Source organism: Cytophaga aurantiaca DSM 3654 (genome assembly GCF_000379725.1).
In the GTDB taxonomy this organism is placed as follows: domain Bacteria; phylum Bacteroidota; class Bacteroidia; order Cytophagales; family Cytophagaceae; genus Cytophaga; species Cytophaga aurantiaca.
The window spans coordinates 1-57,671 of sequence record NZ_KB903666.1; the positions used below are offsets into that span (position 1 = coordinate 1).

51 protein-coding genes (1 of these 51 running past the window's edge) are annotated in these 57,671 nt (G+C 37.6%); 39 read left to right on the forward strand and 12 right to left on the reverse strand.

Annotation, left to right across the window (positions count from 1 at the left end; all coding sequences use genetic code 11):
• Positions 1 to 959: SprB repeat-containing protein (locus A3EE_RS0118980; protein ID WP_018345029.1), on the reverse strand; the 959-nt coding region annotated here is incomplete at its 3' end.
• A 116-nt stretch (positions 960 to 1,075) separates the two neighbouring features.
• The gene (locus A3EE_RS0118985) at positions 1,076 to 1,468 is read right to left on the reverse strand and encodes a hypothetical protein (RefSeq protein WP_018345030.1); all 393 of its coding nucleotides are present in this window, start codon (positions 1,466 to 1,468) and stop codon (positions 1,076 to 1,078) included.
• 279 nt (positions 1,469 to 1,747) lie between these two features.
• On the opposite strand from A3EE_RS0118985, the gene A3EE_RS0118990 reads away from it, so the two are divergent.
• Positions 1,748 to 4,015, forward strand: a complete 2,268-nt coding sequence (locus tag A3EE_RS0118990) for an aconitate hydratase (RefSeq protein WP_018345031.1) — start codon at positions 1,748 to 1,750, stop codon at positions 4,013 to 4,015.
• Positions 4,016 to 4,150: 135 nt separating this feature from the next.
• Here A3EE_RS0118990 and A3EE_RS0118995 read toward each other — a convergent pair whose 3' ends face one another.
• Positions 4,151 to 5,047 carry a DUF58 domain-containing protein gene (locus A3EE_RS0118995; protein ID WP_018345032.1) on the reverse strand — a complete coding sequence of 299 codons (897 nt, stop codon included), beginning with the start codon at positions 5,045 to 5,047 and terminating at the stop codon, positions 4,151 to 4,153.
• Between the two features lies 1 nt (position 5,048).
• Positions 5,049 to 5,792 carry a septal ring lytic transglycosylase RlpA family protein gene (locus A3EE_RS21545; protein WP_018345033.1) on the reverse strand — a complete coding sequence of 248 codons (744 nt, stop codon included), beginning with the start codon at positions 5,790 to 5,792 and terminating at the stop codon, positions 5,049 to 5,051.
• 77 nt (positions 5,793 to 5,869) lie between these two features.
• On the opposite strand from A3EE_RS21545, the gene A3EE_RS0119005 reads away from it, so the two are divergent.
• From A3EE_RS0119005 to cas6, 3 genes are all read left to right on the forward strand, one after another.
• A complete protein-coding gene (locus A3EE_RS0119005; RefSeq protein WP_018345034.1) occupies positions 5,870 to 6,214 on the forward strand; it encodes a DUF3276 family protein in 345 nt (114 codons plus the stop codon).
• 116 nt (positions 6,215 to 6,330) lie between these two features.
• A complete protein-coding gene (ychF, locus tag A3EE_RS0119010; protein WP_018345035.1) occupies positions 6,331 to 7,428 on the forward strand; it encodes a redox-regulated ATPase YchF in 1,098 nt (365 codons plus the stop codon).
• A gap of 58 nt (positions 7,429 to 7,486) precedes the next feature.
• Positions 7,487 to 8,287, forward strand: coding sequence for a CRISPR-associated endoribonuclease Cas6 (gene cas6 / locus A3EE_RS0119015; RefSeq protein ID WP_018345036.1), 801 nt, complete (start codon positions 7,487 to 7,489; stop codon positions 8,285 to 8,287).
• Here cas6 and A3EE_RS0119020 read toward each other — a convergent pair whose 3' ends face one another.
• Both A3EE_RS0119020 and A3EE_RS0119025 read right to left on the reverse strand, forming a co-directional pair.
• On the reverse strand, positions 8,288 to 9,550 hold the full coding sequence (locus A3EE_RS0119020; RefSeq protein ID WP_018345037.1) for a type IX secretion system plug protein: 1,263 nt from the start codon (positions 9,548 to 9,550) through the stop codon (positions 8,288 to 8,290).
• A gap of 7 nt (positions 9,551 to 9,557) precedes the next feature.
• The gene (locus A3EE_RS0119025; protein WP_018345038.1) at positions 9,558 to 11,456 is read right to left on the reverse strand and encodes an ABC-F family ATP-binding cassette domain-containing protein; all 1,899 of its coding nucleotides are present in this window, start codon (positions 11,454 to 11,456) and stop codon (positions 9,558 to 9,560) included.
• Between the two features lie 412 nt (positions 11,457 to 11,868).
• On the opposite strand from A3EE_RS0119025, the gene A3EE_RS0119030 reads away from it, so the two are divergent.
• Positions 11,869 to 12,345 (forward strand): deoxycytidylate deaminase, encoded by a 477-nt coding sequence (locus A3EE_RS0119030; RefSeq protein WP_018345039.1) that lies wholly within the window; start codon positions 11,869 to 11,871, stop codon positions 12,343 to 12,345.
• A 521-nt stretch (positions 12,346 to 12,866) separates the two neighbouring features.
• Here A3EE_RS0119030 and murB read toward each other — a convergent pair.
• A complete protein-coding gene (gene murB / locus A3EE_RS0119035; RefSeq protein ID WP_018345040.1) occupies positions 12,867 to 13,892 on the reverse strand; it encodes a UDP-N-acetylmuramate dehydrogenase in 1,026 nt (341 codons plus the stop codon).
• 350 nt (positions 13,893 to 14,242) lie between these two features.
• Between murB and A3EE_RS0119040 the strand changes: the two genes are divergently transcribed.
• From A3EE_RS0119040 to A3EE_RS0119125, 18 genes are all read left to right on the forward strand, one after another.
• The gene (locus A3EE_RS0119040) at positions 14,243 to 15,490 is read left to right on the forward strand and encodes a c-type cytochrome (protein ID WP_245553869.1); all 1,248 of its coding nucleotides are present in this window, start codon (positions 14,243 to 14,245) and stop codon (positions 15,488 to 15,490) included.
• A gap of 34 nt (positions 15,491 to 15,524) precedes the next feature.
• Complete coding sequence (locus tag A3EE_RS0119045) at positions 15,525 to 18,593, forward strand: TAT-variant-translocated molybdopterin oxidoreductase (RefSeq protein WP_018345042.1); 3,069 nt, start codon at positions 15,525 to 15,527, stop codon at positions 18,591 to 18,593.
• Positions 18,594 to 18,613: 20 nt separating this feature from the next.
• Complete coding sequence (gene nrfD, locus A3EE_RS0119050; RefSeq protein ID WP_018345043.1) at positions 18,614 to 19,969, forward strand: NrfD/PsrC family molybdoenzyme membrane anchor subunit; 1,356 nt, start codon at positions 18,614 to 18,616, stop codon at positions 19,967 to 19,969.
• Between the two features lie 25 nt (positions 19,970 to 19,994).
• Entirely contained in the window at positions 19,995 to 20,525 is a 531-nt protein-coding gene (locus A3EE_RS0119055) for a DUF3341 domain-containing protein (RefSeq protein ID WP_018345044.1), read from the forward strand.
• A gap of 23 nt (positions 20,526 to 20,548) precedes the next feature.
• Positions 20,549 to 21,145, forward strand: coding sequence for a c-type cytochrome (locus A3EE_RS0119060; RefSeq protein ID WP_245553870.1), 597 nt, complete (start codon positions 20,549 to 20,551; stop codon positions 21,143 to 21,145).
• Positions 21,146 to 21,168: 23 nt separating this feature from the next.
• A complete protein-coding gene (locus A3EE_RS0119065; RefSeq protein WP_018345046.1) occupies positions 21,169 to 22,617 on the forward strand; it encodes a hypothetical protein in 1,449 nt (482 codons plus the stop codon).
• A gap of 29 nt (positions 22,618 to 22,646) precedes the next feature.
• Positions 22,647 to 23,765, forward strand: a complete 1,119-nt coding sequence (locus A3EE_RS0119070; protein WP_018345047.1) for a cytochrome c oxidase subunit II — start codon at positions 22,647 to 22,649, stop codon at positions 23,763 to 23,765.
• A 54-nt stretch (positions 23,766 to 23,819) separates the two neighbouring features.
• A complete protein-coding gene (locus tag A3EE_RS0119075; protein ID WP_018345048.1) occupies positions 23,820 to 25,643 on the forward strand; it encodes a cytochrome c oxidase subunit I in 1,824 nt (607 codons plus the stop codon).
• Positions 25,644 to 25,773: 130 nt separating this feature from the next.
• A complete protein-coding gene (locus tag A3EE_RS0119080) occupies positions 25,774 to 26,757 on the forward strand; it encodes a COX15/CtaA family protein (protein WP_018345049.1) in 984 nt (327 codons plus the stop codon).
• A complete protein-coding gene (cyoE, locus tag A3EE_RS0119085; RefSeq protein WP_018345050.1) occupies positions 26,750 to 27,652 on the forward strand; it encodes a heme o synthase in 903 nt (300 codons plus the stop codon). Before A3EE_RS0119080 ends, cyoE begins: the two co-directional genes overlap by 8 nt.
• 5 nt (positions 27,653 to 27,657) lie before the next feature.
• Positions 27,658 to 28,263 carry a cytochrome c oxidase subunit 3 gene (locus tag A3EE_RS0119090; RefSeq protein WP_018345051.1) on the forward strand — a complete coding sequence of 202 codons (606 nt, stop codon included), beginning with the start codon at positions 27,658 to 27,660 and terminating at the stop codon, positions 28,261 to 28,263.
• Positions 28,264 to 28,309: 46 nt separating this feature from the next.
• Positions 28,310 to 29,065 carry a cytochrome c oxidase subunit 3 gene (locus A3EE_RS0119095; protein WP_018345052.1) on the forward strand — a complete coding sequence of 252 codons (756 nt, stop codon included), beginning with the start codon at positions 28,310 to 28,312 and terminating at the stop codon, positions 29,063 to 29,065.
• Between the two features lie 28 nt (positions 29,066 to 29,093).
• A complete protein-coding gene (locus A3EE_RS0119100) occupies positions 29,094 to 29,441 on the forward strand; it encodes a cytochrome C oxidase subunit IV family protein (protein WP_018345053.1) in 348 nt (115 codons plus the stop codon).
• Positions 29,442 to 29,548: 107 nt separating this feature from the next.
• Positions 29,549 to 30,154 carry an SCO family protein gene (locus A3EE_RS0119105; protein WP_018345054.1) on the forward strand — a complete coding sequence of 202 codons (606 nt, stop codon included), beginning with the start codon at positions 29,549 to 29,551 and terminating at the stop codon, positions 30,152 to 30,154.
• Entirely contained in the window at positions 30,138 to 30,683 is a 546-nt protein-coding gene (locus A3EE_RS0119110; RefSeq protein WP_018345055.1) for a DUF420 domain-containing protein, read from the forward strand. The genes A3EE_RS0119105 and A3EE_RS0119110 overlap by 17 nt, the downstream gene beginning before the upstream one ends.
• A gap of 16 nt (positions 30,684 to 30,699) precedes the next feature.
• Positions 30,700 to 30,951, forward strand: a complete 252-nt coding sequence (locus A3EE_RS0119115) for a hypothetical protein (RefSeq protein ID WP_018345056.1) — start codon at positions 30,700 to 30,702, stop codon at positions 30,949 to 30,951.
• 41 nt (positions 30,952 to 30,992) lie between these two features.
• Positions 30,993 to 34,703, forward strand: a complete 3,711-nt coding sequence (locus A3EE_RS0119120; protein ID WP_018345057.1) for a sensor histidine kinase — start codon at positions 30,993 to 30,995, stop codon at positions 34,701 to 34,703.
• Positions 34,704 to 34,720: 17 nt separating this feature from the next.
• Positions 34,721 to 38,152 carry a hypothetical protein gene (locus A3EE_RS0119125; RefSeq protein WP_245553871.1) on the forward strand — a complete coding sequence of 1,144 codons (3,432 nt, stop codon included), beginning with the start codon at positions 34,721 to 34,723 and terminating at the stop codon, positions 38,150 to 38,152.
• Between the two features lie 104 nt (positions 38,153 to 38,256).
• On the opposite strand, the gene A3EE_RS0119130 is transcribed toward A3EE_RS0119125, so the two are convergent.
• Positions 38,257 to 39,003, reverse strand: coding sequence for an ABC transporter ATP-binding protein (locus A3EE_RS0119130; RefSeq protein ID WP_018345059.1), 747 nt, complete (start codon positions 39,001 to 39,003; stop codon positions 38,257 to 38,259).
• 26 nt (positions 39,004 to 39,029) lie between these two features.
• Positions 39,030 to 39,761 carry an MlaE family ABC transporter permease gene (locus A3EE_RS0119135; RefSeq protein ID WP_018345060.1) on the reverse strand — a complete coding sequence of 244 codons (732 nt, stop codon included), beginning with the start codon at positions 39,759 to 39,761 and terminating at the stop codon, positions 39,030 to 39,032.
• An 86-nt stretch (positions 39,762 to 39,847) separates the two neighbouring features.
• On the opposite strand from A3EE_RS0119135, the gene A3EE_RS0119140 reads away from it, so the two are divergent.
• The 8 genes from A3EE_RS0119140 to A3EE_RS0119170 all read left to right on the forward strand — a co-directional run bounded on the left by A3EE_RS0119140 (position 39,848) and on the right by A3EE_RS0119170 (position 46,791).
• Positions 39,848 to 40,555 carry an SDR family oxidoreductase gene (locus tag A3EE_RS0119140; RefSeq protein WP_018345061.1) on the forward strand — a complete coding sequence of 236 codons (708 nt, stop codon included), beginning with the start codon at positions 39,848 to 39,850 and terminating at the stop codon, positions 40,553 to 40,555.
• Positions 40,556 to 40,841: 286 nt separating this feature from the next.
• Complete coding sequence (gene ispG / locus A3EE_RS0119145) at positions 40,842 to 42,839, forward strand: (E)-4-hydroxy-3-methylbut-2-enyl-diphosphate synthase (protein ID WP_018345062.1); 1,998 nt, start codon at positions 40,842 to 40,844, stop codon at positions 42,837 to 42,839.
• Positions 42,840 to 42,845: 6 nt separating this feature from the next.
• The gene (locus A3EE_RS0119150) at positions 42,846 to 43,328 is read left to right on the forward strand and encodes a hypothetical protein (RefSeq protein ID WP_018345063.1); all 483 of its coding nucleotides are present in this window, start codon (positions 42,846 to 42,848) and stop codon (positions 43,326 to 43,328) included.
• Positions 43,329 to 43,351: 23 nt separating this feature from the next.
• Positions 43,352 to 43,516: a DUF6728 family protein gene (locus tag A3EE_RS22030; protein WP_169334038.1), complete on the forward strand. Its 165-nt coding sequence runs from the start codon at positions 43,352 to 43,354 to the stop codon at positions 43,514 to 43,516.
• A 17-nt stretch (positions 43,517 to 43,533) separates the two neighbouring features.
• Positions 43,534 to 43,806, forward strand: a complete 273-nt coding sequence (locus tag A3EE_RS0119155) for a hypothetical protein (RefSeq protein ID WP_018345064.1) — start codon at positions 43,534 to 43,536, stop codon at positions 43,804 to 43,806.
• 31 nt (positions 43,807 to 43,837) lie between these two features.
• Positions 43,838 to 45,010: a WG repeat-containing protein gene (locus tag A3EE_RS0119160; RefSeq protein ID WP_018345065.1), complete on the forward strand. Its 1,173-nt coding sequence runs from the start codon at positions 43,838 to 43,840 to the stop codon at positions 45,008 to 45,010.
• On the forward strand, positions 45,003 to 45,533 hold the full coding sequence (locus A3EE_RS0119165) for a hypothetical protein (RefSeq protein WP_245553872.1): 531 nt from the start codon (positions 45,003 to 45,005) through the stop codon (positions 45,531 to 45,533). Before A3EE_RS0119160 ends, A3EE_RS0119165 begins: the two co-directional genes overlap by 8 nt.
• A 166-nt stretch (positions 45,534 to 45,699) precedes the next feature.
• Positions 45,700 to 46,791 carry an acyltransferase family protein gene (locus tag A3EE_RS0119170; RefSeq protein WP_018345067.1) on the forward strand — a complete coding sequence of 364 codons (1,092 nt, stop codon included), beginning with the start codon at positions 45,700 to 45,702 and terminating at the stop codon, positions 46,789 to 46,791.
• Between the two features lie 14 nt (positions 46,792 to 46,805).
• Here the strand turns inward: A3EE_RS0119170 and ruvC are convergent, their stop codons facing one another.
• Entirely contained in the window at positions 46,806 to 47,420 is a 615-nt protein-coding gene (gene ruvC / locus A3EE_RS0119175) for a crossover junction endodeoxyribonuclease RuvC (RefSeq protein ID WP_026209873.1), read from the reverse strand.
• A gap of 127 nt (positions 47,421 to 47,547) precedes the next feature.
• Between ruvC and A3EE_RS0119180 the strand changes: the two genes are divergently transcribed.
• The 5 genes from A3EE_RS0119180 to A3EE_RS0119200 are packed head-to-tail and all read left to right on the forward strand — an operon-like array spanning position 47,548 to position 52,256.
• Positions 47,548 to 48,399 carry a lysylphosphatidylglycerol synthase transmembrane domain-containing protein gene (locus A3EE_RS0119180; RefSeq protein ID WP_245553878.1) on the forward strand — a complete coding sequence of 284 codons (852 nt, stop codon included), beginning with the start codon at positions 47,548 to 47,550 and terminating at the stop codon, positions 48,397 to 48,399.
• Between the two features lies 1 nt (position 48,400).
• Complete coding sequence (locus tag A3EE_RS0119185; RefSeq protein WP_018345070.1) at positions 48,401 to 49,540, forward strand: glycosyltransferase; 1,140 nt, start codon at positions 48,401 to 48,403, stop codon at positions 49,538 to 49,540.
• Positions 49,537 to 49,791 carry a hypothetical protein gene (locus A3EE_RS0119190; protein WP_018345071.1) on the forward strand — a complete coding sequence of 85 codons (255 nt, stop codon included), beginning with the start codon at positions 49,537 to 49,539 and terminating at the stop codon, positions 49,789 to 49,791. Before A3EE_RS0119185 ends, A3EE_RS0119190 begins: the two co-directional genes overlap by 4 nt.
• A gap of 18 nt (positions 49,792 to 49,809) precedes the next feature.
• Positions 49,810 to 51,048, forward strand: a complete 1,239-nt coding sequence (locus A3EE_RS0119195; protein ID WP_026209874.1) for an ABC transporter permease — start codon at positions 49,810 to 49,812, stop codon at positions 51,046 to 51,048.
• 5 nt (positions 51,049 to 51,053) lie between these two features.
• A complete protein-coding gene (locus A3EE_RS0119200) occupies positions 51,054 to 52,256 on the forward strand; it encodes a PP2C family protein-serine/threonine phosphatase (protein ID WP_245553873.1) in 1,203 nt (400 codons plus the stop codon).
• Between the two features lie 37 nt (positions 52,257 to 52,293).
• Here A3EE_RS0119200 and A3EE_RS0119205 read toward each other — a convergent pair whose 3' ends face one another.
• The gene (locus A3EE_RS0119205) at positions 52,294 to 53,148 is read right to left on the reverse strand and encodes a GumC domain-containing protein (RefSeq protein WP_018345074.1); all 855 of its coding nucleotides are present in this window, start codon (positions 53,146 to 53,148) and stop codon (positions 52,294 to 52,296) included.
• 8 nt (positions 53,149 to 53,156) lie between these two features.
• The gene (locus tag A3EE_RS0119210; RefSeq protein ID WP_018345075.1) at positions 53,157 to 54,482 is read right to left on the reverse strand and encodes an O-antigen ligase family protein; all 1,326 of its coding nucleotides are present in this window, start codon (positions 54,480 to 54,482) and stop codon (positions 53,157 to 53,159) included.
• Positions 54,483 to 54,730: 248 nt separating this feature from the next.
• Between A3EE_RS0119210 and A3EE_RS0119215 the strand changes: the two genes are divergently transcribed.
• From A3EE_RS0119215 to A3EE_RS0119225, 3 genes are all read left to right on the forward strand, one after another.
• Positions 54,731 to 56,119, forward strand: a complete 1,389-nt coding sequence (locus A3EE_RS0119215) for an oligosaccharide flippase family protein (RefSeq protein ID WP_083921297.1) — start codon at positions 54,731 to 54,733, stop codon at positions 56,117 to 56,119.
• A gap of 138 nt (positions 56,120 to 56,257) precedes the next feature.
• Entirely contained in the window at positions 56,258 to 56,920 is a 663-nt protein-coding gene (locus A3EE_RS0119220) for a polysaccharide deacetylase family protein (RefSeq protein WP_018345077.1), read from the forward strand.
• Positions 56,917 to 57,671 carry the 5' portion of a glycosyltransferase gene (locus A3EE_RS0119225; RefSeq protein ID WP_018345078.1) on the forward strand. The gene runs 367 nt beyond the window's last position, so 755 of the gene's 1,122 nt are visible here — the first part of the coding sequence; it begins with the start codon at positions 56,917 to 56,919; the stop codon falls past the right edge of the window. Before A3EE_RS0119220 ends, A3EE_RS0119225 begins: the two co-directional genes overlap by 4 nt.

Consider the following 57,671-nt stretch of genomic DNA (forward strand, 5'->3'; position numbering starts at 1 on the left):
GCAGAGTTTTGAGTTACAGAGAACGGACCGAATGGTTTCGCACATCCTTTGTTATCTGTAATTGTTACGGAATACGAACCAGCAGCAACACCTGAAAGATTTTGTGTGGTAGCACCATTGTTCCATAAATATGTATAAGGAGCAGTACCACCGGTAGGAGTAAGAGTAACAGCACCTGTAGAAGCTCCATTACAATCTATATTAGTAATAGAACTCGTTGTAGTAACTGTAGTTAATGGCTGAGTAATGGTAAAATTGGATGTTTTTTTACAGTTGTTCTGATCTGTAACTACTACCGAATATGCTCCCGCTGTTAATCCTGAAATATCTTCAGTTGTTGCACCATTGCTCCATACGGTTGATATATATGGAGTACTGCCGCCAGAGATTGTAATATCTATACTGCCATCCGACCCGCCTAGACAGGATACATTCGTAACAGTTGAAGTTGTAGTAATAGGGGTGGGTTCTGTAACTGTAAATGTTTTAGACAATGTACAGTTATTTCCATCGGTAATGCTAAGGGTATAATTACCTGCAGTTAATCCTGAAATATCTTCAGTTGTAGCACCATTGCTCCATGAATATGTATAGGGCATTGTAGGTCCTCCAGTAACTACTGCATCAATAGCACCATTATTACCGCCATTACAGCTTACATTTGTAATAGAGCCCATTGAAATAGACAGAGGAGGTGGTTGTGTAAGAGCAATAGACTGACTGCAAAATGCAAATGCACCACCACCTATTGGTACTTGAATTACTAAAAAATAATTATTGTCAGCTGGAAGATTACTAAAGGTATAATTATCAATTGGATGATTGTTTACAATAATAGGAAGAAGAACTACACTATATAATGAATAGGTATAACTTGGAGTAGAACCTCCGGTAATTGAAACACTGATGCTACCTGAATTGTCACCATTACAACGTAAATTTTGAGTAGTTACACTCATGGACACTAAAGCGGGGGAACTACACATTTGTGCCTGAGTATTATTCGCTAATAATACAAGGAGAAATACTAAAAGTGTTAAGCTTTTATAGGATATGTATTTAATGGGATTCAAAGTTATTCTTGTCTTAATGTGATTGTTTTACTTCTGTATTGATTATTACCTCCACTCACAACAATCATATACTCGCCGGCTGCTAAATTATTTATCGTTAATTCTTCTTTTACCTGATATTCTTTAACGGCTGTCGTTGTTGAATAAATTAAAATCTTAAATGGCGCAACTCCTTCAGAAATTTTTAATTGAATGGATCCATTATTCAAATTTGATATTGGATTTTGACCTTTAATTGTAAAGTCCAGCTCATTATAAGCTCTTTTTATGCTGTTGCTCTTAAAAAACTCTGTACGTGCATTTATAGGTACACTTAAAAAGCCACAAAGAGTAAAAAATGAAAATATTCCCAAAGCTATATAAAGTCGCTTTTTGATTGAGTACATATTCATCATAGTCGTATTGGTTTAATGTTGTTCGTGTAGTTTTTAAATTTTTACGGAATTGAATTATTTATGTTCCTCTTTTCATGGTTTTTATCATTAATATTATCATATGTTAACACCTGATACATAATTTGGTAAGTTCATTCTACAAAAAACTTGGATTAATACAATTTTTTGAATGTATGGCGGGGCAATTATAATATAAAAGTTTGAATTTTTATTATTGTTTCTTTTCGTATTTTTGTCTAATTACAAGTGAAAAGTATTAATTAAAACGAAAGAAGGATTATGGCATTTGATTTGGAGATGATAAAAAAGGTCTATTCTCTTATGCCTCAAAGAATTGAGGCAGCAAAAAAGTTGATAGGTAAACCTTTAACACTTACTGAAAAGATTCTTTATTCTCATTTGGATGAAGGAACAGCGACGAAAGTGTATGAAAGAGGTGTGTCTTATGTTGATTTTAATCCTGATCGTGTTGCAATGCAGGATGCAACTGCTCAAATGGCATTGTTGCAATTTATGCAGGCTGGTAGACCTAAAGTAGCTGTACCATCTACAGTACACTGCGATCACTTGATCACAGCGAAAGAGGGTGCAACAAAGGATTTGCCTTTTGCAAACAAAGAAAGTAAAGAAGTATTTGATTTCTTAGGTTCTGTATCGAACAAATACGGTATTGGTTTCTGGAAACCAGGTGCAGGGATTATTCACCAGGTAGTTTTAGAAAACTATGCATTTCCAGGTGGTATGATGATCGGTACCGATTCGCATACAGTAAATGCTGGTGGTTTAGGAATGTTGGCTATTGGTGTTGGTGGTGCAGATGCATGCGACGTTATGGCTGGCCTTCCTTGGGAACTTAAATTCCCTAAATTGATTGGTGTTAAGTTGACTGGTAAGTTAAATGGATGGACTGCCCCTAAAGATGTTATTTTAAAAGTAGCTGGTATCTTAACTGTAAAAGGTGGTACAGGTGCTATTGTTGAATATTTTGGTGAAGGTGCTACATCTATGTCTTGCACAGGTAAAGGAACTATCTGTAACATGGGTGCTGAAATAGGTGCTACAACTTCAACATTCGGTTATGACGAATCTATGGAGCGTTACTTACGTTCTACAGGCCGTGCGGATGTTGCTGATTTAGCGAATGGCATCAAACAACATTTAAATGCAGATCCGGAAGTTTACGCTTCTCCTGAAAAATATTTTGATGAAGTAATTGAAATAAATTTAACAACGTTAGAACCACACTTAAACGGTCCATTTACTCCTGATTTGGCAACTCCTGTTTCTAAAATGAAAGAAGAAGCTGCTAAAAATGGCTGGCCGTTGAAAGTTGAGTGGGGCTTGATCGGTTCATGTACAAACTCTTCTTATGAAGATTTATCAAGAGCTGCTTCTATCGCAAAACAAGCAATTGCAAAAGGCTTAGTAACAAAAGCTGAATTTGGTATCAACCCGGGTTCAGAGCAAGTTCGTTACACTGCAGATAGAGATGGTTTGTTAGGTACATTCACCGACTTAAATGCAAAAATCTTTACGAATGCATGTGGTCCATGTATCGGAATGTGGGATCGTGTAGGTGCGGAGAAAAAAGAGAAAAATACAATCGTTCACTCTTTCAACCGTAACTTTGCGAAACGTGCAGACGGTAATCCAAATACATTTGCCTTTGTAGCATCTCCTGAAATGGTTGCTGCTATTGCAATTGCAGGTGATTTATCATTCAATCCAATTACGGATACATTGATCAATAATAAAGGAGAGAAAGTAAAATTAGATCCTCCATTCGGTGACGAACTTCCTATAAAAGGTTTTGCTGTTGAAGATGCAGGTTATCAGGCTCCGGCTGCTGATGGCTCTGGCGTACAGGTTGCTGTTGCTCCAACTTCAGATCGTTTGCAATTATTAGATCCATTTAGTGCTTGGGAAGGTACAGATCTTAAAGGTCTTAAATTATTGATCAAGGCAAAAGGTAAATGTACGACAGATCATATTTCTATGGCTGGTCCTTGGTTGAAATACAGAGGTCACTTAGATAATATCTCGAACAACATGTTGATCGGTGCTGTTAACTACTTCAATGAAAAAACAGACGATGTTAAAAATCAATTGACAGGTGCATACGGTCCGGTACCGGCTACACAACGTGCATACAAAGCAGCTGGTATTGGTTCTATTGTTGTAGGTGATGAAAACTATGGTGAAGGTTCTTCAAGAGAACACGCAGCTATGGAGCCTCGTCACTTAGGTGTACGTGCAGTATTGGTTAAATCATTCGCTCGTATCCACGAAACAAACTTGAAAAAACAGGGTATGCTTGGTTTGACGTTTGCAAACAAAGATGATTACAACAAGATATTGGAAGATGATTCTATCGATATCCTTGGCTTGACTTCTTTTGCACCAAACGTTCCATTGACTCTTGTATTGAATCATAAAGACGGAAACAAAGAAGAGATTAAAGTAAACCATAGCTACAACGAACAACAGATTGAGTGGTTCAAAGCAGGTGGGGCTTTAAACATCATCAGAGCAAACGTTGGAGCGTAATGAGCTTCCAGTAACTAGGTACTAGTTACTAGACAATAGAATAAAAGAGAGAGGGCTTGGTTCATATGAACCAAGCCCTCTCTCTTTTATTTTCAAACTACTTTTGTCTGGAAGCTAGCAACCAGTACCTAGCAACTAGATCGCGTTTCGCTTCAGCAAGAACGGAACAAACACCTGATCAAAACTTTTCCGGATATCTGCTTCTATAAATTCAATTCCATAATCACCGCACTTAAGTTTTAGATCATAAAAATAGGCTTGAACTTTTTTAGCATATTCATTCTTAATTTCCTGAGGATATATTTTTATCTGATCTCCACTCTCTGCATCTGTTAAGAGATACGGACGATCTTCCAATTCAAATAACTCTTCCTGCTCTGAATCCCATACATGAAACAGAATAATATCATGCTTCATGTGTTTTAAATGTTGAAGCGATGTAAATAATTCTTCCAAACGTTTGTCTTCACCTAAGAAGTCTGTGAATAGAACAACCATTGATCTACGGTGGATCTGGTCTGCTAAGCTGTGAATGACCTTTGGAAGATCTGTTGTTTTTTGAGTAGGAGTTTTATCTAAGGCTTGTTGGAGCTGTATGAGCGTGTTGTGCAAATGAATGGATGTAGATTTTGTCTGACTGATGTATTCAATTGTATCGCTAAACAAACTTAGCCCGAAAGCATCACGTTGGCGTTGCAGCAAGTTCGCAAGTGCGCCGCATGCAATTGTACAGAAACGTAATTTATCATTTGTAGCAGTAGGGAAGTACATGCTTGAACTGACATCTACTGCTAGCATACAGCGTAAATTTGTTTCTTCATCAAACTGCTTGGTATACAAACGATCTGTTTTTGCAAATACTTTCCAATCAATAAAACGGGTATTATCTCCGGGATTATAATTTCTATGTTCAGCAAACTCTACTGAAAATCCATGATACGGAGATTTATGTTTTCCCGTAATAAAACCGTCTACTAACTTTTTAGTCAGCAGCTCCAGATTTCCATATTCACGAACATCTTCTAATTTCATTTTATTCGTTGTCTATAATAATGCTATCGATACCTTTTTTCTTTAATTCAGCCTTTTTCTGAGTAATGGCTTCTTTTGAATGAAACCCTGAATATAACACACGGAATACTTTTTTTCTTCGTACTGTGACAACTTGAATGCAAGCCTGACCAATATTCATAGACTTTAGTTCTTCAATTCTTTTGAGTGCATTCTCCTGCAACGAAAAAGAGCCAACTTGTAATAAGTGCCCTTTGGGTGGATCGATTGGAATCAAAGACTTCGAATAGTATCCTTCAGCCAGGCCGGAGTTGTGTTGTTTTTTAGTTGGACTTGAAGGGATCTCGTAGTTATTCGAAACAACTTCAATGTGTACTTCTGCAACACCTTGCTTGATCATATCAATATGTTTGGCTGCTGCATAGGAAAGATCAATAAGGCGTTGTTTTGCATATGGCCCGCGGTCATTTACAGTTACAACGACACTTTTGCCATTTGCAATATTCGTTACTTTCAATTTTGTGCCAAATGCATAGGTGCGGTGAGCAGCAGTTAACTTGTTTTTATCATATTTTTCTCCGGATGCAGTTTTTCGCCCCTGGAATTTATTGGCATAATAACTGGCACTCCCGGATGCAGCTTCAGTTTGTGCTAAACCCTCAAAATGCAGACTGAAAATAAGAAGGATCGTAAAAAGTAGAATGAAGGGTATGTTTTTGATAATTAGAATGTTTGTTTTAAATCTGAAGTTTCTCAATACCTTCATTGTTAATGCTTTATTTTATTTGTAATTTAAAGAAAATAAATTAGTTTTACTTACATAGTAAATTTAACTTTTGAGTTGTGGAAGAGAAAAAAGACAATGATAATGTTGAGATTTATTCTCAACGTATTAAGGCAGGGAAAAGGACATATTTTTTTGATGTGAAGTCAACCCGTTCAAATGATTACTATTTGACCATCACAGAAAGCAAGAAACGTTTTAAGGATGAGGGCTTTTATTACGAAAAGCATAAAATTTTTCTGTATAAAGAAGATTTTAATAAATTTTTAGAAGCATTAACTCAATCGGTTGATTACATAAAGACTGAATTGATGCCCGAAGTAGATTTTGATCAATTCGATAAAAATGAGGATGAGGATGGAGAAGCCTCAAACTCGTTGGATACAGATTTGAAATGGGATTGATTTCTTACATTTCATGTGTTGTTTAAACACGCAATTATTCTATTTTTTGTACATGCAAAATTTTTTTTAGTGAATATTGATTACTTTTGTATTCATTAAATTAAATTTTTTATAAAATGAGTTTACAATGTGGTATCGTTGGTCTTCCTAATGTTGGTAAATCAACTCTTTTCAATGCTCTTTCTAATGCGAAAGCAGAAGCAGCAAACTATCCTTTCTGTACAATCGAGCCAAATGTTGGAGTAGTTACCGTTCCAGATCACCGTTTAGGGATTTTAGAGGCTATTGTTAAGCCAGAAAAAGTACTTCCTGCAATTATTGAATTTGTTGACATCGCTGGTTTAGTAAAAGGAGCGAGTAAGGGTGAAGGCTTGGGAAACCAGTTCTTAGCTAACATTCGTGAAGTTGATGCCATTGTGCATGTTGTTCGTTGTTTTCAGGATGATAATATAATCCACGTAAATGGAAAAGTAGATCCTATTTCTGATAAGGAAATTATTGAAACAGAATTACAGTTAAAGGATTTAGATTCAGTAGAGAAAAAGCTTTCTAAAGTTGAACGTGCTGCAAAAGCAGGGGATGCTAAAGCTAAAAAAGATGTAATTACACTAAGTCTGTATAGAGCGCATTTGCTGGAAGGTAAAAATGCCCGTTCTTTAGATTTGCCACAGGAAGATAAATTAGTTTTAGAAGATTTGCACTTATTGACAATAAAACCTGTTATATACGCAGCGAATGTTGATGAGAAATCTCTTCCGGACGGGAATGAGTATGTAGAACTTCTGAAAAAAGAAGCTATAAAGGAAGGTGCTCAGATCGTTATTGTATGTGCAGCTATTGAAGCGCAAATACAGGAGTTGACAGATCCAGAGGAGAAGGCAATGTTCTTGCAGGAATATGGTTTAACAGATTCAGGTTTGAATCGTTTGATCCGTGCTTCGTATGCATTGCTGGATTTGATAACCTATTTCACAGCGGGTGTAAAAGAAGTTAGAGCCTGGACAATTACAAAAGGTTGGAAAGCTCCAAAATCAGCAAGTGTAATCCACAATGACTTTGAAAAAGGATTCATTAAAGCTGAAGTAATCAAATTAAAAGATTACGAAACATATAAATCAGAAGCAGGCTGTAAAGAAGCAGGCAAGATTGCTATAGAAGGAAAAGAATACGTTGTTCAAGATGGAGATATTATGCATTTCCGCTTCAACGTTTAAAGATAATTATTTAGAAGTAATTAGTAAATTGATGTTAAACCATTTTTAATTTAATTGTATGAGAGTCCGTTTGATATTTGGTCTAGTGAATAAAGGCTCCTATGTGCCTTTTCATCACCAGTATTTAATTACAGAGTTTTTGACACCGTATGTCGAAAAATATTTGAAGTCTATTAATGAACCTTCCAGAGTGTTCTATAACTTCTCTGCCCTTAAAGGACAGACTCGTGTAGGCAAAGAAGGACTCCATTTCTATTCGAGCAAGGTTACGTTGATCTTTTCTTCGAATGATCCGGGTTTGGTTGAATCATTGGTAAATCAATTATTTAATGAAACAGAAGTTCATCTTGGAAAATTGATCCTGAACCCGATTAATGTAGATCAGGAGAAGTTAGCGGATTTTACAAACGAAATGAAATACATTTGTTTGTCTCCGTTAGCGATCATCACACCTCAGGATAATCCTGTGGATGCGAAACGTTTCATCAATCCTTCGTTTGATGTATTCTCTGATGCTTTGTATGAAAATACATTGAATCGTATGGAGCGTGCAGGAGCGACACCTGATGAGATTGCTCAGTACTTCCAGTTCCAATTGGTTCCGGATAAAGACTATCTAACGAAGATTAAAGGTGAAGAAAAGAAGTTCGCCCGTATTTTCCCTGTCTTTATTGGTGATGAAAAACACGAAGTAAGAGGATATACATTCCCATTCACATTCTATGCGCACCCTAAAGTACAGGAGTTCGTGTTTACATGTGGCTTCGGTGTATTCGGTGAAAAAGGATTTGGTATGTTAGATATTGCTAACACAGATCCTAACCTTAGAATTATTCCTTATCCGATTAAAAAAGATTAATCAACGACCTCGGTATCGTTGACTGTAATAGCCTATGGCACGATCGTACATGTCTCCCTGTAAGCGGGCATATACGATGATGTCGTAGGCATTTTCAGTTAAAGAGGAGTTGCCTTCAAAATAAATATCATCCCTTACACCTGCAGCATCTACAACACTATAAGAATAGTTGTAATATCCCTGCTTCAACCAAAACGCACCACTATAATATTTTTCATCTGCATTATAGGTAAGCTTATATTCCGGCAATGTTTTCCAGTTGGTGAATCTACCGGTAATGTATACATCTCCCGGAGCGGGTGTCGTGCTTGTTAATTGAAAGTGCACCATCACATAATCCGGATCGGTTGTGGTGTTTAAATTCTCATAGAGCTGAGGGAAGAATGCTCCATTGATATCGTCATAAAATGCATACGCTAGTTTTTTTCGCGACATTTCAGGAAGAATCCATGCATCACATCGTTCATTTGTCCGCTCAACTCTTCCAATATAAATGCCATTAAAGAGTACGCTTCGCAAATCAAAATAGCGAAACTCATTTCCGCCGTTGAAGGTATTTTCACCATTATAAAACTGATAGTCTAAGGACTTTTCGTAATCCTTTATAAATACAGGACGCAGATTTGTAATGGCATTATAGTTCTTATAATTCTGTCTCAGTCGTACTTTAACATCGTTGTATGGATTTGTAATATCAAGATTTCCGTAATTGATCTGAAAGTTAACCTGCTGTTTTGTAAAGGCATCTGCGGGGTTTATAGATCTCGTTACAAGAGCTGTTACCGGGGCTACATTTTCATAGATCACAAATTGTCTTGTTATGATAACATCATCTTCATCGTAGTTGCGGTAGATTTTTATTAAGAAGTTGCCGCTTACTTTTACTTTTGGAATAACGACAGTATAATGATTGTAAGCTATACGTGTTTTGAATGACATATCTGCTTCAGGCACTCTGAATTCATTGAAGTCATACAGATATTGAGATTGCGACAAATAGGACTGAGTCCAATCTGCATTGTAATGATATATTTTGTAATAAAAATATTGCTGTTCCGCATTCAATTCATCAAACTCTAATATCAAGCGGGTATTTTGATTGAATGGAACAATAGGTACACCTTTTGACCCATCCGGTTCTGCATAAAATAAGACAGATTTGATCTTGTCAGAAAATACATTGTCTTCAGGCTTTACATCTGCTGCAAATACTCGAAATGATGCAGCAAGTAATAAAAAGAATACGAAAAAAAGATTTCTCATAGTTAGCTTATTGTTCTAATTTTTCAACGCACAATTCCCATTCATATTGGAACTGTTCGAGTTCTTTAGATATCTTATCAAAAGTCGTGCTCACTTTTGCAAGTTTATCAGGATTGCTAAAAACTTCAGGTTTTGACAGCTCAGATTCGGTTTCAGCTTTTTGTTTTTCAAGCAAGGTAATCTTTTCTTCTAAAGTGCTTATCTGCTGTTTGATTTTTTTAATCTCCGGACTTACTACCGTAGCTACCGGTTTTTTCTTTTCAGCTACCGGTTCTTTTTTTTCTTTAACAGGTGCAGCTGCATTTGTTGTTTTGATGTTATCAATCCAGTATTTGTATTCATCGTACGTGCCCGGATATACCTTTATTTGTTGATCTTCGATATACCAGATCTTATTCGCAATCTTTGATACAAAGTGTCTATCGTGGCTTATAGCTATTAACGTTCCTTCATACTGTTGGAGTGCCTGAATGAGGATGTTTACTGAAACCATATCCAGGTGATTGGTAGGTTCATCCAGCAACAAATAATTTGCGTCTGAGATCAATGTTTTAGCTAACGCAACTCTTGATTTTTCACCACCAGACAATACTTTAATTTTTTTGAACGCATCATCATTTGTAAATAAGAAACAGCCTAATACATTCCGCAATTCTGTTTCTGTTTTGTTCGAACCGTGTTGTTTTAATTCCTCTAAGATCTCATTGTTGATGTTCAATGATTCCAGTTGATGTTGTGCATAGAAAGAAGAAATGACGTTGTGCCCAAGAGCTACTTCACCTTCAGCGCTTTCACCGCCTGTAAGTATTCGCAGGACGGTAGATTTTCCTTTTCCGTTTGCGCCGATCAATGCGATTTTATCACCACGTTCGATCTTTGCATCTGTATTTTTCAGAATGTGTAAATCGCCATAGCTTTTTGAAATATTGGTAAGCTCATTGATTACCTTTCCCGGCTGTGTCTTGAATGTAAATCTAAAATTCACCGCCTGGTTGTCTTCAACTACATCTTCAATCATATCCATTCTGTCAAGTGCTTTCACACGTGATTGTACTTGACTTGACTTACTGGCCTTGGCTTTGAAGCGCTCTATGAATTTTTCTGTTTGTTTAATTTTTGCTTGCTGATTTTCAAAAGAAGATTTTTGAATTTCAGAACGTAATTCTTTTTCTTCTAAATAGAAGGAATAATTTCCTGCATAAATATTTAATGTTTGTTGTGATACTTCAACAATTGTTTTTACACAGTTGTCAATAAATTCTCTATCGTGAGAAACAACAATCACAGCACCTTCGTAATCTCTCAAATAATTTTCCAACCATTGAATAGAGGGTAAGTCCAAGTGGTTGGTTGGCTCATCGAGCATAAGAAGGGCAGGTTTTGCAAGCAGCATTTTTGCAAGCATCACGCGCATTCTCCATCCCCCGGAAAAGTTCTTTAAAGGTTTTTGTAAGTCGTTTGTTGAGAATCCTAAGCCTTCTAATATTTTTTCAGCCTTTGATTGTATGGTATATCCTTCAAGCGCTTGAAAACGCTCTTGTAAATTGCTTAATTTATCAATCAGATCTTCAGTATAATCGGTTTCCATTTTATGGATAATGTGATCCATCTGGATTTGTATCTTGGTAGCTTCTTCAAAGGCTTCCATCGCAACTGCTAAAATACTTTCCTCACTTTGAAAGGAGAGGAGATCCTGATTTAAAAAACCAATGGTACAATCTTTACTCTTTTGAATATTTCCTTCATCAGCAGAATATTCTCCTGTTATCACTTTTAACAAGGTAGATTTACCCGTGCCGTTTGCACCGATCAAACCGATTTTGTCTTTTGGTTTAATCTGCAGGGTGATGTTTCTGTATAAGGCACGGCCGCCTATGAAATAGGAAATATTATTTAATGTTAACATGGTGCAAAAATACCGAAAATTCAGCAGTAAAAATATTTGTTTCTGTTAATTCCATGAAGAATTATTGATTCAGAGATATACTTGCTTTTGAATATAATTATAGTATTTTATTATATCTGCAAAAGCCCAGGTGTAGATGCGTAACGAGAATTCTGACATGGATTGTAGGCGGATCATACCCGGAACATCTATGGGATAAAGGTGGGACATAGGTGGGCTAAGGGTGGGATAACTATGGGGTAACCATACTTTAAATGCTACTATGTCTTGTCCTATGAATAGATGAACGATACTGTGTTTTATTAATTTGATCCGGAAGATTAATTAAGAGGCTTACACATTTGAATGATTATTAATTGAGGTTACGAAATTGTATCTTTGATCTTTATACTATTTCAAGAGTTACCAGAGAATGACGAAGAGACCGGATTTTGATGATATATACATGGAGCTTGCCGTGAATCTTGCCAAGAGATCTCATTGTATTAAGAGACATGTAGGAGCTGTTCTGACAAAGCATACACGTATTATTTCAATAGGGTATAATGGTCCGCCGGAAAAGACACATAACTGTGACGAAGAGTGGCCGGAGCAAGGGTGCCCACTTGATTCCAAAGGCAGCTGTTCGCTTGCGTTGCATGCAGAAGAAAATGCCATTTTGTTTGCTGTTAAAAACGGAACAGAAGTAAAGGGAGCAACCATTTATGTAACGCTTTCTCCATGTATTTCCTGTGCGCGATTGCTGTATGCATCGGGTGTTAAAAAAGTTATTTACCTCAATTCCTATGCGGAGTACAAAGGCTTAGCTATTGATGAAGGAAATGCATTTTTAACTAAGTTCGGAGTAGAAGTTGAAAAATATGCAGGTGATCTGACCTTACTTCATTGATTAAGTGCTTTACCAATTTATTAACTAAAAAGGCCCGAATGTTTTTGTACATCCGGGCCTTTTTAGTTAAAACGGGAGTAAGGAGGTTTACTATATCTTCTGACAAATATTATTATTCCAATCTTTTCATAAATAAATATAACATGATGTTTCTATCTACGCACTGACCCCGGTAGGGGTCACATGTTTATAGCAAGAAAGAAAAGATAATATATACGCGCGCTCCCGAAAGGAGCAATACTGAGTTACATAAATTAGTACGTATGATCCCTTCGGGCTCGTACGTATGAATTTTATGGTGTGTGGTTTTCTATAAACATATGACCCCTACCGGGGTCATGACTCAAGAATAAATATAGTTGTGATATAATAAAAAACGGTCTGTATATTTTCATTACAGGCCGTTTCATTGTTGTTGGTGCTTTATTCTATGGCGAAGTATTATTTATAAATAAATTCATAACATGATCTTTCTATCTTCGCACTGACCTCGGTATGTGTCAGAATAGACTGAAAAATTCTTATATAATATTTACTTCAGGCGTAAGATCAATACCAAATAATTCCTGAACGGATTTTCGAACTTCTATAGATAGATCTAAAACTTCCTGTCCGCTTGCACCACCGTAGTTTACAATTACGAGTGCCTGCAAGCGATGTATTCCTACGTTGCCTACAACTTTACCTTTCCATCCACTGCGTTCAATTAGCCATCCCGCAGGTACTTTAATCAAGCCTTCTGCAGAGCCCGGGAAAGAAACGATATCCGGATATTTATTTTTCAGAACAGTAAATTCTTTTTCCCGTATTTCCGGATTTTTGAAAAAGCTTCCTGCATTTCCTAGCTGTGCGGGGTTTGGTAATTTACTTCTGCGTATTTCAACAACTGCACGGCTTACATCACGGATAGTAGGATTGGTTATGCCTTTTTCGTCCAGTACTTGTTGTATTGCACCATACGATGTATTCACCAATGCTTGCTTTTTTAGACGGAAGGTAACATAGGTAACCACGTATTTTCCTTTGTATATTTTTTTAAATACACTGTCTCTATATCCGAATTCACATTCTGTATTTTTGAAGCGTTTTTTTAAGCCCGTTTCAATTTCAACACAGTCAACAGATTCAATAGTGTCTTTTACTTCAACTCCATAAGCACCAATGTTCTGAATGGGAGAGGCGCCAACCGTTCCGGGAATCAGAGAAAGGTTTTCAATCCCTGCCCAGCCCTTGTTTACACAATGAATTACGAACTCGTGCCATACTTCTCCAGCTCCGCATTTTACAAGAACAGAATCTGTATTTTCTTCTAATACCTGTATCCCTAAGATCTCATTTTTCAAAACAATCCCTTTCACATTTTGCGTGAAAAGCATGTTGCTTCCACCACCTAAAATTAAAAGAGGAAGCTGATGTTGTTTTGATTCACTCAGTAGTTCCGTTAATTCTTTTTCGGATTTAAAAATTGAAAACTTTTCAGCCGTAGCCTGGATAGAAAAAGTGTTGTATTTTTTTAAGTTTTTGTTCGATTCAATACTCGTGCTCATCTATCTATAAAATTCTTGAAATGCAAACTTCAACAATTCCATCCGAACCGTCAAATTCTTTAGATTCTTATTGTTTTTGAATAAATAATGAGATTTTTTGACCTAAATGGAACTTTTTTTATTTGTAATAATTCTAAATTATATTGTTTATATGTTTTAATTATTTGTAAAATTAAGGGTATCAAGTTTTTGCATTATTACGAAATCAAAAATCCTTCTTTAGTGCGATTAGAGGCAGAAAAAATGTTTGAATAATCGAATTGGCATGATAGATTTGTAAGTCTTTTAGGCAAAGTATGGCCAAAATTTCGGAAAAAACAGTGTTAAACATGTCCAGATTACCTATTCTGATGAGTAGAATTTCGAGATCAATCCTTACGTTGGTAGCATTCTCTTTTGTAACTGTATCTGCCTCATTTGCAGCAGAAACTGATACTACTAAAGCAGCAGCACCAGCGGCAACTCCAGCATTAAACGGCAAAGGAGAACAATTATTCAAGGAAAATTGTAAATCGTGCCACAAAATCCACGAAGAGTCAGTAGGGCCGGCTTTGACAGGCGTTAAACAACGTCACGATGCAGCCTGGTTACATGCTTGGGTAAAAAATTCAACAGTTGTTATTGCTTCAGGTGATAAAGCAGCAGTTGCATTGTTTGCAAAGTACAACAAAGCCGTAATGACAAGTTTCCCTACGTTTACAAACGAAGAGATCGATGCCATTATTGATTATGTTGAATCTGTTCCAAAACCACCAGTAGATGTTCCTAAAGGGCCTACAGATGGTACCGGAACTCAAGGCGGTGGCGAGTACGACACAGTCATCTTAGGGTTAATTGTAGTTGTTCTTGTTTTGGTATTGGTAGCAATGTTTATTTTCCTTTCAGTAATCAAACGTTACCTGAAAGATAAAGAAGCAAACCTTGATGCTGAAGACAAAGAATTACTAAATCAGAAATTTGATGTTAAAGCATTTGTTCGCAGCAAAGGATTTATCACAATCGTAGTATTATTATTTGTTGGTGTAACTGTAAAAACGTGTTGGGTTGGTGCTCAGGAAGTAGGGGTAGAACAAAATTACGCTCCGGTACAGCCAATCGCTTTCTCACATAAATTACACGCAGGTGATAACCAAATCAACTGTAACTATTGCCACACTGGTGCATACAAAGGCAAGCAATCAAATATTCCTTCTTTAAATATCTGTATGAATTGCCATACATATATCAAGAAAGGTCCTAACACCGGAGAAGCAGAAATTAAGAAATTAACAGATGCGTATGCAGCTGGTACACCGATCAAATGGGTACGTGTTCACAACTTACCTGATCTTGCTTATTTCAATCACTCTCAACATACACAGGTTGCCGGTATCGAATGTCAGAAATGCCATGGTCCGATTGAAGAAATGGAAGTTGTTAAACAACAGTCTAACTTAACAATGGGCTGGTGTATCAATTGCCACAGAGAGACTGCTGTGAACAGCAAAGACAATGCATACTACGATCGCTTGTTGAAAGTACACGCTGAGTCTAAGAAAAAGAACGACATGACTGCTGAAGAAATGGGCGGTTTGGATTGTTCAAAATGTCACTATTAATTAAGAAAGTTCGAAAGCCTAGTTATTCATAAATATGAAAGATAATAACAAAGTATTTTGGAAAGGTGTTGAAGAGTTGGGCAATAGCCCTGAGTTCTTAAAGAATGCTCAAAATGAATTTCCAGAATTCCTTCCACTAAAGAATTCTTCTGAAGAATCAAACGGAACGGATAGAAGAGATTTCTTAAAGCTTTTGGGCTTTAGTGTTGCAGCTGTTTCTCTTGCTGCTTGTGAAGCTCCGGTTAAAAAAGCGATTCCATATTTAAACAAGCCTGAAGAAATTGAACCAGGTATTGCAAACTACTATGCATCTACATTTGTAGATGGTGGTGAGTATTGCAGTGTATTGGTTAAAACACGTGAAGGTCGTCCGATTAAAATTGATGGAAATAAACTTTCCGGCGTTACGAAAGGCGGTACCAATGCACGCGTTCAGGCTTCTGTACTAAGTTTATATGATGAAGCTCGTATTCAGGGGCCGCTTGTAAAAGGCAAACCTGCTACATGGGCTCAATTAGATAAAGAAGTAGGGGCTAAATTATCTTCTGTTGCAGCATCTGGTGGTAACATCCGAATTGTTTCTCCAACAGTTTTAAGTCCAACTACGAAAAAGGCAATTGCTGAATTTAAAGCAAAATATCCTACTACAGAACACGTACAATACGATGCGAATTCTTCTTATGGTATTTTGAAAGCAAACCAGACTTCATTTGGTCAGGCTGTGATTCCTTCTTATGATTTCAGTAAAGCTGATGTAATTGTTGGTTTTGGTGCTGATTTCTTGGGTACATGGATTTCACCGATTGAATTTTTTTCTCAGTATGCTGATACACGTAGACTTAGTAAGACTAAGAAAACGATGAGTCAGCATTTTCAGTTTGAAACTGCTTTATCCTTAACAGGAAGTAATGCTGATTACAGACAACCGATCAAACCTTCGCAGGAAGGCTTGTTTGTAGCTGAATTGTATAACAGAATTGTTGCTGCCAAAGTAGCCACAACACCTATTAAAAATGACACTTTAGATAGAGCTACTAAAGCTTTATTAGAAAATAAAGATAAAGGTCTTAAGTCTTTGGTTGTTTCCGGTTCAAATGATGTAAATGTTCAGATCTTGGTAAATGAGATCAACCTTGCATTAGGTAACTACGGTACTACGATTTCATTGGCAACTCCTTCTTACCAAAAACAAGGTAATGATGAAGCCATGAACACTTTCATTGATGATGCAGCAGCTGGTAAAATCAGCGCAGTATTCTTTTACGGTTCAAACCCGGTGTTTGATCATGCAAGAGGTGCTGAATTAGCGAAAGCATTAAAAGCAATTTCATTGACTGTTTCATTTGCAGACAGAGCAGATGAAACGGCTTCGCTTTTAGAATTTGTTGCTCCGGATCATCATTATTTAGAGGCTTGGAGTGATGCAGAACCAAAAGCTGGTTTCTACTCATTAGGTCAGCCTTCAATTTCTCCGATATTTAAAACAAGAGCTGCACAGGAATCACTTCTTTCCTGGTCTGGAAATTCAGTTGATTACTATACATACTTAAAATCTAACTGGTCTTCTATTTTAGGTGGTGCTTCATGGGATCAGGCATTACAAGACGGTGTTTTTGAACCTAAAAATAAATCAGGTGTAGAAGTAACAACGTCTACATTCGATCGCTCATCTGTTGAAGCAGGTATTGTTAAAAACTATCCTGCGAATACATCGGGTATCGAATTAAAATTATACGAAAAAATTGGTCTAGGTACAGGTTCTCAAGCGAACAACCCTTGGTTACAAGAGTTACCGGATCCGATCTCAAAAGCAACGTGGGATAACTACGTAGCGGTATCTGCTGGCTATGCGAAAACAAATTCGTTAGAGCAAGGAGATCTGGTTACAGTTAAAGCTGCAAACTATTCTGTTGTTCTTCCTATTTTGATTCAACCGGGTCAGGCTGCGAATACAGCATCGATCGCAATCGGGTATGGTAGAACAAACGTAGGTAAGTGCGGTAATGACATCGGTAAGAATGTTTATCCATTTGCACGTTTTGTTGACGGTACTGTATTGGATTTCGTAACAGGTATTTCAATCACTCCAGTAGGCGAGAAATATAAACTTGCTCAGACACAAACACAGCATACCTTAATGGCTCGTCCGATTATTCAGGACGCGTTGTTATCAGAATATATTAACGATCCATCAGCAGGTAGATTCATACCGAAAATTTCTACACCAGATGGTAAAGTAGCTCCAGCATTAGTAGATATCTGGAAAGATCAGCATCATCAGCCAAACCATCTTTGGAGCATGTCTATTGACTTGAACACGTGTTTGGGTTGTGGTGCATGTGTGATTGCTTGTCAGGCTGAAAACAACGTTGCAGTTGTAGGTAAGCAGGAAGTATTGAATGCCCGTGAGATGCACTGGATCCGTATCGATAGATACTATAGTTCAGATGCTGAGCCTAAAGAAACAGGCAAGTATTTCACGAATGATGCAGAAGGTATCGGATATGGTACATTGGAAATTGCTTCTGAAAATCCTCAGGTTACATTCCAGCCTATGATGTGTCAGCACTGTAACCACGCTCCGTGTGAAACGGTTTGTCCGGTTGCTGCTACAACACACAGTTCAGAAGGCTTGAACCAAATGACATACAACCGTTGTATCGGTACTCGTTACTGTGCAAACAACTGTCCATATAAAGTTCGTCGTTTCAACTGGTTCAAATACTTCGATAACGAAGAGAAATTTGACAAGAACGTTTCAATGAACACTTCATTGGGTCGTATGGTGTTGAACCCGGATGTTACAGTACGTTCTCGTGGTGTAATGGAAAAATGTTCATTCTGCGTTCAGAAAATACAAGAAGGTAAGTTGAAAGCTAAAAAAGAGAAACGTCACATCGTAGATGGTGAAGTTACTACGGCTTGTGCTGCAGCTTGTGCATCGGGTGCAATTTTATTTGGTGACTTAAGAGACACGGAAGGTAAAGTTTACCAGGAGCGTAATGTAAACAATATAGAGCGTACATATACAGTTCTTGAAGAATTGAATGTTCAGCCGAATGTTACGTATTTGACAAAAATCAGAAATATTTCTAAAGCCTAATTTAATCGAGATTTAAGATTATGCAAGTTACTTCTTCGGTAAGGCCGCCGTTGGTTACAAACGGAAAATCAAAACATGACGTTACCAACGATATTTGTAAACAAGTAGAAGGTGCGCCATCTACAGCATGGAAAATATCCTTTGCAATGGCATTGATCACTTTATTCTACGGTGGATACTGCCTTTGGACAACATGGTATGAAGGTATTGGTATGTGGGGTTTGAACAAGACAATCGGTTGGTCTTGGGATATCACAAACTTTGTGTGGTGGGTTGGTATCGGTCACGCGGGTACATTGATCTCTGCTGTATTGTTATTGTTCCGTCAGAAATGGAGAACATCTATTAACAGAGCTGCAGAAGCGATGACCATCTTCGCCGTTATTTGTGCTGCTACATTCATTATTGCTCACATGGGTCGTCCGTGGGTTGGTCACTGGGTATTACCTTTCCCGAACAACAACGGTTCATTATGGCAGAACTTTAACTCAGCCTTGATGTGGGACGTATTCGCGATCTCAACATACTTCACTGTATCATTGGTATTCTGGTATGTAGGTTTGATTCCTGATTTTGCTACAATCCGTGAAAGAGCTACTGGTGTTCGCCGTAAAATATACGGAGCATTAAGTATGAATTGGGATGGTTCAGCTAAAACATGGTCTCGTTACGAAGCGGTATCTTTAGTATTGGCAGGTGTTTCTACACCACTTGTACTTTCTGTACACACAATCGTATCCATGGACTTTGCAACCTCTCTTATTCCGGGATGGCATACAACAATTTTCCCTCCATACTTCGTTGCAGGTGCCATCTTCTCAGGTTTTGCAATGGTATTAACCCTGATGTTGGTAATACGTGTTGTATTCGGTCTTGAAGATTACATTACAATTAACCATATTGAATCGATGAACAAGATCATCGTATTAACGGGTTCGGTTGTGGGTATCGCATACATTACTGAGTTCTTTATTGCATGGTACTCTGGTGTACCTTATGAAAAATATGCATTCATTAACCGTGCATTTGGTCCGTATTGGTGGGCATATGCATCTATGATGACATGTAATGTGATTTCTCCTCAAATGTTCTGGTTCAAAAAAGTACGTACAAGTATTGCCTGGACGTTCGGTTTATCAATCATTGTAAACATCGGTATGTGGTTTGAGCGTTTTGTAATTATCTGTACATCGCTTCACAGAGATTACATTCCATCTTCATGGGCAATGTTCTCTCCAACCTTATATGATGTGGGGGATTACTTATTCACGTTTGGATTGTTCTTTACATGTTTCTTATTATTTGCGAAGTATTTCCCTGTAGTAAACATGGCTGAAGTTAAAACGATTATTGATTCATCTTCTGAAAAGAAATAAGCTAGTCCTGAATACTTTAAATAATATGGAAAAAGGAAAGAATTTTGTAATTGGCGTATATGATGAAGAAACAGTACTGATGAGTGCTGTTGAAGAGATACGTTCAAAAGGAGTAAAGATACATGAAGTATATACTCCATATCCTGTTCACGGATTAGATAACGCATTAGGCTATAGCTATTCTAACTTACCGATAGCTGCTTTCTTATTCGGTATATGCGGTACAATCACTGCATTGACAATGATGATCTGGATGTTAGGTTTTGATTGGCCTATGGATATTGGTGGTAAGCCACACATTCCGCTTCCGGCATTTATTCCGATTACGTTTGAGTTGACTGTACTGTTTTGTGCATTAGGTATGACAGGTACATTCTTCGTAGCTAGTAATTTGAATCCCTGGTCAACACCAAATATGTTTGATCCTAGAACAACAGACGATAAATTTGTTATTGCTTTTGATCTGGCATCAACCAAACAAGATTCAGCACAGCTGAAATCAATACTTTCAGAAACAGGCGCTTCTGAAGTTACCACAAAATCATTGGAAAACTAAGAAAGGCTTCATATACTATGACAATGAAAACCTTCAATATAGCAGCAGCAATCGTTTTTGCAGCAACCGTTTCATCGTGTAACCACAACTTTGATCAGATACCTGTTCACGAAACTCCCCGCGTGGAGTATGCTCCGAACATGTATGTTTCTGAAGCTTACGAGCCAGTAACATTGGTTGAAGATTCTGTAAATTTCCCAGAAGCGTATAACGTGATGCCATACAACAATGGCTCTAACTTACGTTTGCCGGTAGCAGGTACAATTAAACGTGGTGCCATTCCGTATCATATTTCTAAAGATTCTTTGGCGTATGCGAATGCAACTCTTGTTGCTCCAATTCAACCAACAGAACAAGTTTTAGCTGAAGGACAAGTATTGTTCGAAAGATTCTGTTCTCACTGCCATGGTAAGGGTGGAGAAGGAGATGGTCCGGTTAACGATAAACTTCAAGGTGTAGCGAATTTAAAATCAGGAACACTTAAAGCTGTAAATGCTGGACACATATTCCATGTTATTACATATGGAAAAGGAAGAATGCTTCAACATTCTTCTCAATTGGAACCTTTAGAGAGATGGAAAATTTCACTTTACGTGAAAGAAGTTCTACAAAAAAAATAACTATTTAGAACGAAGGTAGATTTATGGCACATCATCACAATACTTCAGTTAATCTTGACGAAAAGTTTGTATTCTCTTCGGAGATAAAGAAGAAACTATTTATTTTAATAGGAGTAGGGGTAATACTTACAATCATAGGTGTTTTCCTTGCAAAATATCAAGAAGATCATGCTCATGCTGAACATCATGCACAAGCGGTGGCTACTTCGTTGGTAGCAGATGCGCATGCGGATGCTCACGCGACTGAAGCACCCGTACACGGTGAAGTAGATGCGCATGGTTCAGAAGCACACGGTGCCGAAGCTCATGGAACGGAAGCACACGGTGCAGAGGCTCATGCAGAAGGTGGTCATCATGAAAAGCCAGTTTGGGCAAAACGCTTAATTAAAGATTTATGGCAGAATAACATCTTCTTTGCAGGTATTGCTGCAATGGGTATTTTCTTTGTAGCATTTAACTATGTTGCATGGGCTGGCTGGTCTGCAGGTATACAAAGAATTCCTTCTGCATTCGGTAACTATCTTTGGGTAGCAGCACCGCTTACATTGGTTTTGTTTATAGTATTCGGTCACGATCTATTTCACTGGACACATGATTATTTGTATAATCCTAAAGACCCACGTTACGATGAATTATTAGACGGTAAATCTGCTTTCTTAAATAACGGATTCTTTATCGGACGTACTGTAGTTTACTTTGGCTTGTGGTTATTCAGCTGGACTACACTTCGTAAATATCAAAAGAACGAAGATATTGCTGCAGATGCAAAATGGTGGCATAAGAGTGTTGTAACGTCCGCGTTCTTCCTTATCTTCTTTGGTGTTACTTCTTCTATGTCTGCATGGGATTGGGCGATGTCAATGGATCCGCACTTCTTCAGTACTATGTTCGGTTGGTATGTGTTTGCAAGCTGGTTTGTAACTGCTTTAGCATTTATCACATTGATCGTAGTTGTTCTTAAAGACAACGGATACTTGTCTATCATCAATGAAAATCACTTACACGATTTAGGTAAATTCATCTTTGCATTCTCTATCTTCTGGACATATGTTTGGTTTGAGCAATTCTTATTGATCTATTATGCAAACATTCCTGAAGAAGTTGGATACTTTGTTCAACGTTTGAAAACAGATGCATACACACCAATGTTCTTCTTAACATTGTTCTTAAACTTCTTCTTCCCATTCTTAGTCTTGATGACAAGAGGTTCAAAAAGATTAGGTATCATGTTGAAAATTGTTTGTGTAGTTGTAATATTAGGTCACTGGTTTGATTTCTATATGATCACTACACCGCCAGTATTAGGTCAAAATGGTGGTTTGGATGGTATCTTCTTATTCCTTGAATTGGGATTAGGTATGATCTTCGTAGGTGTGTTCTTATTCATGGTTCTTACAGCATTAGCTAAATTGAATCTGATTGCTAAGAATCACCCAATGATTCAAGAAAGTGTTCATCATGATGTATTTTAATTAAGCCATTACAAAACTCTGTATATAAAATGACTTCTGTAATTATAATTGTAGCAATTGCCCTGATTCTATCAATACTTTATTTGATATTCAGAATCGGTGTGTTATCCAATGTGATGAAAGGCCGTTACCAAAAAATAGTTGGTACCAGCAACACGGTAAACTCGTTTCTGTTTATCGTAGTGTTTGTAACTGGTATTTTAGCCTTTTACTTATCCTTCATGTCTGCGCGTGAACACTTTCTGCCTGAAGCAGCATCTGCACATGGTGTAAGAACAGACTTGTTGTTCTGGGTAATCATGGCGGTATTGACGTTGGCATTTCTTATTACACATGCTGTGTTGTACTTCTTCCCATTCATGTATCGTTTTAAAGAAGGTAACAAAGCATACTTCTATCCGGACAATCATACCATCGAGCGTATCTGGACAATTGTTCCTGCAATCATCATGGCCGGTTTTGTTGTATACGGATATAAAGAATGGAGCGCAATTACATCACCTGCACCTCAGGGTTCTGAAGTGATCGAAGTAATGGGAAAACAATTTGCATGGCAGGTGAGATACCCAGGTGCAGATGGAAAACTAGGTAAATATCATTATAGAAAAATCGATGCGATCAATGAGTTCGGTATAGACTTTAATGATTCAGCAAGTTTTGATGATTTTGTTCCAATGGAACTTCACTTACCAAAAGGTAAAAATGTTCACTTGCAGATTCGTTCCCGTGATGTAATTCACTCGGTGTTCTTACCACACTTCCGTGTTAAAATGGATGCTGTACCAGGTATGCCTACAACGTTTTGGTTTACTCCGACAATTTCAACTGCTGAGATGCGTGAGATAACTAAAAATCCTGAATTTAATTATGAATTAGCTTGTACTGAGGTTTGCGGTCGCGGTCACTATGCGATGCGTTTCTTAGTTATTGTAGATGAACCTGCTGATTACGAAAAGTGGAAAGCATCTCAAAAAACATGGGCTTCTTTAAATGCTGAATATGTTGCTACTAAAGCTCCTAAAGCATTACAGGATTTGTATTTAAAAGAGTTCTTGCCTAGCGCTGGCGTTGTAGATACAACTATCGCTGCACCAATTGCTGATACTGCTAAAGTTGCTGCTGTAAGCACGCACGATGCACATCGATAATTCGTTGAATAGACTTATTAAATTTAGAATTAATAACAATTTATCATAAATACTATGTCGGCTGTTAATACGTCACATTCTAGTGCTGATGCACATGCACACGATGAACATGATCACCACGATCTACCTTGGATTCGTCAGTATGTATTCAGTGAAGATCATAAGTACATTGCTAAACAATATTTAGTTTCAGGTATTATCTGGGCTATTATCGGAGGCTTACTTTCTGTTTTGTTCCGTATACAATTAGGTTTTCCTGATGCTGATTTAACATGGTTGAAACCATTGTTAGGTGAGTGGATACAAAACGGTAAACTGGATCCTGAATTCTATCTTGCTTTGGTTACGATGCACGGTACCATCATGGTATTCTTTGTATTGACAGCAGGTTTGAGTGGTACATTCAGTAACTTCCTTATTCCGCTTCAAATCGGAGCACGCGATATGGCATCAGGTTTCCTGAATATGATTTCATATTGGTTGTTCTTCTTATCAAGTGTTGTAATGATGATCTCTTTGTTCATCAAAACAGGTCCGGCTTCTGGTGGTTGGGTAATATATCCGCCATTAAGTGCATTGCCACAGGCTGTAAACGGTTCCGGTTTAGGTATGACATTGTGGTTGGTTGCAATGGTATTCTTCGTTGCTTCTACCTTGATGGGTGGTTTGAATTATGTTACTACCGTTATCAATCTTAGAACAAAAGGTATGACGTTTACGCGTCTTCCATTAACGATCTGGGCATTCTTCATTACAGCGATCATTGGTATCTTATCATTCCCTGTATTGGTTTCAGCAGTATTGCTTTTAATATTCGACAGAGGTTTCGGTACAAGTTTCTTCTTGTCTGAAATTTACATCGGCGGTGAAGCATTGCACCATGAAGGTGGTAGCCCTGTATTGTTCCAGCACTTATTCTGGTTCTTAGGTCACCCGGAAGTATACATCGTTGTTATTCCTGCATTGGGTATCACATCTGAAATTGTAGCAACCAATTCACGTAAACCAATCTTCGGTTACAAAGCGATGATTTTCTCTATTGTAGCGATTGCATTCTTATCGTTCATTGTATGGGCCCATCACATGTTCGTGACAGGGATGAATCCATTCCTGGGATCGATCTTCATGTTCCTTACATTGATCATTGCAGTACCATCTGCGGTTAAAGGATTTAACTACATCGCAACCTTATGGAAAGGTAATATCATCTTCACTCCGGCAATGTTGTTCTCTATCGGCTTGGTTTCATTCTTCCTTTCAGGTGGTTTAACAGGTATTGTATTGGGTAACTCCGCTGCAGATATTCAATTGCATGATACATACTTTGTAGTAGCTCACTTTCACATTGTAATGGGTTCTGCTTCGTTCTTCGGTATGTTGGCTGGTGTATATCACTGGTTCCCTAAAATGTTCGGTAGAATGATGGATGAAAAACTAGGTTATATTCACTTCTGGTTAACATTCATTGGAGTTTATCTGATCTTCTTCCCAATGCACTACATCGGTATTGCAGGTTTCCCAAGACGTTATTATTCATGGACTGGTTTTGATGCATTCAATACCTTTACAGATTTAAATGAGTTTATCAGTATTGCAGCTATTATTGTATTTGCAGCACAATTCATTTTCATATTCAACTTCTTCTACAGCATGTTCAGAGGTAGAGTTTCAACATTGAATCCTTGGAAATCAAATACATTAGAGTGGACTACACCAATCAATCCAGGACATGGTAACTGGCCAGGAGCAATTCCACATGTATACCGTTGGCCATATGATTACAGCAAGCCAGGTGCTGCGGATGATTTCATCCCTCAAACAGTACCTTTCTCAGCAACTCCTGAGTCTAACTTCCCTCACGAGAAAGACGAACATTAAAAATAATAAAAGGCTGACCTTCGGGTCGGTCTTTTTGTTAATATTCTTATCCAAAAGCTTAGTCTAGATTTTTTATAGTCTCACTAAAACTTTTGGATTTTTTTATTGTTCTATCAATAACATATTAAAAATGTATACGAATCAAGTAAGCCGTTTCCACAACATTGTTCTTGTAAGCCTTATCACAATATACCTGGTGATTCTTGCGGGAGGTATTGTACGTAGTACAGGATCGGGAATGGGATGTCCTGATTGGCCAAAATGTTTCGGTACATATATTCCTCCAGTTGAAGAATCTCAATTGCCTGTAGATTACAAAGAAAAATATACTGTAAAAGGGCATCCTGCAGAATTCAATGTATATAAAACATGGACAGAATATGGCAATAGATTGATCGGAGCTATTGCAGGACTTATCATTGTTTATCAGTGTGTTTATGCCATTAAATTCCGTAAAACCAATCCGAAATATTTCTGGTATTCCTTTCTGTTGGCAGTATTAATGGGCTCTCAGGGATTGTTAGGCGCAAAGCTGGTATCCTCTTATCTGGCACCGATTCTAATCACGTTGCACATGGCAGTAGCATTATTGATCATGGGTATCTTGGTTTGGCTTCTTATACAAGTAGGGAAAGAAAAAAAATATTTGCAGCAAACGGATTACGTTGAAGAGCGCATAGGTCAGAAGTATCGTTGGACAATGTGGTTGTTTATTGCATTGACTGTGATACAGATCTTTTTAGGAACTGAAGTACGCGAAGCCATAGATATTATTTCGTATGAATTGAATTATGCGTACAAAGAAACATGGATAGCTGCGATTGGTATGGATTTTATTGTACACCGCAGTTACTCGATTTTACTGACGTTGGCAACCATATACTTTGTATTTATTTTGTATAAACAACGTTCGGTTTATCCGAATGCCTATAAGCATGCATCCTGGATCTTAGCAATTGTGGGAGTTGAAATTGTAGCAGGAATTATACTGGCTTATTTTGCATTGCCCCCCTGGGCGCAACCGATACATTTGTTGTTGGCTACGATTCTGGTAGGAGCACAGGTTGCATTTGTTTTTAAGTTTATGATAGGACAAAACAGAAGGAGTGTGTAACTTGCGTACCCAAAATATACATATCAATCAATCCTTGGCTTCACTTATTCAAGCATATTTTAAACTAACGAAGTTTCGATTAACTTCTACCGTTGCCTTTTCCTCTGGTATGGGGTATATATTGGCTGAGCGCGGACAGGTTGATTGGATCAATTTGATTTTATTTTTAGCTGGTGGTTTTTGTATCACGGTATCTGCTAATATTATTAATCAAATCATTGAACGGGATTCTGATAAATTGATGAAGCGTACAGAAGCAAGACCTTTACCGCTTGGTACGATAGGCTTAAAACAAGCAATTGCAGCGTCTGTTATCTTTCTCATTGCAGGAACAATCATATTGGCTTTATACAGTACCTTAAATGCCTTGATCCTATCTTTGGTATCCTTGGTGATTTATTCATTCATTTATACGCCATTAAAAACCGTATCTCCAATAGCTGCCTTTATCGGCGCATTTCCCGGAGCCTTTCCACCAATGATCGGCTGGTTGGCTGTTACAGGACAATATGGTTGGGAACCAGGGGTATTATTTGCGATACAATTTCTTTGGCAATTCCCGCATTTCTGGGCTATTGCCTGGGTGCTGGACGAAGAATATAAGAAAGCAAATATTAAATTATTACCCACGAAAGATGGGAGAGGAAAGCACACTGCAACGATTATAATGAGCTATACGATCTGCCTGTTGCCGATCGGATTTCTTCCGTACATCTTTGGAATGGCGGGTATTACATCCGCATATATTGCACTGGTGTGCGGTGCGTTATTCTTTTTGCAAACCTTATATTTGTGGAAAGAGTGCAGCGTGAAAGCTGCATTGTTATTGATGTTTGGTTCATTCTTATATTTACCGATCGTTCAGATAGCATTTGTTTTGGATAAAATTTATTGATAATTATGCTTGTAATGGAAAATAAAGAACTACAACACGAGGAAGAACTGAAACCAACATTTGCCGTACATCCAAAGAAATTCTTACTTTGGTTATTCATTGTTACAATCGTAATGATGTTTGCTGCAATGACAAGTGCTTACCTTGTAAGAAGTACCGATGGTGACTGGTTGAAATTCGATTTACCGAATACCTTCTTGGTAAGTACGGCTGTTATTATCCTGAGTAGTATTACGCTGCAAGGCGCCTATTGGGCTGCTCAGAACAACAACAGACAAATGCTTATAGCCGGAATGGGCATAACGGTCGTTTTAGGTGTAGTATTTTTAGTTCTTCAATACGAAGGGCTGTTTATTGATTTGTTTAAACAAGGAGTATTTCTGGGTGGTGAATATAGCAATCCGGCCGGATCGTTTGTGTATGTATTGGCGCTCTTGCATGGTTTTCACCTCGTTACAGGTTTGATTTATCTTTTGATTGTTTTTTATTCAAGTGTTAAAGGAAAGGTAGGTTCTTCAGACTTATTACAAATTGAGATGTGTACAACTTATTGGCACTTCTTAGATTTGCTTTGGATTTATTTGTTTGTATTTTTACAATTGAATAATTAAGCAATAAAAGCAATAAAAGAACTTTATTATTATTTAAATATACTTTATGGCAACGGCAGTTATCGACGAAAAAGAAAACAAAGCTCTATGGGCTGGAGGTGTAGAACCACTAAAAGCTAGTTATGGTAAACTAATGATGTGGTTCTTTTTATTATCAGATGCATTAACATTCTCTGGTTTATTAGTGACCTATGGTTTTTCCCGTTTTTCTCACAATGCATATCATGGCGCAGTAGAAGCATTTCATACGTCTGTAGCTTACTGGCCGATTCCGGAAAAAGTATTCACCCACATTCCGTTTGTTCATACTTACGCACCACTTGTATTTGTGGGCTTGATGACGTTCATTTTGATTCTTTCTTCCGTTACCATGGTATTGGCTGTAGAAGCTGGTCACCGCAATGATAAAAAAGATGTTCAGAAATGGATGTTATGGACAATCCTTGGTGGTATTGCCTTCTTGTCTTGCCAGGCTTGGGAATGGACAATCTTTATTACCGGAAGTGAAAACGGTTTGATCATTAATGATCCGGACGGCACTGTTCGTCACGTTTTTGGAGCGAACTTAATTGAAAACGAATACGGTCCACGTATTTTTGCTGATCTATTCTTCTTTATCACTGGTTTTCACGGTACACACGTTTTATCAGGTGTGATCATTAACATTATTGTATTTTATAACGTAGCATTTGGTACATATGAGCGTATAGGTTCATACGAAATGGTTGAAAAAGTAGGTCTTTACTGGCACTTTGTCGATTTAGTGTGGGTATTCGTATTTACGTTCTACTACTTAGTTTGATTTAATTCTTTATAAAATATTTATTACAATGGGACACGGACACGCACACCACGGACACTCAGCAGAGGTACAACCAAGAGATCCTGCTAAAGTAAAACAAATATTAAAAGTAACACTTTACCTTGCGATATTAACTGCAATTGAATTCGTTCTAGCATTTACAGTAGGTAGAGGACCTCTTTTGACTTCTATTTTCGTATTGCTGACATTTGTAAAAACATTCTACATTGTTGGTGAGTTCATGCACTTAAAGCATGAAGTTAAAATATTGATATGGGCAATCGTATTGCCTACGCTTTTCATTATGTGGCTTATTCTGGCAATGCTTCTTGAAGCAAACCACCTACATGAAGCAAGACAATATATATTTGGTTAATACAAGAACCATCTGTTTCGGATGGTAATTTGAAATACATTATGAAAAATACTAAAAAGACCGTGTACCTATGCTTAGCGCTATTGGGACCGGTCTTTTTAATTTTTATGTTTACTTTTTTTGCGCGTACTCAGCACAAACTCCCTGTTTTCTTTGCGTATGATTCCATTAAAACAGAAAGAGAGTATGTTGTTACAGATGCACACAAGATACCAGACTATAAACTAATTGATCAGAACGGTGCTGTTTTCGATAGCAAAACCGTTGATGCCGATTTTAAAGTATACGACTTTGTATTCACACGTTGCGGAAGTATTTGTCCGCAGATGAGTACGCAGCTGATACGTGTTCAGGAAGCCTTTAAAGATGATAAAGACGTGGTGTTGCTGTCTCTGACTGTAGACCCGGAATATGATAGCCCTGAAGTCCTTAAAGCATATGCTAAAACCTATAATGCTATTCCGGGTAAGTGGTATTTCCTGACAGGTGAAAAGGATACGATTTATACCTTAGGTCAAAAACAATTCTTTTTGACTGCAAAGCAAAATGAAGATGATCTGACAGACTTTCTGCATAGCGAACGTATGGTATTGGTTGACAAGAACGGATGGATCAGAGGTTATTATAATGGTACGGACGAGTTTGAAGTGGATCGTCTTATTATTGAATTAAAAGTATTGCAAAAAATAGAGAAGGATGCAAAGTCAAAGTAATAACCCTTTTATAAAATTATTGAATGATAAAAACATCAACGTTGTAGCGATTGCTATTCCGGTTGCTGTGGCGCTTTTACTAGGTTTGCCGTTCAAACTTGATCTGGGTAACTGGACAGATACTTTGCCGCACATCAATGCTTTTATTAACAGCTTTACTTCACTATTTCTGCTAATCGGTCTGGCTGCTATCAGAAGGAAGAATGTTGCCATTCACCGTGCCTCTATGCTTATTTGTGTGGTTTTGGGATTGTTCTTTTTAGTAACTTATATATTATACCACTTAACGCATGAATCTACTCATTTCGGGGGAACTTCCGGCATTAAATATGTGTATTACTTTTTGTTGATCACACACATTATATTGGCAGCGGTAGTTGTGTATTTTGTATTGAAAGCCCTTTATTATGCTTTTAATAACGATTTTGACAGACACAAAAAAGTAGTTAAATGGGCTTATCCGATCTGGCTGTATGTATCTGTATCAGGCGTATTGGTGTATTTGATGATCAGTCCGTATTATAAATAATTAACAAGCAGGGAATATGAAAAAGGCGTATATCGTATTTACTATCTTAATTCTATTTGTTGTAGGCTTGGGAATGGATGCAGAAGCTCAGTGTGCAATGTGCAGAGCTCAGCTTGAAACAGGCGCTACGGCGGGTGCTGATGCTAAAAATACAGGTATAAATTCAGGGATATTATATCTGATGTTGTTCCCGTATATCATCATCGGAACCATTGCCTTTATGTGGTACCGTTCTTCTCAAAAGAATAAACAACCCGCGAACGCATAATTACTATAAAGTAATAGCATATTTCCGTATTTTTATGGTATATGATATTGCCGGTAAAGCCTATTTCGTCATTTTTAAAAGTACTCCGTTGGGTAATACTAGCTTTAGCAGTTAGTTTAAGTTTCCTGTTATTTTTTAAGGAACGTGTTCTTCCAATAGATCAATCCATTTATTATTCTGTTGTTTCAAATCGAATTCAGGAATCGATTGAGGATGCTGAAATACAAAGTAAACTGGTAATTAAAAAGATTCACGAAGGTGAAGTTACTTTCTCTCAACTAAACAAAGTATTTAGTCCTTCACCTTTTTATATTTTTGAAGGGGGCAAGCCTATTTATTGGTCCAATGCAGAATATATACCTAGCTATAAATCTATCCGAAGCACGGAAGCATGGAGTTATGTAAGCAATAGCTCCGGGAAGTATTTAGTGTATAGAGATACGCTTATATCAAATCAAAAAGTACTTGAAGTGTTTTTTCTGCTTGAACTGGAACGTATTTATTCAGTAGATAATGCATTTATCAATAGCCATACCAACCAGACCTATTTTAAAAACATTCCGGTCCGGCTTTTTACAACTCCCAAATTTAAGAATCACCATTCCATCAGCGTAAACAATAAATATTTATGCAGCTTTGAATGTGCTTCATCCAGTAATGATTATTTATATGGCACAATCACTACTGGTGTATTTGTTTTAGTGGTATTTTTAATCTGGCTGTATTTTATGTGCGATGTATGGATGCATCAAAGGAGCAGCTATCAGCGCATTTTAATACGCATATTATCCTTTGTTTTATTTCGTACTGCTTTATTGGAATTAAATCTTCCGGAGTATTTTTCTTCGCATCAAATATTCTCTTCTGAATATTATGCTTCATCTTTTATAAGCCAGTCCATATTTGATCTGGTATTGAATGTCTTTTGTTCTGCTTATCTGTTATTCGAACTGATTATTATTATTCAGCGAAAATTCATTTACAGATATATATACTTAACTACAACGAACAGGCTTGTAGAAATAAAGGTACTGTTGAGCAGTCTGCTGACCTGGTCGTTGATCATAAGTTATTATTATATCTTAAAAAGTATTGTTAAAAACTCTACGGTATCTTTGAACCTGATCGATGATCTGGATCTGTCCATTGTGCGGGTAATCCTGGTGTTTGCAATTATTGCGATATCCTTTATCTTTTTTTATATCATACATCTCAATCTTCAGGTTGTTTGGCGCCTGCATAAAAGATATCGCATACGAAATCCCAAGCGCATTATTCTGGTGTATCTGATATTGATCGCTATCAGTTGGTTTATTGAACCGCAAATGATATTGGTAAGTGTATGTCTGTTTATTTTTGCTCAGTTGAGTTTGCTGCAAGGGTATCCGTCTGTTTTAGGTAAAATGAAATACCAATCTTTTATTTACATATTTCTGTTTTGTCTTTCGTCCTCATTAATTATTGGAGCAGTAATATTTTTTAACGGCAGAAATAAAGTCACGCAGCAGATGACGCGTTACGGAGAGCGTTTACTATATGATCGGGATGAGATAACAGAATTTTTGCTGCAGGAAGCTTCGTTTAATATACAAAAGGACGAATTCATCCGTGAGAAAATACTTTCTCCATTTTCAGATCTGTCTGTTGTAAAAGATAAGATCCAGAAAAAATATTTGTCAAACTATTTCAACGATTATTCTGTGCGCATTGAATTGCTGGATGCAACCGGAGAAGCTTTTAATAGTCAGACAGATCAGGTGACGTATAATGAATATTACAATACGGTATTGGTGAAGTCGACGTATTTAAACAAACTTGATCTGTATAGTTATGTGGATCACATCACTAATACAAGAAGGTATATATCCGTTAATAAAATAAAAGCATCAGACATTATTATTGCTTATATCATTATTGAACTGGAGTCCGGCAAGTACAGTAAAAATAGTGTCTTCCCTGAATTGGTGCTGGATCAGAAACAGGTTCAGGAGAATTATAAGGATTTTGATTATTGTATTTTTGACCGTTCGAAAATAGAAACGAGTTATGGGTATTTTAACTACGATCAAAAATTCCTGAACTACTTAAAGTTGAAAGAAAAAAAACAGGAGAAGGAATTCAGGTATGAAGGGTATTATCATGTTTTGTTAAAGGGAGAAGGCGATGCCTGGATTGTAGTAAGTAAGCCGTATGGAGTACTGGATATTATGATATCCAATGCATCCATTTATTTTTTATTTCACATTGTTGGGATTTTCATTATTGTTTTGATCCATGTATATCGTATTAATTCACAGAAACGGCAAGTGAGTTATGCAACCAAGGTTCAGATCTATTTAAATCTTGCTTTTTTTATTCCCTTGTTGCTGGTAAGTTTAATTACGCTGGGGTTTGTAAATAGAAATTATGAACAGACCTTATTAAATCGATTTATAAGCGATTCTGATAAACTGTCTGCATTGATCTCTTCAAGAAGCATTGTTCAGGATCGGATCAATAAAGCAGCGGTTACCGAATTGTTGCTGGAGTCAGATCTGACACGGGTTGAACAGCTGGATATAAATATTTATTCCAATAACGGAAGTTTGCTTGCAACCAATCAATCGGAAGTTTTCAGGAAAGGAATTCTATCTTCATACATACAGCCGGATGCCATTGCAGCATTATTGGAAAGCCGCAATCAATACATTGTCACGAATGGACAAGCCGGTTCGTTGTCGTATAAATCCATCTACCGATTGATACGTGTGCCCGGTACAGGCGCTATCGCCGGCATTATACACCTGCCGTTTTTTGAATCGAAAGAAGATGTTGTAAAACAGATCTCGACCTATTTAAAAATCATTTTGAATATTTTTTCTATTGGATTTATAGTACTCTTATTGTTATCGTATCTGGTGGCGTATTATTTAACTTATCCGTTGAAATTGATCACCCAAGGTATTAAGAAGACCGGCCTGTATGATAACGAACCTATTCAATGGCAATCATCGGATGAGATCGGACGTTTGGTTCAGGAATACAATTCTATGCTTATTAAGATTGATGAGAGTAAATCTATTCTGGCTAATTCTGAAAAGGAGAGTGCATGGCGTGAAATGGCGCGACAGGTAGCGCATGAAATTAAAAATCCGCTTACTCCAATGAAGTTGAAGTTGCAGTATTTATTGCAACGTCTGAACCATGCAGATACGAAGCCAAGTGATGAGGAATTAAAACAATCCTTCCGGACAATCTTAACGCAGGTAGATTCGTTAAGTGAGATAGCGAGTTCTTTTTCATCCTTTTATAAATTACCGGAATTACAGCTTGAAAAAGTTGAATTGAATCACCTTGTAAAAGAACTTGCTGTATTGCATCAGGAAACAGACGCTTCCGGCATATACACACATATTCCGAATCAACCGACGGTGATTGTTGCAGATAAGAAGATGGTAGTTAATATTCTTAATAATTTATTGTTGAATGCGATCCAAAGTATACCCGAAGGACGATTGCGTAACATTGATATTTTTATAAATCAGAAAGTCGACAGTGTATTGATCGAAATAAAAGATAATGGATCGGGTATTCCTGTTGAGCTTCAGCATAAAATATTTGTACCCTATTTTAGTACAAAATATTCGGGTTCTGGAATTGGCCTGGCTTTGGCGAAGCGGTTGGTGGAAGATATGAAAGGTGCTATTTGGTTTGAAACATCCTTAGATAAAGGAACTTCATTTTATATTGAAATGCCATATTATACCGAATGACCAAAGCGTATTTAGTTTTGCTATTACTTTTTTTTGCTGTTGTGCGAAATGGTCACGCACAATACACCAACCTGCGTTGTAAATGGATTAAGCCTACGGAAGAAGGGACGAAAATAGATACCTTAACCGTTGTTCCAGGAAGTATTGAAATCAAGTATCCACAGGGTTATACAAGCCTTTATACCATCGCAACTAATACAGTAACCTTTTCTCCCAGTCCATTACCTGATTCTATTTTGGTTTGTTATCGTGTGTATCCATTCAATCTGGGGAAGCCTGTCTACAACCGTGATCTGTCTGTGTATGATTCAGTGGGTGGATACCGCGAAGTGATGCGTTTAAGAGGTTTGGGTGTTACACCGCAACAGCGTGAAGAATTGTTTGCAACACCCGGCATAAATAAAACGGGTGTTATTTCGCGTGGTATTTCAGCAGGGAATAATCAAAGTGTGTTTGTGAATTCAACATTGAACTTGCAATTGGATGGCAAGCTCACAGACAACATTACCTTAACAGCTGTAATTTCAGATCAGAATATTCCGTTTCAACCCGAAGGTAATACGCAGCAGATACAGCAGTTCGATCGGGTATATGTGCAATTAAGAACTCCTAAAACTGCATTGACGGTAGGAGACATTGTATTGAAACAACGTGATCCGTATTTTCTAAAATACTATAGAAACGTACAAGGCGGACAAGTCAGTCATATTGTAAAAAGAGATTCAACATTTGAAAGCGTCAGTCAGGTTGGTATTGGTGTATCGAAAGGTAAATTCAATACCATGCAATTTGCACCGGATACCAAAGATTTTTTACAGGAAGGCGTGCAAGGTCCTTACCGGTTAAGAGGCTCAAACAATGAAGCGTTCATAACTGTGATTGCAAACTCTGAACGCGTGTATTTTGATGGGCGCTTGCTTACGCGAGGCTTTGACTACGATTACGTGATCGATTATAATACTGCAGAGATCACGTTTACGCCGTACATACTGGTTACAAAATACAACCGTATGCGCGTTGATTTTGAATATACCGATCGCAATTATGCGCGGACAAATATTGAAGCGTCGCAAACGATCAAAAATACGACAAGCCAGTTTGGTGTTTATTATTATTCTGAAAGAGACAATCCTAATAATCCATTGTTGCTGGATTTAACAGCAGCGGATCAGGCTTATTTATCAACCATAGGAGATGATCTGACCAAAGCATTTATTTCCGGTGCGGATTCCATGGATTATAAAGCAGGTACTACTTTATATAAAAAAATAGATGTAGGTGGTGTGGCTGTTTACCAATATTCGGTGAACCCAGATAGCGCTTTATTCCAGGTAAAGTTTTCGCAGGTGGATGCAGGTTTAGGAAGTTATGTGCTTGATAATTCAACAGCGAATGCCCGTATATTCAGGTATGTAGGGGCAGGGAACGGGATCTATGAACCTGTGCAATACATTGCGACTCCTAAAAAGAAACAGATGCTGCAAGGTTCATTCAGTCAAAAACTAAACAGGCACGAAGAAGTCTTTGGCGATGTGGCATATTCAACAAATGATGTAAATCTATATTCAACAGAAGATAAGCAAAACGACAACGGTGTTTCGGCGCGAGGCGGAATAAAGAGTTCAAAGCGTAACATTGGTTTACTGAAAAAATATTTATTGTCGTCGGGAGTGTCGTATGAATTCAATCAAAAGAATTTCGTTGCGATTGATCGTTTCCGGACGGCAGATTTTGAACGTTACTGGAACGAAGATGTATTGCGGCTTGGGAACAATCAGATGGTTGTAGGTAATCTGAATTACTCAAAAAATGCGAACGAATTGATCAGTTATACATTAAACTATCGGAACAAAGAGAATGATCTGTCGGGTTTGCAGCATCAGGCGCAGTTGTATCAGAAAACAGGTAACTTGTATTTCAAAGGAGATTTGTTTTTAACATCAACAAACAATTTTGCAGGTAAAGCAGCCTGGGATAAATACAGTGTAAATGTATATTATAAAACCAAAAAGGTTACGCCCGGTTTTCAATACAGTTCAGAAAAAAATAAAGTAACAGATTCGGCAGGCGCACTGATCCGTTCGTTGATGTATTTTGACGAATATAAATACTATATTCAATCCAGTGATACATCAAAAGTTAAGTTCAGGATTGATTACAGTAACCGTGCAGACAAGCAAGTATATTTAGGAGAATTGATACCTGCTACGCGTGCGCAAACTACCAATTTTACAAGCGGAATTAGGTTCAGTGCAGATCATCAATTGAATCTGATTACAACGTATAGATATTTGACGTATGTTGGTCCGGTTACAACACCGAATGATGAAACAATCATGTCACGTGTGGATTGGGGAATCAGTGCATTAAAGCGACATGTACGTTCTGAATTGACGATTACTACAGGAGTAGGGCGGCAGGCCAAGCAGCAATTTGTTTTTCAGCCGGTTGCAACCGGACTGGGTACCTATATCTGGCGTGATTACAACGATGATGGCGTACAGCAGATCAATGAATTTGTTACGAAGATCTATAACGATACGGCAGAGTTTATCAAAGTATATTTACCCTCAAACGATTATTATAAAGCATACACCAATCTGATCAACTATAGATTAGATATTTCGATGCCGCGTAAATGGAAATCCTCTTCAAACTCTATGTTGAAAATACTGGGCAAATTATCCAACACCGCATCGATCACATTAAATAATAAAACGACAGACGATAATCTGTGGAGCCGTTTCAATCCGGGATCTCCAAGTGCTTCGGATACAAATTTACTTGCGTATCAGCGGATCTTGCGGTCGGTGTTGTTTTATAACCGATCGAGTTCCCTGTTTGGGATGGATCTGGCATTGACCATGAATGAATCACGGCAATTCCTGACACAAGGTTTCGAGAATCAATATGTGAATGATCTGATCTATGGTTTGCGTGCCACCTTTAAGCGGATGTATGCATGGAAGATAAAACTTACAACAGGATACAACAGTGTGAATTCAGATTTTAATGTAAACCGGAATTATTTTATTGATTATAAGAAATTCGATACAGAATTATCTATACAGCCGCGAACCAATACCCGTCTCAGCTTGCTTGCAGGCGTGGCATATAAGATCAATACGTTTACACCGGGCAATGGGGAAAATGCACTCCTGTATAATATCGGTACCGAGATAAAAATCAATAAACTTTCCAAGCGTACATTTACTACAACACTTAAGTACATTCGTATTAACTCGAAGTTGAACGGTACACAGCAGAATAGTCCGATTGCGTACGAAATTCAGGAAGCCTTATTGCAGGGGAATAACATGACGTGGAATGTTATCTGGCAGGAACGTTTGACAAACGGTTTGCAGATCTCATTCAGTTACGAAGGACGTAAGTCGGAATCTGTACGGATGATTCACACGGGTAGGATGCAGCTGAGTGCTTTGTTTTAGTCGCCAGTTTCTAGTTGCTAGGTACTAGACTAAAAAGTACTTAGTGCAGAGTACTGTGATGAGGTAATTTTCTCGTCTGGAAACTGGAACCTAGAAACTAGAAACTAGTTCTTCATATCCCGTATCAGCTTACTTGCGAAGATGAAGTTTTGAAGATCCTTCACATCTGTTCCAAGAATATTGTCTTTTGTGCCTTCCCAGATCTTTTGACCTTTAAACATGAAAATGATGTTTTCACCAATCTCCAGCATGGAGTTCATGTCGTGGGTAACTACAACGGTAGTGATGTTGTATTCGTGTGTGATCTCCTGAATCAGGTTATCAATACGTATAGAAGTTTGAGGATCCAATCCGGAATTGGGTTCGTCGCAATACAAATACTTTGAGTTCATTACAATGGCACGGGCAATACCTACGCGTTTGGCCATACCGCCGCTTATTTCTGAAGGCATTAATTTCGCTGCATGGTCCAGACCGACACGTTGAAGGCAAAATTGAACACGATCTTCTTTTTCTGATTTAGACATCTCACTCAGCATGTCCAACGGAAAGAGCACATTTTCTTCGACCGTTTTAGAATCAAACAAGGCACCGCCCTGAAAAAGCATGCCAATTTCTCTGCGTATAACCTGCTTTTCTTCTTTATCTGCTAAGGTGAAATCACGTCCATCGTATAATACAGAGCCAGAGTCGGGGTGTACCAGACCAACCAGTGTTTTCAATAAAACACTCTTTCCGGTACCGCTGGCACCAATGATCAGATTTGTTTTACCCTGTTCAAACGATGCTGAAACATCCATCAGGATTTGCTTACCATTAAATGTTTTGTTGATGTTTTTACACTCAATCATACTACTCGGTCAATAAATCCTGGTAATTAGTTTAATAATAATTGGGCAAGAGACAGATCTGCAACCAATACAGCAATGCAACTTTTAACTACTGCAGAGGTAGAAGATTGTCCTACTTCGAGTGCACCGCCTTTGGTAAAATACCCTTCAAATGCAGAGATAGAGGAAATCAGAAATGCGAAAACAAAGGCTTTTATGAGCGCAAACGTAACGTTGAATTCATTAAAATCGATTTGAACTCCATATATAAAGTCTTGTGTTGAGATAATATTACCCAGAATACCGGCGGTATATCCACCTAAAATGGCTAATAATCCGGCGAAGGTAACAAGCATGGGGATGGTGATGAGACTGGCTAAGATTTTAGGCAAGATGAGGTAAGAAGCGGAGTTTATTCCCATAACCTCTAGTGCGTCAACCTGTTCGGTAATACGCATGGTGCCTAACTGACCTGCAATGCTTGAACCTACTTTACCGGCAAGTACTACACAGGTAAATGTGGGAGCAAGCTCTAAAATGGACATTTCCCGTACCACAGAGGCAACAACATAGATTGGAACCAGAGGGCTAACCAGATTGGCTGCCGTTTGGATACAGGTAACTGCTCCGATAAAGGAAGAAACAATGGCAACAATCAGAATGGAATCAGTTCCGATCAGGATACATTCATCAATTGTGAGCTTCCAATAAACACTAAATTTCTCTCTTCTAACAAACAGCGTGCTCATCAAAATCATGTACTTCCCGAAACTTTTCATTCGTATTCTTTATCAACGATGGAACAATTCTCTTTAAAATCCTTACTAAAATAAGGTATATTTAAGTGGCAAACAATTATAATAAAATGAATAAACTGGCAGTAATAACCGGAGGAACGAAAGGAATAGGGAAGGCACTTGTCGAAAAATTTGCTTCAGAGGGTTTTGATATTCTTACCTGTTCACGAAAGGAAGCAGATTTAGAGTCTTTAAAAAGTACTATTTATAAGCTGAACAAAAATGTTGCTGTCAGCACCTGTGTTGCAGATCTATCTGCTAAAAGTGGAAGGGATGCACTCTTAAAAAACTATGCTTCCTTAAACAGAACTGCTGATGTATTGATCAACAATGCAGGAGTATTTGTATTGGGACAAATCCATAATGAACCCGAAGGTGTTTTGGAAAATCAGATCCAGACAAACCTGATGAGTGCCTATGATATTAGTCGTGGAGTTGTACCCGGGATGATCGCAAAAAAGAAGGGGACTATTTTTAATATCTGTTCAACTGCGAGCATCATTCCGTATGTAACCGGTGGCTCTTATTGCATCTCTAAGTTTGCTTTACTGGGCATGACAAAAGTTCTGAGGGAGGAAATGAAGGAGCACAATATTCGGGTCACTGCTGTCTTACCCGGAGCAACCTTGACTGCTTCCTGGGAAGGGGTAGACTTACCCCAAGAGCGGTTTATGAAACCTGAAGATATAGCAAATTCAATTTATGGAATCTATAGTTTGTCTGACCAAACGGTCGTAGAAGAACTCCTTTTACGTCCGCAACTGGGAGATATCTAGAAATTAGGTTCTGGTAAATTTTATATATCGTCTATACAGATTAAAAGCACCTAATGATCATTTTTAAGTCTATTTTGGATAAAAATCTACTTGAAAAATGAATTTAAATAGTATCATCTAATAGTTTACATGTTTTGATTTAATATATCTGATTTATAAAAATATAAACGTTTAAATTTAGATTAGTCTAAAAAAATAAATTCAACGATTTTCAATTTAAATTCTTCAAAATCGGGACGAATTCAACAAAAAAGTTATCTTTCCTAATATATAATAATATCAAGAGATGTCTTCAAACGAACTTTCTTCAATAAACACAAAATACTGTTCCAGCCTTACCCAATATGTGCGTAGAAAAACCACTGTGGTAACGATTGGAAATGTGCCTATGGGTGGTGATAATCCGATCCGACTTCAGTCGATGACGACGGTCGATACGATGGACACATTAGGCAGTGTGGAGCAAATTATCCGCATGGTAGATGCCGGTTGTGAGTATGTCAGAGTGACAGCACCAAGTGTTAAGGAAGCTCAGAATTTAGCCGAGATCAAAAAGGAATTATTGAAACGCGGCTACAATGTTCCCCTTGTAGCCGACATACATTTTACTCCAAATGCGGCAGAACTTGCTGCCAAAATTGTCGAAAAAGTCCGGATCAATCCGGGGAATTATGCCGACAAAAAGAAGTTTGAACAGATCGATTATACAGACGAATCTTATCAGGAAGAACTTGAACGCATCCGTGAAAAGTTTGTTCCGCTGGTAAAAATCTGTAAAGAATATGGCACAGCCATGCGGATCGGAACCAATCACGGTTCTCTATCGGACCGGATTTTATCCCGTTACGGAGATACGCCACTGGGTATGGTTGAGTCGGCTCTGGAGTTTTTGAGAATCTGCGAAGACTTGGAATATTACAATATTGTAATTTCCATGAAAGCGAGTAATACGCAGGTAATGGTGCAGGCATATCGTCTGTTGGTTCAGAAATTAGAGGAAGAAGGACTGCGACCTTACCCCTTACATTTAGGAGTAACCGAAGCTGGTGAAGCCGAAGATGGAAGAATAAAATCTGCCGTTGGGATTGGTACTTTATTGGAAGATGGCTTGGGAGATACCGTTCGGGTGTCGTTGACCGAAGCCCCGGAATTTGAAATTCCTGTAGCTGCAAAACTGGTTGACCGATATCAAAACCGGAACAATCATAAAGCGATTCCTTTCGTTGAAAAAAATCCGATCAACCCATACGCATATAAAAGAAGACAGACAACCGACGTTCATACGATCGGAGGAACAAATGTTCCACGGGTGATCGCCGACTTCAGTCAGGTTGAAAATCTGGATGTACAGGATCTGAAATCCATTGGTCATTTCTATTTACCCGCTTTGGATAAATGGAGTATGAATGATCTTGGAGCAGACTTTATTTATACCGGTCATCAGAAAGCGCCATTCATGTTACCGAATGGATTGAAAGAAATTGTGGATGCTGATACCTGGAAAATATTGCCGGATCAGACCCATGTGTATCCGCTTTTTGCGGCACGCTGGTATAAGACCGATGTGGTAAAACATCCGAAACTGAACTTTGTGCTGGCAGATATTGAAGACATAGATGAAAAGCTGCTGTTGTGTCTGGCCTCAGACCCGACCGTTGTATTAATATTGGAGTCGTTTAATGAACATGCAATGGCTGAACTGCGCAGAAGTTTCATTACGCTTTTAAATAGAGAAATAAAAACGCCCGTACTTATTAAGCGTGCGTACAAACATAAAAATGAAGAGGCATTGTTTCTGGCTGCATCAACCGATGTAGGTGGTTTGCTGGTGGATGGTTTGGGCGACGGGGTATTTCTGTCTACTTCCAAAACGACACCGACAGATAAGACAACCTTATTAACGAATCTGAAAGCACTGAATAATTTAGCTTTTGGTATTCTGCAGGCTGCCCGTACACGGATGACTAAAACAGAATACATTTCCTGTCCGTCGTGCGGAAGAACCTTATTCGATCTTCAGGAGACAACTGCGATGATCCGTAAACGTACCGATCATTTAAAGGGAGTGAAGATCGGGATCATGGGTTGTATCGTAAATGGTCCGGGTGAAATGGCCGATGCCGATTATGGCTATGTTGGCGTTGGGAAAGATAAGATTGCTTTGTACCGAGGGCAAACGGTTGTAAATAAGGCAGTACCGTCGGATAGAGCGGTGGATGAGCTGATCAATATTATTAAAGAAGATGGCAAGTGGCTGGAGCCGGTTGTTTCGGAGTTTGTATAATTCAATATGAAAAGAGTTGCCATATATATAATCATATGTTTGGAGGTGGTACTCTCTGTTAATGCTTATGCAGAAGATAAGTTTATTGAAAGGGACACCCTTACTAACCTGCAGATATTAACAGATTCTTCTGTTAAATATGCTTTTGGTTATTCTTGTTCTGTGTCCGGAATGCCTCCGAAGGGAAGAATGGCCATAAATAAACTTGTTGAATCAAACAATTTCGATGCGATTAAGGCTGTATTGGATGGACAAAATAATGTAGGGAAAATATATGCGATTGAAGCATTGCTGTCATTAGCTTCCAAGAATATATATAGTTTGACCGAAAGTGATAAAGAAAAAATTAAAAGAATAATAAATCAGGACTATTCGATCGCACGATGTGAGGGATGTCTTTTTTCTACTATTCATATTATTGATCTGTTCAATGAAAAAGCTTACATGAAGCTTTTAACAAAAAATGAAATTCAAATTAAGAATCGATAATAACCGTAATACAAAATATACCTATGAAAGAATATTTTAAAATAGGAGAACTCTTCACATACTTCTTCCGCAAAAAAGATCCCAATGTATCTACTTCATTGAAGGCAATGCATTTTGTAAATAAACTGTCGATCGTGATCTTCCTGATCTGTCTGGTTGTTATTTTGTATAGATTATTTATCCGATAGATAACTGCTTTGTATATATGAGATTTCTTAGAACGTGTTTTTTGATTCTGTTAACATATATCGTGTTGGGTTCTGCAGCCGAGGCAAGTAGTATTATAAAGGAAGATGCCAATGATGCGATTATCGCATCTCATATGCACGATAAAAAACCTAAAGAGAAAGAACGAAAAAGGGTGGTGATCCAGATAAGCAAAGATGTTGGGTATGTTATCATTACTATATTAGAGGTTGTAATTGATGTATGTGCCAATAATTCTGGCTGTTCATCCTATTATAGGTATAATCATTAATCTCTCATTGAATCATATTATTAGTATACAAATGAAATTTATCAGATTTATATCTTTTACATTCCTGTTGCAGACAGCTATACTTTCTTCTGCGCAGAGTATTCCTACACCCTATGTATGGGGCGGTAAGTACGGCTTTATTGATGCTGAGACCGGAAAAGTTTTGATCAATCCCATTTATGAAAAGGTATATCCGTTTTCTGAAAACAGGGCATTGGTATTTAAAGCGGGCAAAGGATATTTTATTGATCAGTCGGGTACAATCAAAATTATTTTAAAGTACGATTCTGTTTATTCTTTTACCGAGGGATTGGCAGCCGTACAAACTGTAGGATTGTGGGGATATATTGATAAGTTGGGAACTTTGAAGATCCCGGTTAAATTTCAACAAGCATATCCGTTTGCAGAAGGATTTGCGGTGATCAAGAAAGATGGTAAGTACGGCTATATTGATAAGACTGGAAAAATAATCATTTCGCCACAGTTTGATTTTGCGTTGGAGTTTTCAGACGGACATGCGGTTGTAAGAAAAGACGGAAAGTATGGTTTTATAAATACCACCGGTAAGATCATTATTCCTGCCGTTTATGATCAGGCTGCAAATTTCAGCAATGGTGCTGCTGTGGTTTCAAAAGACGGGAAGTATGGTATTATTGATAAGAACGGAAAAGCTATTTTGCCGATCGATAACGATTGGGTTTCTGTTTTTAGTGATGGTTTGGTACGTGTGCACAAAGGTTCTACCTGGGGATATGCAAACACTTCGGGTGTAATGCTGATTCCTGCAACATTTGATTGGGTTTCGGATTTTTCAAATGGGTATGCGAAAGTGAAAAAAAACAACATGTATGGCTATATTGATAAGATGGGAACCATTGTTGTTCCGATTCAATATCAGTGGCTTGAAGATCGGGATATTTCTGGCACTATAATGGCAGTTAAAGCAGGGTATTGGGGGTGCATCAATACGCAGAACGAAGTTTTAAGTACATTTACGTATAAAGTAACCAGACCTTATTCCGAAGGATATGCAGTGGTAACGAAAGCAGGTAAATACGGATATATTAATAATAAAGGAGAATTGATTATACCTTTTACATATGAATATGCGTATGATGTTGTAAACGGGATGGCTGAAGTTGTAATAAATGAAAGAACCCGTTTTATTGATAAATCAGGTGTTTGTATTAAATATTGTGAATAATAGAATCAAAGTAGACATGAGTACATTTAGTAAAAGAAGTATTGTTTTCGGTGTTGTGTTGTTTTTATTTCAAGCGATGCCGTCTTTGGCTCAGATAAAGCCTCACAGCAGCATTAAGGCTGAAGATCTGAAAGTTGTTTTGGTAAAGGATATTGAAAACATAAGCGATTCGGCACATCATCATCATGCGCATGATCCGCATAAATCAAGTTATAAAATTCTGCATGTGCATTTTACGATGGTATCGACGGACTCTACAAATGCAGGCTATAAATCTGTTATGATGCGAGTGATAGATCCAAGTGGAGTAGATATTTATGATCCGGCTTCAGGCGGCGGTTTATTTATGTTGAATGGAAAAGAAACTCCTTATACCATCAAAGAAACTAAAAAATATGATGGCAAATTTCTGGAGATTGATTTCCTGTATAAGCACTCCAAGCATTTCAAACACGGCTTGCATATTATTGAGCTGTATGTAGATGGATATAAAATTGGTGAGGAACATTTTGTTATTAAATAAGTAATAAGTGTTAGGTACTAAGTACTAAGACGGTTTGAAAACGAATTTCCTTTTCAAGAAAAATGATAAATAAAAAATGTCCCACTAATTAGTGGGACATTTTTTATTTAAGAAGATTTTTACAACTAATTTGCCTTATATTCGATTGATAATTTAAATCATCTGTATGATTGAAGAGAGGAAGTATTTTAACACCTTTGATGCACTGCGATTTTTAGCTTTTTTTAAAGTGTTTATATTTCATATACCTATTTGGGGTTTTCCTGTTTTTGATTTTCTGAAAAATGGTGGTGGAACTGCTGTATCCTTTTTCTTTTCCTTGAGTGGTTTTTTAATTACGTATCTGATTTTAAAAGAAAAAGAATCAACAGGCACATTTAATCTGAAGGCTTTTTATTTCAGAAGAATCTTAAGGATATGGCCGTTGTATTATAGCATGCTGCTCTTTGCTTTTTTAACACCTTATATTTTATCTATCGTTTCTATAGATGCTAGTGGAGCAGGTTATGATCCTGATTGGTTTATGTCCATTGCGTTTCTTGAAAATTATAAAATGATCTTTACCAATGATTTTCCAAATGTTTCACCCTTAGGAGTAGTGTGGTCTTTGTGTGTGGAAGAACATTTTTATATTATATGGGGCTTACTGCTTTATGTTGTTTCAGTGCGGAATGTTCATTGGTTGATTATAGCTTCAATTTTTATAGCGAATGTCAGCAGGTATGTTTTCTATTTGAACGGATGGTCTTTTTTAGATGTGTTTACCAACATAGATTATTTCGCCTACGGGGCGATTTCTGCTATCTTATTCATTAAAAAGAAGGCAATTGTAGATACCGTGCTGGAAGGTATTTCATCCTCGAGTAAAGTATTCATACTACTTGCATGCATAGGTATTTTTATAACCCTACCTAATCTGGATTTTCAATACAACGCGCTCATAGAGCCAACAATTTCAGGAATCATTTTTTTAATTGTATTGACTCTAGTTGTGTTCGATGGAAAATTATTTTCAATTTCTAAAACGAATATTCTGAGTCGTCTTGGGATCTATACCTATAGCCTGTATCTGACACACACAATAATTATTAATCTGTTTGTTAAGATATTTGAAAAAATGAATATCTCATTGATCAACCCCTTTCAAGCTTTGGGGTTTGTAACCGTATGTTTGCTTGGTACAATTGCAGCAAGTATGGTTACTTATTATCTGATTGAAAAACCTTTTTTGAAGTTGAAAACACGAATAACATTGTAAAAATAGGAGCTATATTATTCGCTCTTTTTCTTCGCGACTTTCTTTGTTACTGTCTTTGCCGGTGTTTTTACTTTATCCGGGTTGTCTTTGATGAAGGCATTCCAGCCGCCTTTGCTTTTGGTTACAGCACCTTTCTGAAAGTAATGACAAACGGCCACACCCAGAGCATCTGTCGCATCTAATAGCTTTGGTATTTCCTGGAACATCAGCAATTTTGAAAGCATTGCAGCAACCTGTTCTTTGGATGCATTTCCGTTACCAGTAACCGATTGTTTTATTTTTTTAGGAGCGTATTCAAAGATAGGAACCTGTTTCGAAATGGCAGCTGCAATGGCAACGCCTTGTGCTCTGCCCAGCTTCAGCATGGATTGAACATTCTCTCCGAAAAACGGAGCTTCAATAGCCATTTCATCGGGGTGGTATTCATCGATAATGTGGCTTATCCTCTCAAAGATTTTACTTAACTTTATTGCATGGTCGGCATACTTGCTCAAATGAACAACACCAAATTGAATCAAGGTTAGTTGGTTTCCTTTAATAGCAATCAGTCCATATCCCATTACATTTGTACCTGGGTCAATGCCAAGAATAATTCGGTCTACTAATGGGGGATTATTTTTATTAACCATACGATACGTGCAAGTTAGCGAACCTTTTGTGAAAAAAATCACCCCTTCTGGATTCTTTTCACTTCTGTTAAAAACGGGAGTGTTTCTGGTTTCCATGGGAGTTATTGTTTTTTTGTTGTTTGATAAAATGCTCTGGTGGAATTTTTTTAAGGAATCGTATTGCACTCAAAAAGGATTACTGGTACTTAGCCTTATGCTTGTGGGAATGTTTTTTAATATATCCGTAGAAGCTCTTAAGTGGCAGTATCTGGTCCGCACTACATCGCCTGTATCTTTTCGTTTGGCCTTAACGGCAGTATTTAGCGGCATTACAGCAGGCTTGATCACGCCGCATGGAATAGGAGATTATGTTGGCCGGATCCTTTTTCTAAATCCTGAAAACAGATTGGAAAATATTGCATCGGTTTTGTTCAGCAGAATTGCACAATTGTGCATCACTTGTATTGCCGGCGTTGTTGCTACCTTATACTTCTGTTTTGTGATTCAAATGAATCAACATATGTTGACGGCTTTACTACTTGCCATTGCAACATTGCTTATTATATTTTTGGTGTGGAAATTCAGAGTATTTCTGCTTGATAAAATGAAGCATGTTCCGCTTCTTAAAAATATTGAAAAATGGTTTGATCAATTACGTGGCTATTCCAATCAATTATTTATTAAAACCCTTGCTCTATCTGCATTGCGCTACGGAATATTTTTAACACAGTTTGTAATTTTACTTATCTTTTTTGGCGTAGAATTGCCACTTGAAATAATCATTCTCGGAGCAGTATTTACTTTTTTCGTAAAGTCTATCGTTCCAACCTTCTTTGATCTTGGTGTACGTGAGTTGGCTGCAGTGTTTTTCTTTTCAGCCTATCACATTGAAGATGCAAACGTATTGGCTGCGAGCATCAGTTTATGGCTTATAAATTTACTGATCCCGGCAGTTGTTGGATTGTTTTGTATGTTTGGTATTGACTATACTAAAAAATAACATGGAGGTCTATCTGTATCTGTGCGGAATAGGTTATGTTATTTTTAGTTTGTATTTACTAAAGGGATGGAGAGCTATTGCACCACGGTATACCGATACTGCAGCTGTGCCAATCACGTCCGTTGCGGTGATCATTCCTATTCGCAATGAAGAAGCGGTGCTCGAATCGATCTTGACAGATCTGTTGCAGCAGGATTATCCGAAAGAACTGTTAACTGTCTATCTCGCGGATGATGGATCTACGGATCAGACGCCGTCCATTATTTCACGCTGGATGGAACAGCATCCCAATCGATTTAAAAAAGTAAGGTTGCTGGCTGAATACGAAACATGGAAGGGGAAAAAAAGATGGATCGCTTCAGCCATTGCGGATACAGATGCCACATTCATTTTAACAACCGATGCGGATTGCCAGCTTCCCAAACATTGGGTAAAAAGTATGGTGCAAGCCTATGAATCAACGCAGGCAAAATTCATTTCCGGTCCGGTTACCATAACAGGAGAATCTACAATCTGGAATAGATTTCAACAAATTGAATTTTCGAGTCTGATCGGATCAGGAGCGAGTGCGATTGGATTGAAAAAACCCTTAATGTGCAATGGTGCGAATGTTGGATATACACGCGAGGCGTATATCGAGGTGCGAGGGTTTGAAGGAAATGAAGCGATTGCCAGCGGTGACGATGAGTTTTTAATGCATAAGATGTATGCGGTATGGGGAGCAGAAGCCATTGCATTTTGCAAAAACAAGATGGCGATTGTGTCTACCAAAGGAGTAGATCGCTGGCCGGCATTTTTTAATCAACGGAAACGCTGGGCAAGTAAGTGGGAAAACTATTCGCTGAGATACGTACAGGCGGTTGCATTCTGGATTTTTATCTTTCATTTAACTGTATTGGTAAGCAGTTTGTTAGCAATTTTCAGAGAAATCGATTGGTATTTGCCTCTCGTATTGTGGGGAATTAAATTCATTTTTGATTATTTCTACTTAAAGTCTATTGCTAGATTTTTGTCAATAGATTTTAAAAAGAGTACCTTTATTTATGCTGTTCTGATTTATCCGATCTATGTTGTTGGGTTTGGTATTTTAGCACGTTTTGGTACCTATACATGGAAAGAACGAATTGAAAAACTTTCATGACCGATTTAGAATTTGACTTAATTGACAATTTGTATTTTGTACAGCGTTTTGATGCGCTTTGCAAAGCAATGGAAATGAAAGAAGAAGAATTGAAAAAAATGCTTTTGCAGATGTTTCAAAAGGAGTGGGTAAAAGTAATGGACATGCAAACGGATGAAGAAATTTTGAATGCAGAAGTTTGGACAAAAAACTATTCCGATTATTTTTACCTTGCAACAAAAAAAGGATTATTTGCGCATAACACTTTATAAATTTTCTAAAAATTAATCGTGGAACACCAAGAAGTACATTCACCCACATACTATATAAAAAGGCGTTTATATAAAAATAAACCTGCAATGTTTGGCTTGGTGTTGATTGTTTTGGCACATGTTATTGCTGTGCTGGGTTATTCGATCATGCCTGATAATACCCCGAATGCAGATGATGGTGCCAACCTGATCAAAAAACAAGCTCCGGGTTTTGAAACAACCGTTATTAAAAAACATAAGAATAGAGTTGTTGAAGAGACGGGTTTCTTTACCATGTCGTTTGAAGGAAGAGAAAGTCCGTATACAATTGAGCCGGTAGATACATTTTATTTTAAAGGAGACTCTGTTTATTACAGACCTTTTCAGGAGCGTGTCTGGGAAAGTGCATTAACACTGGATTACATTGATTTTTGGTATCCCGGTACGACACATAAATTGTTCGCAGATTCTTCTGCCAATTATCTGTTAACAAAAGATTCTTCTATTTACATCAACGCTAAAGAAGAGCGTATTGCTTTTTCTAAAGCAGATCTGAATGCGTATTTTATTGAACACAATGTTGAACACAGATCTTATATTCTTGGTACAGACAAGCGTGGCAGAGATATGTTGAGCAGGTTGTTATTTGGTACACGCATCTCCTTATCAATTGGTTTTATATCGGTTATCATTTCGTTGGTTGTAGGTATTACGTTTGGTGCTATTGGTGGCTTCTTCGGAGGTTTGGTGGATCGTACACTCATGTGGTTTTTAACCGTTACGTGGTCCATACCCGGCATTATGCTGGTTATTGCGATCAGTCTTGCGTTGCAAAGCAAAGGCATTTGGGTGGCTTTCGTTGCAGTTGGTTTAACGATGTGGGTAGAGGTTGCGCGTGTAGTGCGCGGACAAATCTTATCCATTAAAGAAAAGCAATTTGTTGAAGCTGCGAATGCTCTTGGTATCGGCAGTTGGAGAATTATCTTCTATCACATTCTTCCGAATATTGTCGGTCCTATGATCGTTATTGCAACATCGAATTTTGCTTCAGCCATTCTTATTGAATCCGGATTAAGTTTCCTTGGTCTTGGAGTACAACCACCGATGCCTTCATGGGGTATGATGGTAAGTGAAGGGTATCAGTCTAACTGGAGCGACGGCGGCTGGTATCTGGTGTTCCTGCCAAGTATCTGCATCAGTACATTGGTGCTTGCCTTTAACTTATTAGGAAATGGATTGAGGGATGCATACGATCCTCAGACTGCAATAAAATGGTAGAGAAGATGCATTCTGTTCAGACACAAGACAGCCTTGTCAAAGATTTAAAACTAAGCTCACTGCTTGAGATCACACAAGCCATCAACGCAAATTTACCGGAGACTTCTCTATATAAAATTTTTCAGTTTACCTTATTAGCGAATTTAAGTGTAGGTAAACTCGCCTTGTTTGTAAAAGATGAAGCATGGGTGTGTAAAGCTCAAATGGGCACACAGACCGATTACACTAAGGTTGAGCTGACAGAAGAGCTATTGGGTATAAAAGTTATTACACCAATCTCGCTGGATAAATCCAAAGCGTTTTCAGAATTTGATCTGCTGATCCCGATTATTCATAAGAATGATGTATTGGCTTTTGTTTTTATTCAAAAGAAGTCTGATAAAGTAGAGGTTGATCAAGCCTTTATTCAAACGTTTACCAATATTATTTTAGTAGCCATAGAGAATAAGAAATTTGCGCGTAGAGAATTACAGCAAGAGGCGTTGAAAAAGGAAATGCAGATTGCGCGTGAAGTTCAAAACCATTTATTCCCTAAAGACCTTCCGGCTACAGATAAAATTTCGATTAAGTCTTTTTATCTACCGCATCAAACCATTGGTGGTGACTATTACGATTACATTGATATTGATGAAGACCGTTCGTTGGTATGCATCGCAGATGTGAGTGGGAAAGGAGTACCTGCAGCCATTTTAATGTCGAATGTACAGGCGGCATTGCGTACGATGGTGCGCTATACAACTGATCTGAGTAAGATCGTATTTCAACTGAATGATCTGATTTTACAGCATACAAAAGGGAATCGCTTTGTTACCATGTTTATCGGGATCATTGATTTTACCCGTCAGGAATTAACGTATATCAATGCAGGACACAATACCATACCGTTGATACAGCAGGATGGAAATGTATTGCTGGATAAGGGTAGTACCATTTTAGGGATGTTTGAAAAACTTCCGTTTATAGAAGTAACTGCTGTACCTCTGCAAAAAAAGAACCACCTGTTTTTGTATACAGATGGTCTTTCAGAATGTATGAATGAGGCAGATGAAGAATTTGAACTGGAACGAATCATTCCATTCGTACAGCTTGATCAACTTGCCGATCAAGCCGCAATGATCGATCGCATTATAGCTGCAACCGTTGAGTTTAAAGGTTCACGCTCATACAATGACGACATCACCTTGCTGAGCTGCAACATTCAGTTTTAATATTTATTTACATCAAACCCGTAAAGAGTTTGACGTATTAATTTTTAGATTCGTTTTCAACAGAAAGCGTATATAGCTCTTTTGTAATCAATACCAGAAAAGTTAAGAACAGAGAAATCACAACGCTCGCTGCAACAATGTACAAACGTTTCGGAAAGGCTTTTTTCGCAATAGACTCAGCAGGCTGAATGATGTTAAGTGTGCTGAAATCACCTTTAACCAACTCTAAACTTTTTCTTGCTTTATTCAGATCTGAAATGGTATTCAGTAATTCCAGGGATATTACATCTGAATGTAAGTCTTGCTCTTTTGCATGAAGTAATGTTTGAATGGAATCAATGCCATGATATTTTGCAAGGATAATTTTTTCATAGGATTCAAATATTTTCGTACTGAGCGTAACCAACGGTTTTTTGTTCATATCATCAATTCGTGCAACCATATCATTTACAATGATTGCTGCAGTATCGGCATTTTTATCCATCAAACTGATCTCAATAGCGCTGAATTCATTCTCAACAACTCTTAAATTTCCTATAAACTCTTCCCGTACTTTATAATCTGCTAATACATCTGAACGATCGATGTCATAGCGGTCTAGTAAATTGTACTTTTCGATTATGTAATGCTGAATTTCTCTTGATTCTGCAAGTGCCATAATACGGTCGCCGTCAAAGGAGCTCCCATAGGGTGTAGCTGCTACATCAACGTTTCGTGGATCGTATGCTTGCGGGTTAAAAGGATATAAGATACAGGTAGATTTATAATATACCGGCAATAAAAAAGAAACGATAATACTGAGAACAAGTACTGAGCTACCTGTAACAATAAAAAGTTTTTTGTTTTTAACGATCAGACGAATGGTGTCAAGAATTGTGAAATCTTTTTTCATAGAAGTAATTATATAGATACGATATCTTTCGATCCGTGATTTTTTTGTTTAATACTAATGGATGTGATCGATGCTAAGAACGCAAAGAATACGAAACTTATTTTAGATGTATCAAGAAAGTTATTAAAGAACCCGTGTACAACATACGTTGTAATACTCATAGCAATTCCCATCGATAAATACCAGGCAAAACTATCGGTGGATAGATTGGATATATTCTTAATAGAAATGATGATTGCTGCGATTAATAGAACAACATAGGTTATACCCATGAATAAACCATTTTCAGAACTGAGCAGTAAATATTCAGAATGTGCAGTGCCTCCTGTACCGGCATGGTATTTTGACTGCGGATTGCGGATACTGATCTGCGTTGTTTCACTTGCTTTTTGATAAGGGAAGTATTCATGTTGATACATTCCGTATCCAAACCCTAAAAACGGGTGTTTGTCGATCATACGTATAGCCGACTTCCATCGGTTGAGACGTTCAAGATTGGATACATCGTTACTTACATTGGTGATCGATTTTACCTGATTGCTGAGATTGGTTTTTAGTGTTTTTGATTCCGTCTGATTTCTTTTTACAGACATGAATAAGGTTTCCTGATTTGCTGCAGCCACAATCAGTACAACAACAACAAGAGCAGCGAAGATCCACCAGCTAATTTTTAAACGGATATAAAAATACAATGCGAATGCAATAAGTACACTGATCATTGCAGCGCGGCTGTAGGATAAGATCAGGCCTGAACTGCATACGATCATTAGGAATGCAAAGAAAAGTGTACGCGTGCCGCTTTTTTTGAAATACCAGATTGTGCAAACAAATGCGATCGGGATCATAAATGCTGCCATGGTAGCGTATATGGTGTGATCAGAATAAAATGGATTTGCTATGTACCAGCAAGCCGAACGATTAAAATTAAATGCAGCATGTCTGAAAAAATTTATAAAGCAGACCATTGAAAAAGAAAATAAGAAGAGCAGAAACAATTTGCGTATAAAGGTATTGTCGTCTTTGCTTAGATATAGTACACCCCAATAGGCAGGTATGATATAAGCTATGGTTTGAATAGCCATGCGTAACGATACAGGAAGATTTACCGAAAAAAAACTGCTTACGATAATTAAACCTGTGAATAAGAAAAATAAGATAGATAGCGGATGCGTTATATAAGAAACAGGCAATCCATCAGCCGTAAGGCGATATATTGTTGCAACAGTCAGGATAAGCAGCAGCGGTTCTAAAGGAGTATTCAATGTAATACCAATAAAGTGGTATTGAATGTTTGCGGAAAATGGTAAGAGGAAAGCAGTTATATAATAACCCATCCTAATATTTAACAGAACTATTAAACTGATTATTAATCCTATTGGCAAGATCGCTAGAGGGATCATTTCCAAAGACACACCAATAAGGCTGCAAATGCTTAAGATAAGAATGAAAATATACTCTTTTGAAAAAGCTGAAGAATAATCGTCTATGTATTTTTTAACATTCAATGTTTTAGCGTGTCTATTGTTATTTTGCGTATTATTGCAACTAAAATTTACGAAAGATAGGAAAATTATATAAAAATATTGCGCTTGCTATACTTTTAAACCTAACGATTAAACCAATCAATTTATTGTTGGAAAATCTAGTTCAGGATAAGATTGGTCATGAACAATACGGTTTATTTGCAGCACTGAATGCACTGGCATTTTTATTTATTGTTATTCTAGATCTGGGCATCAATCAGTTTGTAACTAAGAAATTTGCCACTGAAAGTCAGGCTCAATCAGATCTATATTCAACGTATTTCTCTTTTAAGTTCGCACTGGCTGGTTTTTATCCATTTTTCATGATACTTGTCGGCTATTTGCTGGGGTATGAGAATAATGAAATAGTATTGCTTTTTTTAATCAGTTTGGGTTATTGCGGACTGCAGCTGATCATGTATTTGCGTGCAAAATTTCAGGCGTCTCAATTATTTACCATTGATTCGATCGCATCGATCTCGGATAAAAGTATCTTGATTGTTGTCACCGGTATTCTGCTTTGGATTGGAATAACACTTGATAATTATATTGAAGCCCGTTTGTTTGCAACATTCCTTGCATTAGCTCTTGTTGCTATTCCGGCAATTAAGATCTATTCTCCTAAAGCCTTTTCGTTCAATTGGAATTATCTAGACTGGAAATCGATCGTAAAGCAAACGTATCCTTTTGCATTTATTACGGTCTTATTTTCTGTACATGATAAGATTGATCAGGTAATGATCGAGCGTATGCTGGGTGATCATGCTTCCGGATTGTATGCCGGCGCGTATCGTTGGCTGGATGCGTTTATGATGTTCTTGTGGACGATACTTCCGATGTTCTTTGCACGATTTGCTTTTTATAAGAATACGAAACAAGACTTAACGAAAGTACTGACGATGGCTCAGATAGTGAGTGCTGTGCCGATGATCTTTGTAAGTTGTTTTGTGTGGTTTCATGGCGAACAGCTGTTTTTTTTATTGGGAAACAGTACCGGTCCGGAAATTATAGAAATGACTTTCTGTCTTAAAATTCTTTTTATTGCAGTATTTATTCATGCATATTTTGCTTGCCTGGGTACCTTGCTTTCGGCAACCGGCGGAGAGTTTTACATCAACCGGATGTTAATCTTCAGCATTCTTATCAATATTATTTTGAATCTGTTATTATTGCCGTTTATGGGTATTGCCGGAGCAGCAATTGCAACTGTCATCAGTACATTATTTATTTCACTGTCTTACCTCATTTATATTATCCGCAAAGGAGAAGCATATATTGATTTTTATATTTATTTTAGGCTCAGTATTGCTGCACTTATAACGGTAGGTGCATTTTATATCTGTACTATCTTTGAAGTGAAATGGTTTATTGCAACTGCTATTTCAGGCGCAGCTTTAGTAGGAACAGCATTCATATTGGGTCTTCAGAAAGCCATACATAAAATGTAATGTATGTTTTTAAGTGAATTTTGTGTGAATTCTAAGTAGTTACATTTGAAAAAATCAGGTATCTACGTACATTGTTCTGTATATTTGCATTTAGATAGGTGGTCATAGAGAATATACACGTTTGTATAAGCAGTATTCATGGGTCTTTATTTTAATCATTCGGGTTGGCTGTTTTCTCGTTTTTTTTCAGGAGCTGAATGGCGGTTGAAAGGAACTGATGGATCAAAGAGTATTTATCTAACGTTTGATGACGGTCCGGTGCCGGAAGCAACGCCTTTTGTACTGGATGTGTTAAAACAGTTTGGAGTTAAAGCAACTTTTTTTTGTGTCGGTGCCAATATTCAGAAATATCCTGAACTATATAAACGTATTTTACATGAAGGCCATCGTACGGCCAATCATACATACAATCATTTAAACGGCTGGACACATGCCGACGATTATTACTTCGCGAATATCATGGCGTGCGAAGCAATGATGGAAAAATTAGAAGAAGATATCATTATGCCTGCAGAATGGCGCATAGAACGTTTGATTCGTCCGCCATACGGTAAAATGAAAACGGCTCAATGCGACTATTTAAAAACCATTTACCGGGTGATCATGTGGGATGTTATCACCGGAGATTTTGATAAAGATCGTGGTGCTGTAAAATGTTATCATACAGCTGTAGATGATACGCGCGACGGTTCCATTGTTATTTTTCATGATAGCATAAAGTCTTTGGAAAATGTTAAATACGCATTGCCTTTGTACCTCGAAGAATGTTTGAAAAAAGGATTTCAGTTTAAAACACTATGAGTTTCGTACCATACCTATTTTTAGGTTACGCTACTGTTTACATATTCTATCAAATCATTTTATTGTATCGGATATTTTTTTGTTATAAACCCGTAGCATTCGCATCTCAAAAGCCACAGGTTTCAATACTGATTGCAGCCCGCAACGAAGAAGCGCATATTCTGAATTGTCTTCAAGCTATAGAATGTCTTAACTATCCTGCAGAAAATATTACAGTATGGATCGGGGACGATCAATCTACAGATGCTACACATGCGTTGGTAAAAACATTTATACAAGACAAACCAAACCATCACCTTATTGCTATTGAGCCTTCTGTTACGCATGTAAAGGGTAAAGCCAATGTACTTGCGCAGTTGGCGCGAAAAGCACAAGGAGAATTTTTATTTATTACCGATGCCGACATACAGGTTCCGAAATATTGGATTGAATCTATACTCGGTGGCTTTAAAGAAAAGACAGGAATTGTTTCAGGTTCTACGATTGTAACAGGTAAGAGTTGGTTTGCTCGTATACAGCGTATTGATTGGGCGTATGCCTCTGGCATGATACATGTTGTTTCTGAAATGAATATACCTGTCACTGCTATAGGTAATAATATGGCGATCCGCAGAACTTGTTACGACGATACAGGAGGCTATGAAAATCTTTCGTTTTCTGTAACTGAAGATCTGGAATTATTTCTTGCAGCACTTAAAAAGGGCTGGGGATACCGAAATTTATTAGATGCAGGTTCAACAGCATTTTCTGC

Bases quoted from the DNA above. Each gene is read 5' to 3' on its own strand.
- A3EE_RS0119135 (WP_018345060.1), bottom strand. From the start codon at position 39,761: ATGAAAAGTTTCGGGAAGTACATGATTTTGATGAGCACGCTGTTTGTT.
- A3EE_RS0119220 (WP_018345077.1), top strand. From the start codon at position 56,258: ATGGGTCTTTATTTTAATCATTCGGGTTGGCTGTTTTCTCGTTTTTTT.
- A3EE_RS0119030 (WP_018345039.1), top strand. From the start codon at position 11,869: ATGACGAAGAGACCGGATTTTGATGATATATACATGGAGCTTGCCGTG.
- A3EE_RS0118995 (WP_018345032.1), bottom strand. From the start codon at position 5,047: ATGAAATTAGAAGATGTTCGTGAATATGGAAATCTGGAGCTGCTGACT.
- A3EE_RS0119020 (WP_018345037.1), bottom strand. From the start codon at position 9,550: ATGAGAAATCTTTTTTTCGTATTCTTTTTATTACTTGCTGCATCATTT.
- A3EE_RS0119075 (WP_018345048.1), top strand. From the start codon at position 23,820: ATGTCGGCTGTTAATACGTCACATTCTAGTGCTGATGCACATGCACAC.
- A3EE_RS0119105 (WP_018345054.1), top strand. From the start codon at position 29,549: ATGTTTACTTTTTTTGCGCGTACTCAGCACAAACTCCCTGTTTTCTTT.
- ychF (WP_018345035.1), top strand. From the start codon at position 6,331: ATGAGTTTACAATGTGGTATCGTTGGTCTTCCTAATGTTGGTAAATCA.
- ruvC (WP_026209873.1), bottom strand. From the start codon at position 47,420: ATGGTTAATAAAAATAATCCCCCATTAGTAGACCGAATTATTCTTGGC.
- A3EE_RS0119040 (WP_245553869.1), top strand. From the start codon at position 14,243: ATGAGTAGAATTTCGAGATCAATCCTTACGTTGGTAGCATTCTCTTTT.
- A3EE_RS0119155 (WP_018345064.1), top strand. From the start codon at position 43,534: ATGAGATTTCTTAGAACGTGTTTTTTGATTCTGTTAACATATATCGTG.
- A3EE_RS0119185 (WP_018345070.1), top strand. From the start codon at position 48,401: ATGGAGGTCTATCTGTATCTGTGCGGAATAGGTTATGTTATTTTTAGT.
- A3EE_RS0119110 (WP_018345055.1), top strand. From the start codon at position 30,138: ATGCAAAGTCAAAGTAATAACCCTTTTATAAAATTATTGAATGATAAA.
- murB (WP_018345040.1), bottom strand. From the start codon at position 13,892: ATGAGCACGAGTATTGAATCGAACAAAAACTTAAAAAAATACAACACT.
- A3EE_RS0119180 (WP_245553878.1), top strand. From the start codon at position 47,548: ATGCTCTGGTGGAATTTTTTTAAGGAATCGTATTGCACTCAAAAAGGA.
- A3EE_RS0119200 (WP_245553873.1), top strand. From the start codon at position 51,054: ATGCATTCTGTTCAGACACAAGACAGCCTTGTCAAAGATTTAAAACTA.
- A3EE_RS0119120 (WP_018345057.1), top strand. From the start codon at position 30,993: ATGATATTGCCGGTAAAGCCTATTTCGTCATTTTTAAAAGTACTCCGT.
- A3EE_RS0118985 (WP_018345030.1), bottom strand. From the start codon at position 1,468: ATGATGAATATGTACTCAATCAAAAAGCGACTTTATATAGCTTTGGGA.
- A3EE_RS0119210 (WP_018345075.1), bottom strand. From the start codon at position 54,482: ATGGGTTATTATATAACTGCTTTCCTCTTACCATTTTCCGCAAACATT.
- A3EE_RS0119130 (WP_018345059.1), bottom strand. From the start codon at position 39,003: ATGATTGAGTGTAAAAACATCAACAAAACATTTAATGGTAAGCAAATC.
- A3EE_RS0119150 (WP_018345063.1), top strand. From the start codon at position 42,846: ATGAAAAGAGTTGCCATATATATAATCATATGTTTGGAGGTGGTACTC.
- A3EE_RS0119055 (WP_018345044.1), top strand. From the start codon at position 19,995: ATGGAAAAAGGAAAGAATTTTGTAATTGGCGTATATGATGAAGAAACA.
- A3EE_RS0119080 (WP_018345049.1), top strand. From the start codon at position 25,774: ATGTATACGAATCAAGTAAGCCGTTTCCACAACATTGTTCTTGTAAGC.
- A3EE_RS0119170 (WP_018345067.1), top strand. From the start codon at position 45,700: ATGATTGAAGAGAGGAAGTATTTTAACACCTTTGATGCACTGCGATTT.
- A3EE_RS0119045 (WP_018345042.1), top strand. From the start codon at position 15,525: ATGAAAGATAATAACAAAGTATTTTGGAAAGGTGTTGAAGAGTTGGGC.
- A3EE_RS0119205 (WP_018345074.1), bottom strand. From the start codon at position 53,148: ATGAAAAAAGATTTCACAATTCTTGACACCATTCGTCTGATCGTTAAA.
- A3EE_RS0119095 (WP_018345052.1), top strand. From the start codon at position 28,310: ATGGCAACGGCAGTTATCGACGAAAAAGAAAACAAAGCTCTATGGGCT.
- A3EE_RS22030 (WP_169334038.1), top strand. From the start codon at position 43,352: ATGAAAGAATATTTTAAAATAGGAGAACTCTTCACATACTTCTTCCGC.
- A3EE_RS0119060 (WP_245553870.1), top strand. From the start codon at position 20,549: ATGAAAACCTTCAATATAGCAGCAGCAATCGTTTTTGCAGCAACCGTT.
- A3EE_RS0119115 (WP_018345056.1), top strand. From the start codon at position 30,700: ATGAAAAAGGCGTATATCGTATTTACTATCTTAATTCTATTTGTTGTA.
- cas6 (WP_018345036.1), top strand. From the start codon at position 7,487: ATGAGAGTCCGTTTGATATTTGGTCTAGTGAATAAAGGCTCCTATGTG.
- nrfD (WP_018345043.1), top strand. From the start codon at position 18,614: ATGCAAGTTACTTCTTCGGTAAGGCCGCCGTTGGTTACAAACGGAAAA.
- A3EE_RS0119070 (WP_018345047.1), top strand. From the start codon at position 22,647: ATGACTTCTGTAATTATAATTGTAGCAATTGCCCTGATTCTATCAATA.
- A3EE_RS0119160 (WP_018345065.1), top strand. From the start codon at position 43,838: ATGAAATTTATCAGATTTATATCTTTTACATTCCTGTTGCAGACAGCT.
- A3EE_RS0119190 (WP_018345071.1), top strand. From the start codon at position 49,537: ATGACCGATTTAGAATTTGACTTAATTGACAATTTGTATTTTGTACAG.
- A3EE_RS0118990 (WP_018345031.1), top strand. From the start codon at position 1,748: ATGGCATTTGATTTGGAGATGATAAAAAAGGTCTATTCTCTTATGCCT.
- A3EE_RS0119090 (WP_018345051.1), top strand. From the start codon at position 27,658: ATGCTTGTAATGGAAAATAAAGAACTACAACACGAGGAAGAACTGAAA.
- A3EE_RS21545 (WP_018345033.1), bottom strand. From the start codon at position 5,792: ATGAAGGTATTGAGAAACTTCAGATTTAAAACAAACATTCTAATTATC.
- A3EE_RS0119065 (WP_018345046.1), top strand. From the start codon at position 21,169: ATGGCACATCATCACAATACTTCAGTTAATCTTGACGAAAAGTTTGTA.
- A3EE_RS0119100 (WP_018345053.1), top strand. From the start codon at position 29,094: ATGGGACACGGACACGCACACCACGGACACTCAGCAGAGGTACAACCA.
- A3EE_RS0119025 (WP_018345038.1), bottom strand. From the start codon at position 11,456: ATGTTAACATTAAATAATATTTCCTATTTCATAGGCGGCCGTGCCTTA.
- ispG (WP_018345062.1), top strand. From the start codon at position 40,842: ATGTCTTCAAACGAACTTTCTTCAATAAACACAAAATACTGTTCCAGC.
- A3EE_RS0119140 (WP_018345061.1), top strand. From the start codon at position 39,848: ATGAATAAACTGGCAGTAATAACCGGAGGAACGAAAGGAATAGGGAAG.